This window comes from uncultured Methylobacterium sp., from assembly GCF_964242245.1.
GTDB lineage: Bacteria > Pseudomonadota > Alphaproteobacteria > Rhizobiales > Beijerinckiaceae > Methylobacterium.
In genome coordinates, this window is sequence record NZ_CAXTBY010000020.1 from 1 (window position 1) to 49,994 (window position 49,994).

A 49,994-nucleotide genomic window follows, 5' to 3' on the forward strand; every position below is an offset into this window, starting at 1 on the left:
GCCCCCCGGATCGTCCTGGATCAGCTCCGCCGTGCAGGAGGCGCCGACGATCATCGCCTGCGGCTTGAAGCGCGCATAAGCCGCGGCCGCCGCATTCTTGAAGATCTCGGCGGTGTCGGAGCCGAGATCCCGCGCCTGGAAGGTGGTGTAGGTGACGGGCGGGCGCGCGTCGCGGCGCTCGATCATCGTGAACAGCAGGTCGGCGTAGGTGTCGCCCTGCGGCGCGTGCAGCACGTAGTGCAGGCCCGTCATCGCGGTGGCGACGCGCATGGCGCCGATATGGGGGGGGCCTTCGTAGGTCCAGAGGGTGAGCTGCATGGCCTCAGACCTCCAGCCGGGTGCGGCGCACGAGCGGGCGCGCAAAGAGTTCGGCGAGGTCGCCGGCCTGGTCGTAGCCCTGGATCGGCGTGAACAGCAGCTCGATCGACCACTTGGTCGCGAGCCCCTCCGCCTCCAGCGGGTTGGCGAGCCCAAGGCCGCAGACCGTGAGGTCGGGTTTTTCCGCCCGCGCCCGGTCCATCTGGTCGTCGAGGCTCTGGCCCTCGACGATCCGCGTGCCGGAGGGCAGCAGGGCGAGTTCCTCGGCCAGATGCCCGCGGTGCAGGTAGGGCGTGCCGACCTCGGTCAGCCCCATGCCCATCTCGCGGGCGAGGAACCGGGCGAGCGGCACTTCGAGCTGCGAATCGGGGAAGAAGAACACCCGCTTGCCCGCGAGTCTTTCGCGGTGGTGTTCGAGCGCCTTCGCGCCGCGCGCGCGGCCCGGCGCGGTCACCGCCTCGAAGCGGGCGGCGGGCACCCGCCACGCGTCGGCTGCGGCCTTGAGCCAGCGCGTCGTGCCCTCGACGCCGAGCGGGAACGGCGCCGGCAGCCGCGTGGCGCCCCGCGCTTCCAGGGCCTTGGCCGTATCGGTGAGGAAGGGCTGCGCCAGCAGGATGGCGGTGCTCGGCCCGACCGGCGGCAGGCCGCCCGCCTTCCGCGCCGGCAGGAACGCGACGTTTTCGATGCCGAGTTCCGAGAAGATGCGAAGGAACTGGTCCTCGACTACGTCGGCGAGCGCACCCACCACCAGCAGCGCCGGCGCGGCGTCCGCGGCCGCCCGCGGCATCTCGGGGACGAGTGCGGCGAGGCACGCGTCCTCCCCTTGCGTGAAGGTGGTCTCGATGCCGCTGCCCGAGTAGCTCAGCACCCGCACGTCCGGCGAGAAGGTCGCCGACAGGCGCTGCGCGGCGCGGCCGAGATCGAGCTTGATCACCTCCGACGGGCAGGAGCCGACGAGGAACAGCAGCCGGATCTCGGGGCGGCGCTCGATCAGGCGCCGCACCACCCGGTCGAGCTCCTCGTTCATGTCGGCGATGCCGGCGAGATCCCGCTCGTCGATGATCGCGGTGGCAAAGCGCGGCTCGGCGAAGATCATCACGCCGGCCGCCGACTGGATCAGGTGGGCGCAGGTGCGCGAGCCGACCACGAGGAAGAACGCGTCCTGGATCTTGCGGTGTAGCCAGACGATGCCGGTGAGCCCGCAGAACACCGCGCGCTGGCCGCGCTCCTGGCGGATCGCGACGTCGCCACAGCCGGATTCGGCGGGCAGCGGGAGGGCGAACGGGGCGTTCATTGCGCCACCATCGCGGTGCGGTGCGAACCCTGCGGCGCCTGCAGCCGGGCGGCCCGGAGCTTGAGCAGGAACTGGGTCGCGTTGACGGCGTAGGAGGCGTAGGCCGAAAGCGCCAGCCACATCAGGCCGTCGGTGCCGAGCAGGCCGAAGGCGAGCGCGGCGAGGTAGGCGGTGTGGAGCGCCAGCACCAGCATGCTGACCACGTCCTCCCAGTAGAAGGCCGGGGCGAACAGGTAGCGGCCGAACACCGCCTTCTCCCAGATCGAGCCGGTGACCATGATCGCGTAGAGCAGCGCGGTCTTGGCCAGCACCGAGAGGTTGGCGGCGAACACCCCCTCCCCCGTCGCCAGGGTGCGCAGGACGAGGCCGAGGCTCACCAGGAACACGAGGAATTGAAGCGGGGCGAGAAGCCCCTGGACCAGGGTCCAGCGGGTGGCGTCGCGGCGGGCACGCTCGTCCGTCGTGTAGAGCGGTGGCCGTGTCGTGCGGTCCGTCGGACCCATGCCCTAACCCCATCCCTGCCGTTGCGGGCCGCCTCTCGCAAGGGCGGCTTGGAGCGAAGCCTAGGAACAGCTCGAAAAAGTGTCAAGCGCGCTTTACGTCAAATATGACTGACAATGGCCTCGAAGCATTCTTATTCGATTCGACCATTGCCATCCGCGGCGGGAAGCGTATCGTCGTGGTCAAGCCGGCCCACGATAGAGGGTGGCAGCGCAGGGAGCCTGAGCCCCTGGCCAACCCGGGCTATGAATACAGCAAGCCGCCGGCGACATTGGAGAGGGACCAATGGATGACTTGAGGCGCTCCGAGGGGCGAAACGCCATTCTTGCCCTGGCCCGAGAGATGGCCACGGCCTGCGAGATCGACACCGAGGCACCACCCCAGAGGCAGCAGATCTCCGAGCGCTGGCACGGCCAACTCTCCCGCGTCGTCGAGGCGGAGATCATCCCGCGGCTGATGCTCGCCCACCGGATGGAGGCGAGCACCCGGGGGCCCGGCCCGCGCAAGCCGACCGTCGAAGACATCGAGGCCTTCGCCGCCCTCGTCCTGGCGCCGGCCGGCGAGGTGGTGGAGGGGCGCATCGCGGCGCTGGTCGACGACGGCCTCGCCCTCGACAGCCTGCTCCTCGACCTGCTGGCCCCCACCGCCCGCCACCTCGGCGTGCTGTGGGACGAGGACCTCTGCGATTTCGCCGAGATGACCATCGCGATGGGCCGCCTCCAGCGCATCATGCACGACCTGACCCGGCGCTACGGCGGCGAGACGGGGGGACACCGGGACGGGCGCAGCATCCTGCTCAGCCTCTGTCCCGGCGAGACGCACCTGTTCGGGCTGTCGATGATCGAGCAGTTCTTCCGGGATGCGGGTTGGGACGTGACGAGCACGGCGCTCGCACCGGTGGGCGAGATCCTGAACCAGGCGCGCACCGCGTGGTTCGACGTGATCGGCCTGTCGCTCGGCTGCGAGGTCCTTCTGCCGACGCTGGCCAAGACCGTTCACGAGTTGCGTCGCGTCTCGTTCAATCCCGCCGTCCGCGTCCTGGTCGGTGGCCCGATCTTCGTCGACAACCCGGCCCACATCGAACTCGTCGGCGCGGATGCGACGGCGGCGGATGCGCGCCGGGCGGTCGCCGCGGCGGAGTTCATGCTTGATCTGCGGGCGGGAGCCTGCTGAAAGACCCCATCGACGACGTCACGAAGCGGTGAGACTTGACCAGCTTGGCACCTCACGCTGCGCAGAACCCCTCCGCAGCCCTTCGCAAGACCCTGGGTGCCCTCGGCGGAGAGGCGGCGGGCCTCCTCGTCGCGGCCGCGACCGACCTGTCCCTCATCGTCGATGCGGACGGCGTGATCCGTGATGCCGCCTTCGGGGCGGCCGATCTCACTGGAGAGGGCTGCGACACGTGGCTCGGCCGCCGCTGGATCGACACCGTCACGATCGAGAGCCGCCCGAAGGTCGACGCCCTGCTGAGGGACGCCGCCCCCGGCGCCGTGACGCGCTGGCGGGAGGTGAACCACCCCTCCGTCTCCGGCAACGACCTGCCCATCCGCTACGCCGCGATGCGGCTCGGAACCGACGGCTCGATCATCGCCATCGGCCGCAACCTGCGCGCCACCGCCGCGCTCCAGCGCAAGCTGGTCGAGACGCAGCAGGCGCTGGAGCGCGACTACCTGCGCCTGCGCGGTGCCGAGACCCGCTACCGCATGCTGTTCCAGCTCGGCAGCGAGCCGGTGCTCGTCGTCGATGCGGGGACGCGCCGCGTCACCGAGGCGAACCCTGCGGCCGTCCGCCTCATCGGCCGCCCCGAGAAGCGCATCCTCGGCCAGGACGCGGTGGAACTGTTCGAGGCCGCCAGCGCCCGCGAGGTCGAGGCGCTGTTCTCCGGCCTGCGCGCCACCGGACGGGCGGACGACGTCGAGGCCCGGCTCGGCAGCGCGCGCACGCGGGTCTCGGCCTCCCTGTTCCGGCAGGGCAGTTCCGCGAGCGTGCTCCTGCGCCTGACCGGCTCGGAGGCGGTCGCCGTCGGCGCCGAAGCCCGCGGCCCGCTCCTCGACGTGATCGAGGGCATCCCCGAGGGCTTCGTCGTCACCGACATGCAGCGGCGGGTCCTGGCCGCCAACGGCGCCTTCCTCGATCTGGCCCAGGTCGCGACCGAGGAGCAGGCCCGCGGCCTGCCGATCGACCGCTGGATCGGCCGCGAGGAGACCGAGGCCGCGACCCTGTTCGCGACGCTGAAGGAGCACGGCTCGGTCCGGCACTTCGTCACCGGCCTGCGCGGCCAGCTCGGCGCCCTGGAGGAGGTCGAGATCGCCGCCGTCGCCGTGCCGCACGGCCGCCCGCCCTGTCTCGGCTTCACCATCCGCGGCGCCCCGCGCCGGGCGGTCGCCGCCGTCAGTCCCGGCGCGCACGAGCTGCCGCGCTCGGTCGAGCAGATGACCGAGCTCGTCGGCCGCGTCTCCATGAAGAACCTCGTGCGCGAGACCACGGACCTGATCGAGCGGCTCTGCATCGAGGCGGCGCTGCGCATCACCCGCGACAACCGCGCGTCGGCGGCCGAGATGCTGGGCCTGAGCCGCCAGGGCCTCTACGCGAAGCTGCGCCGCTACGGCATCGGCGACCTCGACGGGCCGGATTTTCCGGACGCCTGAGCGCGGTCGATCACTCCGCGGCGCGCACCGCCGGTCGCGCCGGTTCCAGGCCGGACCCGACCCTTGCCCTGGCATCCGCCACCGCCTTGCGCGCCGTATCGACCGCCAGCGCCAGCGCGCCGAATCCGGGTGACTGCGTGCCGTTGTCCCGCGCATGCCGCAGCACGTCGGCCGACAGCGCGTCGACCTCGACGGCCAGCGCGTCGAGGTCGGCCTTCGCGGTCGCGGCGCGGGCGCTGTCGAGGATCTCGATCAGGCGGTCCAGGACTTCGTCGATGCGCGCGCGGCGCGTCCGCGCGATGCGCTGGCTCAGCCACGCCAGCGCCGATCCGAGGCCGCCGCCGACCGAGGCAAGGACGTAGATCCAGTCCTGGTAGCGGTCGAGGAACGAGCGCTGCTCGCGCTCGTAGTAGTCGATCGCGCCGGGATGGATCGGCAGCCGCGCGCTCGTGGCCGCCACGGTCGTCTCGTAGCTCGGCGCCAGCATGTAGTCGCCCGCTGGCGTCGTGGCGTCGTACTGGGTCCGCAACTCGAACAGGTGCTGCGTCGCGTCCGCCGCGGTGCTCCGGCTGAGGGCCGAGGTCGCCATCAGGCGGTACGAGCTGCCGACGGTCTTGACCTCCTCGGGCGGCAATTTCGGGTTGCCGCCGAAGATGCCGGCCGGCATCGTCACCGCCTGGAGCCGCGGCAGGCGCTCGATGATCGCGTCGGCGTCCTCCACCGAGACGAAGGCGACCCTGCGGGTGCGGCTCGCCGCAGCCACGCTCTGGACGAGGGCCTGCGCGGCCGCCGCGGCCGGGGCGATGATCGCCACCACGGCGTCGATCTTCCGGGCCTTGAAGGCCGCGGTGAGTTCGTCGGGCTCGGTCTGGACGAGCAGCACGCCGTCGTCGGGAACCGGACCGGCCGGCGCCTCGGTCAGCAGGGTCAGCCCGTAATAGGCGAGCAGGCGGTTCAGCACCGCGCGGTCGGCGTCGCGGTGGGCGACGATGCCGAGGCGCTTGCGGGCGAGATCCGGGAACCGGGTGATGCCGCCGGGCTGCGGCGAGGCGATGATCATCGCCTGATCGCGCAGGATCGCCAGCGTCAGGCCGTTCGTCGGCATCGACACGTCGGGCCGGACCACGGCGAGGTCGGCGCGGCCCTCCTCCAGCGCCCGGGCGCTGTCGCGGACGTCGTCGTAGGCGATCACCTTCAGGCGGATGTTCTCGCCGCCGTGTGCCAGCGCCGCGGCGTAGGCCCGGATCAGCGGCGGCTCGGTGCCGTCGCTCGGCGCCACCGCGACCGTCAGGGTCGTCGCCCGCGACAGGTAGAGCGCCAAGCCGGACAGGACCGCCAGCACCAGGGCTGCGGCCAGGAACACGAACTCACGCCTGAACGCCCATGATCGCAAGCCCGGCGTTCCTCTTCGCGTAGGAGCGCCACACTGCGCCGCCGCGCCCGGCACCTCAAGCGGCTGCGCTCGACCGCGCCGCATCGATAAAAATTAGACACCGGAAGTGTCATTAAAACTTGACACTCGTCCTGGCGAAAACCTAGCTTCGTCGGTATGGCGACACCGGCCCCCAGCGCACTCGTCGAACTCCTGAAGCCGATCACGTGGTTCGCGCCGATGTGGGCCTTCGCCTGCGGCGTCGTCTCGTCCCCCGCATCGACCCGCGGTCAGTGGCCGGTGATCATGCCCGGGATCGTGCGCACGGGCCCACTCGTCTGCGCGACGAGCCAGGCGGTCAACGACTGGTACGACCGCCACGCCGATGCGATCAACGCGCCGAACCGCCCGACTCCCTCCGGCCGCATGCCGGGCCGCTGGGGCCTCTCCGTCGCCGCCGCCTGGACGGGCCTGTCGCTGCTGGTCGCGGCCGTCCTCGGACCCTGGATCCTCGGCGCCGCGATCTTCGGCCTCGTGCTCGCCTGGATCTACGGCGCTCCGCCCCTGCGCCTGAAGCGCAACGGCTGGTGGGGCAACGCGGCGGTGGCGATCTGCTACGAGGGGCTGCCCTGGTTCACGGGCGCGGCGGTCATGGCTGCTCCCGTGCCCGATTACCGCGTGCTGCCCGTGATCGGAGGTCCGTGATGGCGCCGTCCGCCCTGCCCTTCTCCTGGCCGCAGATCGTCCGGCTCGGCCTCGTGCAGACCGCGCTCGGCGCCGTCGTCGTGCTGATGACCTCGACCCTCAACCGGGTGATGGTGGTGGAGCTGGCGCTGCCCGCGATCGTGCCCGGCGCGCTCGTCGCCCTGCACTACGCGGTGCAGGTGCTGCGCCCGCGCTGGGGCTATGGCTCCGATGTCGGCGGCCGGCGCACCCCCTGGATCGTCGGCGGCATGGCGATGCTCACCCTCGGCGGCTTCCTCGCCGCCATCGCCACGGTGCTGACCGGTGCGAACCCGGCCGCCGGCCTCGCGCTGGCGGTTCTCGCCTTCCTGGCCGTCGGCCTCGGCGCTGGCGCGGCCGGCACCTCCCTCCTGGTGCTCCTCGCCACCGGCGTCGGGGCCCGCCGCCGGGGGGCTGCCGCCACCGTCGTGTGGGTGATGATGATCGCCGGCTTCGCGATCACCGCCCCGATCGCTGGGCACTTCCTGGAGCCGTTCTCGGGCTTTCGGCTGGTCGCCGTCTCCGGCACCGTCTCGCTGGTGGCCTTCACCGTCGCGGTGCTCGCCGTCGCCGGTGTCGAACCGTCCCGGCCGGCCGGGACGGCGGCGGCGTCCGCGGAGAAGGCGCCGTTCGCGACGGTGCTGGCGAAGGTCTGGGCCGAGCCGGTCTCCCGGCGCTTCACCGTCTTCATCTTCGTCGCGATGCTGGCCTACAGCGCGCAGGAGCTGATCCTCGAACCCTTCGCCGGCCTCGTCTTCGCCATGACGCCGGGCCTCACCACCAAGCTCGCCGGCCTCCAGCACGGCGGCGTGCTCGCCGGGATGCTGCTGGTCGCCGGCCTGACGATGGGGATCGGCGGAGCGTGGCTCGGCTCGCTCAAGCTCTGGACGGCGGCGGGCTGCGCCGGCTCCGGTGCGATGCTGGTCGGAATCGCGGCCGGTGGCCTGATCGGTCCCGACTTTCCCCTGCGCGCCGTCGTGTTCGGCCTCGGCCTGTTCAACGGCATCTTCGCGGTCGCGGCCATCGGCTCCATGATGGGGCTGGCCGGCGCCGGCGGCGAGGCCGAGCGCGGCACCCGCATGGGCGTCTGGGGCGCGGCGCAGGGGGTCGCCTTCGGCGCGGGCGGCTTCCTGGGAACCGCGGCGGTCGACCTCGTCCGCCTCGCGGTCCCGGCGCCCGTCCACGCCTACGCGCTCGTCTTCACCGCCGAGGCGCTGCTCTTCGGGCTCGCCACCGTGATCGCGCTCCGCATCCAGCACGCCGCCGCCACCCGCGTGCCGCGACGGTTGCGCGCGGGGGCGCCCGCCCTCCGCGAAGTCCAGGTTTGAGGGAGCACGACATGTCAGAGCCGGCCGAGATCTTCGATTGCGTGGTGGTCGGCGGCGGGCCGGCGGGCGCCACCGCCGCCACCGACCTCGCGCGGATGGGACGGCGCGTGCTGCTCCTCGACAAGCCGGGGCGGATCAAGCCCTGCGGCGGGGCGATCCCGCCCCGCGCCATCCGCGACTTCGCCATCCCCGACGGGCAGATCGTTGCCCGCATCAAGCTGGCGCGGATGATCGCGCCGTCCGACAGGACGGTCGACATGCCGGTGGGCGACGGCTTCGTCGGCATGGTCGACCGGGAGCACTTCGACCCCTGGCTGCGCGCCCGCGCGGCCCTGGCCGGGGCCGACCACCGCGCCGGCACGTTCGAGCGGATCTCGCGCGATGCCGCGGGCGCCGTCGTGCACTACCGCAGCGGCGCGGAGGCCTTCGCGGTGCGCACGCGCCTCGTGATCGGGGCGGACGGGGCCTCGTCTCCCGTGGGCCGGGCGGAAATCCCGGGCCATGCCGGGATGAAACAGGTCTTCGCCTACCACGAGATCGTGCGCCCGCCCGCCGACGGCGGCGGCGCGTTCTCGGCCACGCGCTGCGACGTGTTCTACCAGGGCAAGCACTCGCCCGACTTCTACGCCTGGATCTTCCCGCACGGCGACACGATCAGCATCGGCACCGGCTCGGCGCGGAAGGGGTTCTCGCTCCGCACCGCGATCCGCAACCTGCGCGAGGCGACGGGGCTCGCCGCGGGCGAGACGGTCCGGCGGGAAGGCGCGCCGCTGCCGCTCAAGCCGCTAGGCAAGTGGGACAACGGCCGCGATGTGCTGCTGACGGGCGACGCCGCCGGCATCGTCGCGCCGGCCTCGGGCGAGGGCATCTACTACGCGATGCTCGGCGGACGCCTCGCGGCGGAGGCCGCCGACGCCTTCATCAGGACCGGCGACGCCCACGCCCTGACCCAGGCCCGGCGCCGCTTCATGAAGCTGCACGGCCGCGTGTTCCTGGTCCTGCGGATCATGCAGGCGGTCTGGTACCGCAACGACGGGTTGCGCGAGCGCTTCGTCTCGATCTGCCGCGACAAGGACGTGCAGCAGCTCACCTGGGAGGCCTACATGAACAAGGAGCTGGTGCGCAAAAAGCCGATGGCCCACGTGAGGATCTTCTTCAAGGACCTCGCGCACCTGTTCCGCTGGGTCTCGCCGTGAGCGAATCCCCCTGGCTGCCAGCCTTGGTCGCCGGCCTCGCGGCCCTGGCGGTCGGTGCGGCCGGTGGAATTCTCACCACGATCGGGCCCTGGTACCGCGCCCTGCGGAACCCGGCCTGGAAACCGCCGGACTGGGCGTTCGGGCCGGTCTGGGCGACGATCTTCACCCTGTGCGTGGTATCGGCGTCGTTGGCCTGGAACGCTGCAGACCACGCGGCCCGCAGCGCGCTGGTCGCGACCTACGGGGTGAACGCCGCCCTCAACATCGCCTGGAGCGCCCTGTTCTTCCGGGCCGAACGGCCGGACTGGGCGTTCGTCGAACTGGTCTTCCTCTGGTTCTCGGTCTCGGCGCTGATCGGCGTCACGCTGCCCGCCTCGGGGCTCGCGGCGGTTCTGCTGACGCCGTATCTGGTCTGGGTCACCATCGCGGGCCTGCTCAACCGGTCGATCGTGCGCCTCAACGGCCCGTTCGGGAGCGCCTGAATGGCCGCGTGGTTTGCCAGCGGCCGGATCATCGACGCGATCCTCGTCCTCGTCGCCCTGGAGGCCGTCGCGCTCCTCGTGCTGCGGCGGCGTGCCGGGCGTGGGCCGGCACCCGCCAAGATGCTGTGCAATCTCGCCTCCGGCGCGTCCCTGATGCTCGCCGTCCGCGCGGGCCTCGTGGGCGCCGACTGGCCGGTGGTGGCGCTCTGCCTGATGGCGGCGCTCGCTGCCCATCTCGGAGAGTTGAGCCTGCGCCTGAGACGGCGCCCGGCCCGGGCGCTTGGTCGCAGTCACGACGGTGGCGGAACAGGAACTTTGATTCCGGGATCTGCGTTCAAGGGGCACGCGCGAAATTGAATTATTCTTCTTCGAACGTTCCGCAACCGGAGATCAGGCATCATGCGTCGCCTCCTCGCCCTTGCCGCAACCTCCGGTCTCCTGCTGAGCGCGGGCGTGCCGCTTCCGGTCTCGGCGCAGGGGGCGGACCAGGATCTGATCAAGCGGGGCGAGTACCTCGTCACAGCCGGTGACTGCGTCGCCTGCCACACCGGCCCGAGCGGCAAGCGGCTGGCCGGCAACTACGTCCTGAACACGCCGATCGGGAAGATCCGCACCCCGAACCTGACGCCCGACGACGAGACCGGGCTCGGCAAGTGGAGCGAGGCGGACTTCGTCAAGGCGATGCACGAGGGCATCGACAACGAGGGCCACTACCTCTACCCGGCCTTCCCCTTCGCCTGGTACACCAAGATCACCACCGACGACGTGAAGGCGATCTGGGCCTACCTGCGCTCCCTGGAGCCGGTGAAGGAGGCCCGCAAGGACAGCGAGATCCCGTTCCCGTTCAACATCCGCACCGCGCTCATCACGTGGCGCACCGCCTTCTTCACGGCGGGCGAGTGGAAGCCCGATCCGAACGCGACGCCGGAGGTGAACCGCGGCGCCTACCTCGTCGAGGGCCTGGGCCACTGCGGCATGTGCCACAACGAGAATAAGATCGTCGGCAACAGCAGCCTCGCGGGCAAGCTCGGCGGCGGCGTCATCGACGGCTGGTACGCCCCCAACATCACCCCCGACGGCCACCAAGGCATCGGGGCGTGGTCCGACGATCAGGTCGTGACCTACCTCAGGACCGGCGCCGCCCCCGGCAACCTGCCCGGCGTCGCCGCGGGTCCGATGCGCCAGACGGTCGAGGAATCGCTTTCGAAGATGACCGACGCCGACCTCAAGGCGATGGTCGCCTACCTGCGCACCTACCAGGCCAAGCAGACCTACAAGGTGAAGGACCTGCAGGCCTTCGACACCACCGGCGCGCCGGGCGCGGGCGTCTACCTCAGCTACTGCTCCTCGTGCCACCAGCCGGACGGCCAGGGGGTGAAGGGCGCGATCCCCGCGCTCGCCGGCAACACCTCGGTCCAGTCCGAGGGCCCGGAAACGACGCTGCGGGTGATCTACGGGGGCCTCGGCGCGCAGAGCGGCTACGCGCCGATGACCGCGATCGGCCAGGGCATGACCGACCAACAGGTCGCCGACGTGACCGACTACATCCGCAATTCCTGGGGCAACAAGGCGCCCGTGCTGAAGGGCGGGGTCGCGGCCGCGGCGCGCGCGGCGACGAGCACGATGCTGGCCGGCAACGCGCCCTGCGCCGAGATCGAGCAGGCGGACGTGGCCAAGGCCGTGGCCGAGTCCGGCGCCGCCGAGCAGTTGCGGGACCTCAAGCCGGAGGACTTCATCCCGCGCATCGACGCGCTCCTGCCCGGGATCCGGTCGGCGCTGCCCGAGGGCCGCGACGACGACATCGTCAACGGCCTGACGACCGCCTACTGCAAGGCCGCGAAGTCGGGCGGTGATTCCGGCAAGATCGCGTGGCACACGGCGATCGGCAGCTTCAGCAACCTCGTCTACAGCCAGCTCAAGCACCCCGAGAAGCAGGCGAGCAACATGCCCGCGAGCCCGCAGACTGGGCCGAAGCCGAACTGATCGGGGTCGTCACCCGAATGCATCGCCCGGCTTCTCTTCTGCGCTGGAGGACGGCGTCCCCGACCGGCTGGCCCATACGTCTCGGGCCCGGCATCGAACCAGGATGCGGTTCGATTGGTGCCCGCCGACGCAGGTGAGCCAAGACGCTCCCGCGCGGGCAAGAGCGCGCCGACAGCATCGATGAGCGATCTCGTGTGCGACGTGGCGGTGATCGGCGCCGGGACGGCCGGCATCGCCGCGTTCCGGGCGGCGGAGGCCGCCGGTGTGCGGGCCGTGCTGATCGAGCGGGGGCCGGGTGGCACCACCTGCGCGCGCGTCGGCTGCATGCCCTCGAAGCTGCTCGTGGCGGCTGGCCACGCTGCGCACGAGGCGCGTCATGCCGGCCTGTTCGGCGTGCGGGTCGACGGCGTCGCGATCGACGGGCCGGCGGTCCTCGCCCGGCTTCGCTCCGAGCGCGACCGCTTCGTCGGCGGCGTGTTGGCAGGCCTCGACGACATCCCGGCGGACCGGCGCCTGCGCGGCCGGGCGCGGTTTCTCGACGCCGGAACCCTCATCGTCGGCGACGAGACCCGGGTCCGTTTCCGCGCGGCCGTGATCGCCACCGGCGCGAGCCCGAGCATCCCCGGTCCGCTGAAGGAACTCGGGGAACGGGTCCTCACCACGGAGACCGTGTTCGAGCTCGCCGCTCTTCCCGCCTCGCTCGCCGTGATCGGCGCGGGCCCGGTCGGTATCGAGATCGCGCAGGCCATGGCCCGCCTCGGCGTCGCCGTCAGCCTGTTCGATTCGGGGTCGAACCTCGCCGGCCTGTCCGAACCCGGCCTCCTGAAGGCTGCCGCCGCGATCTTCTCGAATGAGATGACGCTGCATCTCGCCTCGGAACTCGTGGCGGCCGCGGCCGCGGCCGGTGGGGTGCGCCTGACTTGGCACGCCGCCGACGGCGCACGGCACGAGGGCACCTTCGCCAAGGTGCTCGCCGCCGCGGGCCGGTCGCCCAACGTCGCCGACCTCGGGCTCGCCGAGGCCGGCCTCCGCCTCGGGGAGACGGGGATGCCCGCCTTCGATCCCCGCACGCTCCTCTGCGAGGGCGTGCCGATCCTGATCGCCGGCGATGCCAACGCCGCGCGGCCCGTGCTCCACGAGGCGAGTCGGCAGGGTCGCACGGCGGGACGCAACGCCGGGGCGCTGGCCGCCGGGAGCGCCCTCGATGCGCCGGAGCCGTGGACGCCGCTCGCGATGGTGTTCACGCATCCGCAGGCCGCAACCGTCGGCCAGCCCTTCGATCCGGATGCGAGCGATCGCGTCGTCGGCGGGATGTCGTTCGAGGATCAGGGGCGGGCGCGGGTCGAGGGGCTGAACCGCGGCGGCATCCGGCTCTGGACGGATCGAAGCGGCCGGGTGCTCGGCGGAGAGCTTCTTGGGCCGGCCTGCGAGCATCTCGCCCACATCCTGGCCTATGCCATCGCCGACGGGCTCACAGCCCAGGCCATGCATGATCGTCCGACCTACCATCCGACCCTGGAGGAGGGTCTGGAAACTGCCCTATCGAGTATTTTACATATGTTGAAGAAGACGACGTCTCGCGGTGGTTCCTCGTAGCGGCTCCTCCATCTTCGAACGGTCCCGCGAGCGCCGAGCACGAACGTGTCGGGCTTCTTCGGCCGCTCTCTCGCCGACGCGCGCCGCGGTGACCTCGACGAGAGCTTCGACTTCGTGCTCGGCCGCGTGCCCGCCATCTCCGTCCCGGGCCCCGTCGCGCCCGGGTGCATCGGATGTCCCGGGAACCGGACGGCTGCTTCAGCCGGCCGCCGCTTCGGCCAGCAGCCCGTCCACGAACGCGCCGAGGCCGGTGCGCCGCGTCCGCTTCAGGCGCTCGGCGGCCAGGATGCCCCGCAGGGCGTCGAAGGCGTTCTGCAAATCGTCGTTGACGAGGACGTAGTCGTACTCGCTCCAGCGTTGGATCTCGACGCGGGCATTGGCGAGGCGCTGCTCGATGGTGGCCGGCGTGTCCTCGGCGCGGCGCTCCAGGCGATGGCGCAGTTCGGCCATGCTGGGGGGCAGGATGAACACCGTCACCACGTCCTCGGCGAGCTTGGCCCGCACCTGCCGGGTGCCCTGGTAGTCGATGTCGAAGATCATGTCCCGGCCGGCCGCGAGCACCCGCTCCACCGGACGGCGCGGCGTGCCGTAGAAGTTGCCGTGGACCTCGGCCCATTCCAGCAGGTCGTCGCGCGCGCGCAGGTCGTCGAAGGCCTCACGCGCGATGAAGTGGTAGTGGCGCCCGGCGATCTCGGAGGGACGGCGCGTGCGGGTTGTCACCGAGATCGAGAGGTCGAGTCCCCAGCCGCCGTCGTCGGCGATGGCCCGCGTGAGCGTCGTCTTGCCGGCCCCGGACGGCGAGGACAGGATCAGGATCAGGCCCCGCCGGGCGATCGCCCCGGAACCGAACGGTGCGAGCCCGGTCATCGTCGCCTCGTCCCGTCCGTGGTCTGCGCCCGCATCGCGACACTCAAGCCTTCACTCGACGTTCTGCACCTGCTCGCGGAATTGCTCCACCACGGCCTTCAAGTCGAGTCCGATTCGCGACAGCGCCACGTCGCTGGCCTTGGCGCAGAGGGTGTTGGCCTCGCGCCCGAGTTCCTGGGCCAGGAAGTCGAGGCGCCGGCCGACGGCGCCCCCGGCCGCGAGCAGATCGCTCACCGCGGCGAGGTGCGCCCGCAGGCGGTCGAGTTCCTCGCACACGTCGGCCTTGGCCGCCATCAGCACCGCCTCCTGATGCAGGCGCTCGGGGTCGAGCGCACCGGCCTCGGCGAGGGCCGCGACCGCAGCCGCGAGCTTGGCGCGGATCGCATCGGGTTTGCGGGCCGGGCATTCCTCGGCCGCTCGCGTCAGCACCTCCATCCGTGCGACCTGCCCGGCGACGACCGCTGCGAGCTGCCGCCCTTCGGCGCGACGGGCCTCGACGAGGTCGGCCACCAGCCGTCCCACGCCGTCCGCCAAGTCGCGGGCCAGCGCGTCGGGATCGGCTGACGTCTCCGCCTCGGATTCCACGACGCCGCGGATGCCGAGCAGCCCGTCCATCGTCGCCCGCGCCAGCCCCTCGGGCACCGGCACGCGGGCGACCGCCTGCGCGAGGCTCGCCAGCAGCGCCTCGTTGATCCGCACGCGCGCGGCGGTCTCAGGCTTGGTCAGGGTCAGCGCGAGCTGGCACTGACCGCGGGCGAGCGCCTTCTGGAGCGCGGCGCGCGCCGCCTCGCCGATCGCGTCGCAGCCGTTCGGCACCCGCAGCCGCACGTCGAGACCGCGCCCGTTGACGCTGCGAACCTCCCACGCCCACTGCACCGGGCCGGTGGTGCCGGCGGCCCGGGCGAAACCGGTCATGCTCGCGATCATCGTTCAGCGCCACGCGTTCGATCAGGTTCGTGGAGGATCGGCCGACGGCAGCGATGCCCGGCCTCTTGGAAGTTACGGCTGCTTGAGGGCCGGCACGGTCTTGGGCGAGCCGAGATCGTAGGTCTTGTTCCTGAGCGGATCGAGCCGGGTGCCCTCCGACGCGTCGAAGGCGCGGGCGCGCGGGGTGCCCGGCGCCATCGTCGCGCCGTCGAGCGCGTAGGCGTTGGTCGCGGGCGAGCCGGCCGGCGCGAAGGCGGAGGCCCGGCCCGGCACGGCCGCCGGCTCGGCCAGGGGCTCGGCCTTGTCGACGCCGCCCGCGTCCGGGGCCGGGGTCTGGCGGCTCTTCTCGATTTGCCGCCACCGGGAAACGTTCTTCTGGTGTCCCTCGAGGCTGTCGGCGAAGGCGTGGCCGCCGGTGCCGTCGGCCACGAAGAACAGGTCCTTGGTCCGGGACGGGTTGGCCACGGCCTCCAGGGCGGCACGACCGGGATTGGCGATCGGGCCGGGCGGCAGGCCCTCGATCACGTAGGTGTTGTAGGGGGTCGCCCGCTCGATCTCGGAGCGCTGGATGCCGCGCCCGAGGGTGCCGCGCCCGCCGACGAGCCCGTAGACGATGGTCGGGTCCGATTGCAGCTTCATTCGCTTGTTGAGGCGGTTGACGAACACGCCGGCCACCCGCGGGCGCTCGTCGGCGCGCCCCGTTTCCTTCTCGACGATGGAGGCCAGCGTCACCATCTCGCCGGGCGTGCGCACCGGAACCTCGGCGCTGCGCCGCAGCCAGATGTCCCTGAGGACCGTGCGCTGCTTCTCCTTCATGAGATCCACGATCCGTTGCCGGGTGGCGCCGCGCTCGAACTTGTACGTATCGGGCAGGAGCGCGCCCTCGGCGGGGATCTCGCCGACCTCGCCGGAAAGAACGTCGTTCTCGTTCAGCCGCATCACGATCTGCTCGGAGGTCAGTCCCTCGGGGAAGGTGATCGCGTGCTGGACCTGCCGGCCCGTCGTCATCGTGTCGACCGCATCGGTGACGCTGGCATGGGCCTTGAAGTTGTACTCGCCGGCCTTGAGCGGCGGGTGTCCGCCGAAGCGAGCGGCGAACTCGAACAGGCCGGTATGCGCGATCACGCCTTCGCGCCGCAGGATCTCGGCGATCTCGCCGGTGCCGCTGCGGACCGGAATGACCACGACCTTGTCGGTCGGCAGCGGGCCGGCCTCCTGAACCTGGCGCTGGAACAGCGTCAGCCCGAGCATCGCGGCGATGGCGACGACCACCGCGAAGGTCAGGAGCCCGCTGACCATGGCCAGCAGGCCGCCGCGGCGACGCTCGGGCCGCTCCGGCGGCGGGGGGGCGGCGGTCGGCTTGATCGCCTCGTTGGGCGAGCGCGGCGACAGCCGGTTCGGCTGCGACGGCTCGTCGAAGGCGGACGGCGGCTGGGGCAGGTGCGTCTTGCGTCGGCGGAAGAACATCGGAATCCTGCTCGGGCGCACACCGGCCATGAGGCTCGTGTACCGGGCGCGCAGCGCGACGGGGCAGCCGTCTCGTGTTGAGGGCCGAACGCCGTCCGACCCTAAGCCGGTTTGTGGCGAAATTGCCGTTCGGCGCCGCGCGCGACCGCGAATGCGCTCACGGCCCGCCCGCGTCGCGCTTGCGCAGGACCCTGACCGGCATCGCGCTCGGCTGACACGTCGCGCAGAAGAACGTCGAGCGGCCCGATTGCACGATCCGCACGATCGCGCCGGCGCAGCCCGGGGTTCGGCAGGCCAGTCCGACCCGGTCGTACACGCGGAACGCCTGCTGGAAGGCACCCGCGCTGCCGTCGGGATGGACGTAGTCGCGCAGCGTCGAGCCGCCGGCGGCCACGGCCTCCGTAAGCACCTGCCCGATCACCTTGGCGAGCCGCCGCGCCTGCGGCGTCGGGCCGCCGTCGGCCCGCGCGAGCGTGCCGGCCGGCCTCTCCGGATGGAGCCCGGCCCGATGCAGGGCCTCGCAGACGTAGATGTTGCCCAGGCCCGCGATCAGGCGCTGGTCGAGGAGGGCGGCCTTGAGCGGCGTGATCCTGTGCCGGAACAGCCGGGCGATCGCCGCGCCGGTGAGGTCGGCGCTCAGGGGCTCGATCCCCATCTTCGCGAAGTGCCGGCACGCGGCGAGCCCGGCGGTCGGCACGAGGTCCATGAAGCCGAAGCGGCGGGCGTCGTTGTAGGTCACGGTCGCGCCGTTCCCCATCGCCATGACGACGTGGTCGTGCTTCGGCGTGCCCTGCGCGCCGTCGAGGTAGAAGTCGCCGGGCGACGTGTTGCTGCCGTCGGGCATCGCCACGTCGAAGCGCCCGCTCATGCCGAGGTGCATGACGAGCGTCTCCCCCGAGTCGAGATCGGCCGTGAGATACTTCGCCCGGCGCGCGAGCCCCGCCACCGTGCGCCCCTCCAGCCGCGCGGAAAACCGCTCCGGGAACGGAAACCGCAGGTTGGCCCGCCGCAGGCTCACGCGGCTGAAGCGGGCGCCGACCATGGCCGGCGCGAGGCCGCGGCGCACCGTCTCGACTTCAGGAAGCTCCGGCATGCGGCGTGGGTGTCCTCGCGGTGCGATCGGTCGGGGCGCGGATCGGATATCGGGTCGCGCGACGGGCCGGGCAATCCCGCCGCTCCGCCGGCGCGCGCGTCTTACGACGCATGAACGGTCGGCGCGTCTTACGACGCATGGCGGATCGGGCCCGGCTTCGCTATGAGGCCCTGGCAGACGGGTGGGGACGCATGAAGGCCGCGGACGGCGCGTCGGGCGCGCAGGAGACCGATTTCGGGTTCGAGCGCGTGGCGCTGGCTGAGAAGCAGGCGCGCGTCGACGACGTGTTCCGCTCCGTGGCCAAGCGCTACGACCTGATGAACGACCTGATGTCGGCCGGCCTGCACCGGGCCTGGAAGGCCAATCTCATCGCGATGCTGCGCCCGGGCAGGACGCGCCCGCTCCGCCACCTCGACGTGGCCGGCGGCACCGGCGACGTCGCCTTCCGCGTCCTCGACGCCGGCGGCCCGCGCACGCGCGTGACCGTTCTCGACATCAACGAGGCGATGCTGCGGGTCGGCGCCGAGCGCGCGGGCGACCGATATGCCGGGCGCATCGACTTCGTCACCGGCAACGCCGAGGCCCTGCCCCTGCCGGACGCGCGGTTCGATGCCTACACCATCGCGTTCGGCATCCGGAACGTGCCTCGCATCGAGTTGGCCCTGGCGGAGGCCAAGCGCGTGCTCAAGCCCGGCGGGCGCTTCCTGTGCCTGGAATTCTCGAAGGTCGACCTGCCGGTCCTCGACGCGATCTACGACGCCTATTCCTTCCACGTGATCCCGCGCCTCGGCGCCAGGGTCGCGGGCGACGCGGACTCCTACCGCTACCTCGTCGAATCGATCCGCAAGTTCCCGACGCCGGGCGCGTTCGCGGGCATGATCGAGCAGGCGGGCTTCCGCCACGTCACCCACCGGCCGCTCTCGGGCGGCATCGTCGCGATCCATTCCGGCTGGAAGGTTTCGTGACGCCGGTCGCCGCGCAATCCGAATTCACACCGTCTCCGCGCGCGCATCCCTCTCCCCTCTGCGGGAGAGGGTGGCCCGCGAAGCGGGTCGGGAGAGGGGAGCGACGGTTCCGGACAGCGCGCTTCCTTCTCCCGACCCTCGCTGACGCGACGCCCACCCTCTCCCGCAGAGGGGAGAGGGTGGGCGTCGAGAGCGCACCATGATCGGCGCCGCCGTCAACCTCGCCCGCGGGATCCACGTCGGCTTCGTGCTGGCGCGCGAGGGGGCGCTGGCCTTCGCCGACCCGTCCGAGTTGCCGCCGCACTTGGCCCTCGCCCTGAGGGTCGGCCGGATGCTGGAGCGGCCCGGCCTCGGCACGGGCGCGGCCCGGCTCTCGGCCGGGCTGACGCGCCTCGGGCCGTCCTACGTCAAGTTCGGTCAGTTCCTGGCGACGCGGCCGGACATCGTCGGGATGAGCGCGGCGCTGGACCTCGAGAAGCTCCAGGACCGGGTGCCGCCGTTCCCGCAGGCGATCGCGATCCGCGTGGTCGAGGCGGCCTTCGGCAAGCCGCTCGCCGCCCTGTTCGTCTCGTTCAGCGAGCCCGTGGCGGCGGCCTCGATCGCGCAGGTCCACAAGGCGGTGGTGCAGGACCCCGACGGGACGCGGCGCACGCTGGCCGTGAAGATCATGCGGCCGGGCGTCCGCGAGCGCTTCCAGCGCGACGTGGAGGTGATGCGCTTCATCGCGCGCGTGATCCACGTCCTCTCGCCCCAGGCCGAGCGGCTTCGTCCCCGCGAGGTGGTCGAGATCCTGGCCAGATCCGTGATGATGGAGATGGATTTTCGCCTGGAGGCCGCCGCCGCCTCGGAGCTCGCCCAGAACACGGCCGGGGACGACGACTTCCGCGTGCCGAAGCCCGACTGGGAACTCATCGCCCGCGACGTGCTCTCGGCCGAGTGGATCGACGGCACCCGCCTGCACAGCGCCGCCGACCTCGCCGCCGCCGGCCACGACCCGCACGCGGTCGGCCGCACCGTCATCCAGAGCTTCCTGCGGCAGGCGATCCGCGACGGGTTCTTCCACGCCGACATGCACCAGGGCAACCTGTTCGTGGACGCCGCCGGCAAGCTCGTGGCGGTCGATTTCGGCATCATGGGCCGGCTCGGGCGCAACGAGCGCCGGTTCCTCGCCGAGATCCTCCTCGGCTTCATCCTGCGCGATTACCGCCGCGTCGCGCAGGTGCACTTCGAGGCCGGCTACGTGCCGGCCCACCACTCGGTCGATGACTTCGCCCAGGCGATCCGCGCCATCGGCGAGCCGATCCACCAGCGCCGGGCCGACGAGATCTCGATGGCCAAGGTGCTGACCCTCCTGTTCGACATCACCGCCCTGTTCGACATGAGCACGCGGACGGAACTGGTGATGCTGCAGAAGACCATGGTGGTGGTCGAGGGCGTCGCCCGCTCGCTCGATCCGCGCCTCGACATGTGGACCACCGCCGAGCCGGTGGTGCGCGGCTGGATCGCCCGCAACCTCGGCCCCGTCGGCCGCATCGAGGGGGCCGCCCACGCCGCCCGCACCCTCGCCGACGTGGTCTCCGACGTCCCCGACCTTGCCCTGCGCCTCAAGCGCCTGCTGCTCCGCCTCGACGAGGCTGCCCCCGGCGAGGCCCGGCGCCTGGAGGGCATCGCGCGCGGCGAGCGCCGCAAGGCGGTCTGGCAGACGCTTGCGCTCTGGGCCATCGCCGTCGGCGCGCTGGTGCTGGCGTTCCGCTGACGATGGTGCGTCGGCCCTTCGTCTTCGCCCGATCCCGCGTGCATGAAAATCTTCAGACACGGCTGCTACCTTTAGGGATCCAGCGGCAAGAGCACTTCTCTCCCTCCAAGGCAGACACGCGGCATGCGCCTCCGAACCCTGCACGCCGTGCTGTTCTCCGCCCTTGCCCTGTCGCTGACCCTGTGCGGGGCCTGGGTCGCGCAGCGCCTGACGGGCGAGCGACTCAAGGCTCAGATCGGCACCGAGATGGCCGCCGTGGCGGATCAGGTGCGCAACGTCCTCGACCGCAGCATGTACGCCCGGTGGCGTGACATCCACATCCTGGCCACCGCCGCCCAGACGGCGGCGCCCACGCCCGACGCGCGCCGGGTCTGGCTCGACGCCATGCGGCAGACCTTCCCCGCCTATGCCTGGATCGGCTTCGCCGACCGGGACGGGGTCGTGACGGCCTCGACCGGGCGGGTGCTCGAGGGCGCCACGGTCCAGGCGCGACCGTGGTTCCAGGCGGGCCTCAAGGCTCCGTTCGCGGGAGACGTGCACGCTGCCCTCCTCCTGGAGAAGTATCTCCCGCCGACCGCCGACGGCGCGCCGTGGCGCTTCGTCGACGTCGCCGCGCCCGTGCGTGATTCGGAGGGCCGGGTCGACGGCGTGGTCGGTGCGCACCTGAGCTGGACCTGGGCGCGAGAGATCACGCGCTCGTTCATCGATCCCGTCGCGGCCAAGAGCCCCGGGACCGACGTCCTGGTCGTCGACCGGGCCGGCGCCGTCATCCTCGGGCCGGCCGACCTGCAGGGCACCGTCTTGCCTGAGGCTGCCGCGCTCTGGCGCGGGGCCGGCACGGGCGGCGCGCACGCGATCGAGACCTGGCCCGATGGCGTCTCCTACCTCGTCGGCGCCAGCCGGACGGTGGGGCTGAACGACTATCCCGGCCTCGGCTGGACGATCCTCGTGCGTCAGCCCGCCGAGATCGCCTTCGCCCCGGCCCAACGGCTCGCGCACCAGCTCCTCCTCGGCGGCCTCGTCCTCGCGGTCGCCGCCGCCCTGCTGGGGGTGGTGATCGGCCGTCAGATCAGCCGCCCCCTCCTGCGGCTGGCCGATGCCGCGGACGCGCTGGCCCGCGCGCCCGCCTCCGCGCCGGTCCTGCCGCTCGAGGGCACGAGCGAACTGCGCCGCCTCGCCGCCGCCCTGAACCGCATGTGGCAGGCCGTGGCCGAGCGCGACCAGTGCTTGGCCGAAGCCAACCAGCGGCTCGAACTGCGCGTCGCCGAGCGCACCCGCGAGCTGGAGGCGATGCGCCGCGCGGCCGAGCAGGCCAACCAGGCGAAGACCGAGTTCCTGGCCTCGATGAGCCACGAGATCCGCACGCCGCTCAACGGCGTCATCGGCTACACCGACATCCTGCTGGACCAGGGCGGCCTCGATCCCGTTCAGCGCCGCTCCGTCGAGCGCATCCACGGAGCGGGCAGCGCGCTCCTGACCGTGGTCAACGACATCCTCGACTTCTCGAAGGTCGAGGCCGGCCTCGTCGTCATCGAGGAGCGCCCGTTCGACCTCGCCACCCTGGTCGACGAGGCCGCCGCGATCGTCGCGATCAACGCCCGCGCGAAGGGGCTCAGCCTCGACGCCGCGATCGGCGCGGGCGCCCCGACCGCCCTCGTGGGCGACGGGAACCGCCTGCGGCAGGTCCTGCTGAACCTTCTCAACAACGCGACCAAGTTCACGAAGGGCGGCGCGGTGCGGCTCGACGTGGCCTGTCTCGCCTGCGACGCGCAGGCCTGCACCCTGCGCTTCGCAGTCTCCGACACCGGGATCGGCATCCCCGCGGACAAGCTCGACCGCCTGTTCCGGCGCTTCTCCCAGGTCGACGGCTCGACCGCGCGCGAGTTCGGCGGGACGGGCCTCGGGCTGGCGATTTCGCAAGAGCTGATCGAACTGATGGGCGGCGCGATCAGCGTGGCGAGCGAGGTCGGCCGCGGCTCGACCTTCGCCTTCACCCTTCGGCTTCCCCGCGGGCAGGAACCGGCGCAGGTCGCGCCGCGGCGACCGGAGGGGACCTCCGCGCGCGGAACGCGGATTCTCCTCGTGGAGGACGTGGCGATCAACCAGGAGATCGCCTGTGCGATGATCGAGCGGGCGGGGCACGCCGTCGACGTGGCGGCCGACGGCGCCGAGGCGGTCGCGGCGGTCCAGGCCAGGGCCTACGACCTCGTGCTGATGGACGTGCAGATGCCGGGCATGGACGGATTGACCGCGACGCGCCGCATCCGGGCGCTCGCCCATCCCGCCCGCGCGGTGGCGATCGTGGCGATGACCGCCAACGTCCTGCCGACCGAGGTCGAGCGGTTCCGAGCCGCCGGCATGGACGATCACATCGGCAAGCCGTTCAAGCGCGCCGAGCTCTACGCAATCATAGACCGTTGGGCCGGGCGCCGGGCGGCCGCGGCCGCCTGAGCCGCGCCCGCGAGGCCGGGATTGACGCGTCGATCGCCAGACGCCCTGATGAGGCGATGACCAAGCCGCTCGCCGACCGCCGCGTCCTCCTGATCATCGGCGGGGGCATTGCCGCGTACAAGTCCCTCGACCTGATCCGGCGCCTGCGCGAGCGCGGCGCCTCCGTCCGCCCGCTGCTGACGCAGGGCGCGCAGGAATTCGTGACGCCGTTGGCCGCCGCCGCCCTCGCGGGCCGGCCGGCCCACACCGACCTGTTCGACCGGGCCGACGAGGCGGAGATCGGCCACATCAGGCTCGCGCGCGAGGCCGATGCGGTGGTGGTGGCGCCGGCCACCGCCAATCTGATGGCGCGGATGGCCACCGGCCACGCCCCCGACCTCGCCGCGACGGTGCTCCTCGCCACCACCCTGCCGATCCTGATCGCCCCGGCGATGAACGTGGCGATGTGGGCGCACCCCGCCACCCGCCGCAATCTCGCGACCCTCGTCGCCGACGGCGTCCGCGTGGTCGGCCCGAATGCCGGCCCGATGGCCGAGGCGGAGACCGGCGCCGGCCGCATGGCCGAACCCGTGGAGATCGCCGAGGCGCTCGCGGCCATGCTGATCGAGGCGGAGGAGCCTGCCGGGTTCGGCGTCCTGTCGGGCCGCGCGGTGAAGACGACGGGGCCGCTCGCGGGGCGCCGCGTGCTCGTCACCTCCGGGCCGACCCACGAGCCGATCGATCCGGTGCGGTTCATCGCCAACCGCTCGTCCGGCCGCCAGGGCCACGCCATCGCCGCCGCCGCCGCGGAGGCCGGCGCCGCGGTCACCCTGGTCTCGGGGCCGGTCGCGATCCCCGATCCGCCGGGCGTCACCGTGGTGCGGGTCGAGACCGCGCGGGAGATGCTGGCGGCGGTGGAGGCGGCGCTTCCGGCGACGATCGCGGTGTTCGCCGCCGCCGTCGGCGACTGGCGTCCGGAAAACGCGCAAGGGGCCAAGATCAAGAAGGACGGTGCGGCGCCCCCGCCCCTGGCGCTGGTCGAGAACCCCGACATCCTCGCCACGATCGCCGGCCTCGCCTGCGGACGCCCGGACCTCGTCGTCGGCTTCGCCGCCGAGACGGATACGGTGCTCGACCACGCGCGCGAAAAAATCGCGCGGAAGGGCTGCGACCTGATCGTGGCCAACGACGTCTCGGCGGCCGGCGGGGTGATGGGGGGCACCGCCAACACGGTCCACCTGATCGCCCGCGACGGCACGGTCGAGACGTGGCCGCGGCTCGACAAGGACGAGGTCGGTCGGCGCCTCGTCGCGCGCTTCGCGGCGCTGCTCGTCCGCTAACCGGCGGCCGGCTCCTGGGCGGCGGCGAGCCGCGCGTCATCCGCGGCGATCGTCCTGGCGGCCTCGCGCGCCTGGAAGCGGGCGAGGTAGGCCATGATCGCGGGCTCCTCCGGGACCAGCTTGAAGCCGACGGTCCAGCCCAGCGCCGAACCCCACAGCACGTCGGCGGCGGAGAACCGCGCGCCCAGCAGCCACGGGCCCGGCGTCAGGGCCGCCACGACCTGTGCCAGCACCGTGTCGAAGTCGCCGTAGGCCGACATCATCCGCGGCGGCGGCTCGCGCTCCATCGCCCGGTCGATCACCGCGGGCTCGAAGCACGAGCCGTAGAACACCATCCAGCGCAGGTACGGCCCGCGCAGGGAATCGGTGGGCGCCGGGGCGAGGCCGGCCTCGGGAAACAGATCGGCGAGGTAGAGGTAGCAGGCTGCCTGCTCGGCGACCGTCGCGCCGCCATGGGTCAGCGCGGGGACCTTGCCCATCGGGTTGACGGCAAGGTGCGCCGCCCCGCGCTGCTCGCCGGCCTTCAGGTTCAGCACGTTGAGGCGGTGCGGCGCGCCGAGTTCCTCCAGCAGCACCCGCACCCCCGTCGAGCGGGTATTGGGCGCGTGGTGGAGGGTGATGACTTCGGTCGCGTTCGGCATCGTCTTTCCCCGGCACATCGTGACGGCGCAGGCTCCGCCCAGCGTCACGGCCGGTCAAGCCGCCGAGCGCGAGACACGGTTCGGACCTGCCCCAGGCTCGGCCCCGGCGATCCCGAGCGTGCCCGTCAGGCGCGGTAGCGGCCGTTGCGCTTGACCAGCACCTGCGTGCCCACCGGCACGCGCTCGTAGAGGTCGACGATGTCCTCGTTGAGCATGCGGATGCAGCCGGACGACATCTGCTCGCCGATGCTCCAGGGCTCGTTGGTGCCGTGGATGCGGAACAGGATGTCGCGGTTGCCCTGGTAGAGGTAGAGGGCGCGGGCGCCGAGCGGGTTGTCGAGGCCGCCCTTGCGCTGGCGGTCGATGTCCGGGTGCAGCGAGACCATGGTGGTGGTCGGGCTCCAGTCCGGCCAGACCCCTTTCCGCCCGACTCGGGCCTCGCCCTTCCACGAGAATCCGAGCTTGCCCACGCCGACGCCGTACTGCACCGCCGTGCCGTCGGCCTGGACCAGGGCGAGCTGGCGCCGGTCGATGTCGACGACGATGGTGCCCGGCCGCTCCGGCCCGGCGTAGCTCACCACCTGCCGGCGGTACTTCGGATCGAGGCGGCCGGTGTCGACCAGCGGCACGTCGAAGGGCTTGTCCGGCCTCGTGCCGACGTACCACGCGGCCTCGTCGTCGGTCGCGGCGACGTTGACCGGTCCGCGCGGGTTGCAGGCGGCCAGCGGTGCGGTCAGGAGCGCGGCGAGCAGGATCCGGCGGGTGTGCATGGGGCCTCACCATCGGGTTGGTCGTCGAGTCCTGACTACCCTCTCCCCGGCCCGGACGATGTGACTTTTGCGCCGCAGCGCGGGCGAAGCGCCCCGCGGTCCACCTCCGGCCACGCCTCGCTCGGCACGGCGGATCGCCCTATGTCCCCGTCACCGGTCCCGAGACGAGGCACGCCATGGCCGACACCCTGACCCTTCCCGGCACCGAGGGGATCCTGCCCGGAACGCCCCTGCGACCGGCGGTCCACCTCGACCACTGCGTTATCCACGTCACCGACTGGGCGCGCGCCAACGCCTTCTACCGCGACGTGGTGGGCGCCGAGGTGATGGAGGCCGGCGCCGGCTTCGTCTACCGCTTCGGCGGGGTGCAACTGAACTGCCACGGGCCGGGGCTCGACCCCGAACCGCTGGCCGAGAAGCCGGTGATGCCCGGCGGCAGCGACCTGTGCTTCCGCTGGTCGGGCACGATCGAGACGGCGATGGCGCACTTGGCCGCCCGCGGCGTGCCGGTGGAGCGCGGGCCGGTGGAGCGCCGGGGGGCTGCCGGGGCCGGCATCAGCGTGTACGTCCGCGATCCGGATGGATCGCTGATCGAGTTCATCACCTACCCAGAGTGAGGCTCCCCTCCGCGCCGGCCGGCTCGCCGACGCGGCGTCCTAGCCGCGGCTCTCCGCCAGGGCCTGATTGGTCTGCTCCAGGCGCAGGGCCAGTTCCCGCATCAGCGCGATGCTGATCTGCGGGAACTGCGCCAGGAGTTCGAGGAACACGCCGCGGTCGATGCGCAACGCCGTCGCGGCGGTCTCGGCGGTGACCGTGGCGGAGCGCGGCTGGTCGGCCAGGATGCCCATCTCGCCGACGAGCGCGTTGGCGCCCAGCAGCGCCAAGTGGACAGGACCGCCCGGTCCATCGATGGTGACCGCGGCGCTTCCGTCCAGGATCAGGTAGGCGGCATCGGCCACGTCGCCGCGGGTGAAGAACTTCTGGCCCGCCTCGAAGTGCACGCGCTCGCTCGTGAACGCCAGCAGCTTGAGGCGCGACGGCTCGACCTCCCGGAACAGCGGCACCTGCCGCAAGGACGAGACCTCGGTGTCGAGGGTCATGAACGGGCTCCGGGACGCGAACCGTGCCGGGTCTGATGAGAGGCGATACCGGCGCCCGCCTATCCATGCGGCTCGGCGTCCCCTTGTCCAGCCCTGCGTTGCGCGCCGCGTCCTGCGTCGGCTTGACCCGGATGCGCCGTGGTACGGCCTCGGGCATGCGTGAGCGACGGGAGACGCACGATGCCTCGAGCCCCTCAGGTCCGCCCTGCCCTGCGCCGGACGGCGATCCTCGCCTGCCTCGGTCTCGGCGCGGGTCCCGCCGTCGCGCGCCTCAATCAAACCGAACTGTCCCGCGTCGCGGCGGCGCCGGCCCCGGACGCGCGCGTGCCCCTCGACCTCGCCTTCACGGACACCGCCAACGCCCGGACGGTGACGCTCGGCGAGGCCATCGCAGGGCGCGCCGTCCTTATGCTGCCGGTGGACTACACCTGCGGCAACGTCTGCGATCCGATGCTGGCGATGGCGAGCGCGGCGCTCGTGGCCACCGGTCTCGTCGCCGGCCGCGATTACGGTCTCGTCCTCGTCGGCATCGACGCGCGCGACGACGCGCGGGACGCCCGACGCATGCTCGACGCCGACCTCGCCCTGCCGATGCTCGCGGCGAAGGCCTCAGCGCTGGTCGGCGACGCGGCGGCCATCGAGCAGTTGACCCGGGCGCTCGGCTACCGCTTCGTCTTCGACGCGGCCACCGACAGCTTCGCGCATCCGGCGGCGGCCTTCCTGCTGACAAGCCAGGGCCGCGTCGCCCGCGTCCTCTCGCCGCTGGCCCTGAACGGCCGCGACCTGCGCCTCGCCCTGGTCGAGGCCGAAGAGGGTCGAACCGGCAGCCTCGGGGACAGGCTTGCCCTGCTCTGCTACGGCTACGATGCCGTGCGCGGCATCTACACGCCGTTGATCCAGCGCATCCTCAGCATCGCCGCCATGCTGACGGTGCTCGCCATCGCCCTCGGGATCTTCCTCCTGAGCCGGCGCCCGGGGCGCGCCTGATTCGGGATCAGCGCTTGGTCGCGAGGCCGGGCTTCTCCGGCGTCGGCGGCTCGCGGCCGCCACTCGGATTCGGCTGGGGCGAGTCGATCGGTTCGCGGTCCGTGGCCGGCGTCGCGCTGTCCTCCGGAGCCGGCATCGGCGGCAGGGGCGTCCGGTTCGACTGCGGCTCGGTTCCGGCCTGCACCTTCGTCGCACCCTTCGCCATTTCGCGGTTCGTCATGTGGAAAACACCTCATCGGCGCCTGCGGCCAAGTTGTCCGCGCACGGCACGCGTCCCTCCCAACGCGACTGCCAGATCGCAGTTGCGGCTAAGCTTGGACCCGAAGCGTGAGAGGAACCTTCGGATCTTGGCGAAGGTTGTGACAGGGTGAAGAGAAGCCTGAGGAGAAGCTGATGGCATCCGGCAATTCAACCTCGAAGCGAGGTTTCGCGTCCATGGACCTCGAGCGGCAGCGGGAGATCGCCAGCAAGGGCGGTCGCAGCGTTCCGGCCGAGAAGCGTTCATTCTCGCAGGATCGCGAACTGGCCTCGTCCGCCGGCCGCAAGGGTGGTCAGTCAACCGGCACGGGCCGCGACGGCGCCGAGTAGCCTTTCGCTCATCGCGTTCCGTGGCGCCTACCCGGTGACGGGTAGGCGCCACTTTTCTGCATCACGAAGCTGAACGCGACGGAACGTGAAGACCCGCTCCATCCCGTGGAGCGGGTCTTCACGTTCGACTGCGCAGATCGTCGATCGTTTCAAAGATCAGGAAATGCAGCGGCCCGGCGTCATGCGCCGCGCTTCCGGGCCGACCAGGGAGCTGAGGGCGGCCTCGCAGCCCTCGCGCATCGTGCGGCGCGGCTTGAGCGGGGGCTTGGTGCCGATCTCCTGCGCCGTCTCGACGGCGGGCGGCGCGGCGCGGCTCTGATCGGACTGCAGGCTGGCGAGGCGGGTCGGGTTGATGGCGGTCGAGACCGGCCGCATGCCGGGAAGCGGTGCGAACGCCGCGGGCGCGACGACGACGATGCCTTGAGGTGCGACCCACTGGTCGGCATGCGCGCGGACCATCGGATGCACGAGGAGCGTGAGCAACGCGGCCGGGGCGCTCACGCCGAGGATGAAGCCGGACCGAAACATCGTCGCGATCTCCAGATCGGAGCTTGACAGGATGTTCCGACAACGCCTCTTTCGCGTCCCGGTTCCTTCACTGCCGTGCTTTCGACGAAATCAGTATTCGGACCTGGATTGTGGTGAGGTGCGCCCCGGCACCTGCCTGTCCACACCGATACAGAGTGGCGAGGAGGTCACACCGGCCTGAAAAAGCGTGCGGCATCGGAACCCTTCGCTCGGCCGAATGTTCTCACAGCACCCGGCCAACTGGTCCTCCCCGCATTCCCCTTGTGCATCGGCCGGAACCTTATCAGCGGGTCGGAGGCTCTCCGGCCCGTTTTTTTGTGCGCTCATCCCAACTGGCGACAACGAAAAACCCCGGCCTCGCGGCCGGGGTTTTTCGCGCGTCCGAGTCGATGTCGCGTGGAAGCACGCCCGTCGTCGGGTCATTGCCGTCCGGCGGTCGTCATCACGCGGTCTTGGCCTCGCGACGGCGGGCGGTCTGCTGGAAGAACAACGCTTGGCTGATGACGGCGGAGACGTTTGCCGGCTGGAACGGCTTGGCGATCAGGAAGGCCGGCTCCGGTCGCTCGCCGGTGAGGAATCGCTCCGGGTAGGCGGTGATGAAGATCACCGGGACCTCGAAGGTCTTCAGCAGGTCGTTGACGGCATCGAGGCCCGACGAGCCGTCCGCCAATTGAATATCGGCCAGGATGAGGCCGGGGCGCTTGCTCTCGGAGGCGATCTTGACCGCTTCCGTTCGGGTGCGTGCGACGCCGATGACGTTGTGCCCGAGGCCTTCGACCAGGGCCTCCAGGTCCATGGCGATCAGCGGCTCGTCCTCGATGATCAGGATGTCGGTGGCCATGTCGGCGGCGAGTTCGCGCCCGGCCTCGTCAACGAGGTCGCGCACTTGGCTCACGTCGACGTCGAGGATGATCGCGGCATCCTCCTCGGAGAAGCCTTCGAGGCACGATAGCAGGAAGGCTTGACGCGGCAGGGGTGTGATCTGACCCAGCCGCACCTCGGCCGGAAGGTCATGCTCCACCTGCTCGGTGCGGCCGTTCACGGACAGCGAGTTCCAGATGCGCGTGAAGACTCGGAACAGATCCGCCTTGACGTTGGTGCTTCGGCCCAGCGTATCGGGCTCGTTGACCAGGGTCTCGAGGGTCGCCGCGACGTAGGCATCCCCGGCCACTTGGCTGCCGGTCAGGGCCCGCGCGTAGCGGCGCAAGTACGGCAGGTGTTGCACCACGAGTTGCGATGTCGACATGCGATCCCCTGTGCCTTGCCGGCCTTTGTCGTGCCCTGCGGCCCAACGCGGCGGCAACGGCTCCGTTCCGAGGGGGCGGAACCGGCCGCGTGCGTCGGCGTTGCTGGTGCAGCCATGACGTATGTCGAGCCGCAAGACAATGCGGCGATGCCGGCATGGGCATCGCATCAAGGGGATGTGGGGGTATGATGGAGTCTGACAACGCGGACGTTCCGCGCGATGCCGTCACGCGCCGCCTACACGAGGGAGCAGGTGCCGCAGCCGACGCGCCAGGATCACCCGATCGGACGATGCTTACACGATCGAAGGGTTTGAGCGACCAGACGCAGCTGCGCCTCGGCAACCATCTGCGCGCGATGTACGACAACGTTCTTCAGCAGCCTGTTCCCGACCGGTTCCGCGAACTCATCGAACGTCTTGAGACCCGTCAACCCGATCCGTAAGACGACGTGGAAACACGGCTTACCTCGCCCAACGGCCGCGGCAGGACGACCTGCCGCGGCCGTAATCGTGCGATCTAGAGCGTCGGGGAGCGGCCGCGCATCAGGCCGATCACGGCCGAGATCGCGAACAGAACGATCGCGACGAAGAAGATCAGCTTTGCGGCTTCCATCGCCGTACCGGCGATGCCGCCGAAACCGAGCAGGGCGGCCACGAGGGCCACGACGAGAAATGTTACGGCCCAACCGAGCATTGGCGTAGTCCTCGAACATCATGGTTGCGGATCAGGCCGCGACCTTCTGACAGCAAGAACGTCACCTCATTGCTTCGGTTCCTTCCCATCGAATGACGCGCACGGCAAAAACTCGCTTTCCGCGAGCGGGATGCGGAGCGGGTGGTGCGGACTCATCGGATCAGGCGCCGCAAATTCCGAAGCCGGACCTCTCCTGCAACCAAGCTTGCGTCGCCATGTACCGGTTCACGCGTCGGCATTCCGGAACAGATAGGTCCGGCCCGACGTTCACGGAGCAACCCCGATGCCCGAGAGATTTGCGATGAGAACAGCCGCCCTCGTCCAGCGCCTCGCCGACACCCTGACGGTCGCCGTCAAGGCCGTGGTGCGCGGTGCCGACGACCTGCTCGCCGCCATCCTGCCGAAGCCGGAGGCGCAACTCGTTCCGGTGCGGGTTCGCCAATCGGGATTCAAAGCGCGCCGCTGACCGCAGCCGGCACCAGCGCAAGCCGTCCTCCGGGGCGGCTTTTTTCATGCCGACGAAGCTTATCCCCAGGAGGATCATCTCTCAAGGGGGATCATCCGCGCGAAGGCTTTCCACGTCGTGTGGAAACGGACCGGCCTCAGGGCTCCGACGCACCGATCCCGGAGAGGCTTGCAGGCGTACCCGCCCGTGAACGCGGTCTGTTCCGGATCAGGAGCGTTGATAAGCTGCTCTACCGGGCACGCGCGCAGTCGAGGCGGCTGCTTGTCCGGTGCAGGTGCCTAATTCGCATTCGCGCTTGCGGCGGCATGCAGTCCTGATCTGCAGTGGCGTGCCCATGTCGGTTGTCTTCCGCACTTGCCGCAGACCGCCGGGCTGCCTTAAGTCGCCATCGACCGCCTAAGCTTTCACCGGGCCGGTCCTGCGGATACGGGCGCTCGGATGTTGGGAATGACGTTCTGGGCGCGCTGGCGGCAGGCCCTCAGATCAGGCGGGACGCGGCGACAGATGATCGGCACGGCAGCAGCCGGATTGATCCTCGGGCTCGGCGGCGTCACCGTCGGTTCCAGCCTCGTCCACGCCTCCGAGCCTGGCGGGATCTTCGATTTCTTCCAGGAGATCTTCCGCGGCCCGGCCCGGCCGGAGGTCGTGCCCGCGCACCGGCCCGGACGCTACGCCAACCTGCCCGACGGACGCCGGCTCGGTGCCGCGCGCCCGGTCTACCACACGCCGCGGCCGGTGGTGGACCTGTCGGTCGGCCGGTCGCGCCGCGCAAGCCGGCGCGGGCCTGCCCGCGAAGCGGTGCCGGTCTCCGTGGCCTCGACCGGGCAGCAGACGGTCTGCGTTCGGATGTGCGACGGTTACCTGTTCCCGCTGGGCAAGCTCGGGGCGCGGGCCGACATGCCGGTGCACCAAGCGGCCTGTGGCGCCGCCTGCCCGGGCGCCTCGACGAGCGTCTACACTCTGGCCGCCGGCGAGACCGAGCTCGATCGGGCGGTGAGCCCGCAGGGCCTGCCCTACCGCGCCTCGGCGCTCGCCAACATCTACAGGCAGCGCCGCGTGGCGAACTGCTCCTGTCAGCCGCCCAAGGGAGCGCCGTCCCTGCCGGTCACCCGGGACCAGACGCTGCGCAACGGTGACGTCGTCGCCACCGCCGACAGCGCCGACGTGGTGACGCGGCTCCGCTCCGGCTCCGTCGCGCTGGTGGATTTCCGGCAGGCATCGCTCACGCAGGGCAGGAACCGGCAGATCGAGGCGAAGGTCGGCGCCCTTCACCGCGAGGCCGAGGCCCGCGCGTTCCGCCGGACCCTTCGCGCCGCCGGTCGGCCGAGCCTCGTTCAGGTCGCGTCCGCGGGCGACGGCTTCCGCATCCCCGAGCGTCCCGTCGGCGACCTCGCCCAGATCCGCGTCGTCACCCCCTCGCCCTTCATCCGCTGATGGCCTCGTCAGGGCCGGAGCGACCCATAACGGGATCGCAGCCGTCGGAATGATTGTCCGATCGCGCACGATGGCGTAGCCCGGCCCCGATCGGGCCAGTCGATCGAAGTCGCGACAGGGCGGAGCGGACGATGGCGGAGACGGGCTCCGGTGCGGATTCCGCGCCGGTCTTCGAGGCGGCGCTGCCGATGGCCGGTCGGATGGCGTCGCTGACGCCCCTCATCCGCCGCCGGGTCGCGCCGAACGGCGGCCCCTTCACCGGAAGCGGCACCTGCACGTACGTGGTCGGGCACGGCCGCGTCGCGGTGATCGATCCGGGACCGGACGATGCCGCGCACGTGGCCGCCCTGCTCGCCGACCTCGGAGCCGAGACGGTCGAGGCCATCGTGGTCACGCACACGCACCGCGACCATTCGCCGGGCGCGCGCCTCCTCAGGGCGAGGACCGGCGCGCCGATCGTGGGCTGCGGCCCGCACCGTGCGGCCCGCGACCTCGCCGCGGGCGAGGTCGCGGTGCTCGATGCCGGCGCCGACCGCCTCCACGTCCCCGACCGGGCGATGCGCGAGGGCGATCGGCTCTCCGGCGCGGGCTGGAGCCTCGTCGCAATCGAGACGCCGGGCCACACCATGAACCACCTCGCCTTCGCACTCCCAGAGGAGAACGCGCTGTTCTCGGGCGATCACGTCATGGCGTGGTCGACGAGCATCGTCGCGCCGCCGGACGGCGCGATGCGGGCCTACATGGCGTCCCTCGACAAGCTCCGCGGGCGCAGCGAAGGCGTCTACTGGCCGGGCCACGGCGGCCCGGTGCGCGATCCGCGCCGGTACGTGCGCGGGCTCGCCAACCATCGCCGCCGGCGCGAGACGTCGATTCTCGCGCGGATCGCGGCCGGCGACACGACGATCCCCGCGATCGTCGCGGCGATCTACCAGGGGCTCGACCCGCGGCTCAGGGGTGCGGCGGCGCTTTCGGTCTTCGCCCACCTCGAGGATCTGGTGGAGCGCGGGCTCGTGGCGACGGAAGGGGGCGCACGCCTCGATGGGGTTTTCGGGCGCGCGGGGACCGCGGGCTGAGGGAGGTGCCGGACAGGCTTAGAGCGGTGCCCGATCGCGCTGCAATCGGCCACGGATCTAAGTCTTTGTTTTAAAACGCTCTCTTACGCCGAACCGGCGTCCACTTCGGCGGAGAGCGCTTTAGCGCGTCGTAACCCGATCGGCCGCCGCATCGTCGCGTGGGCGTGACGGCCCGCGATCGTTACGGCGGACGCATCGCGGCTTGGTGAGCGTGACGTTCACCGTGCAGGGCAGCATGGTCTGGAGGCGTGGAATCTTCGAGAGAACGAAGTAATACACCGTTGCGGCGATGCTGGAGCGCTGCTGATATTCCGGATGATGCTCGACCTTCATATCGAGCCCCAGGCCCTTCGCGTCGCTCTCCAGCCTGTCGAGCAGGATGACATCCTCATCGACGCTGGCGAAGTGCCGCTTCCGCTCGGTTCGGCGCTTGGCCCGGTCGTAGATGAAGCGCGGCGACGACGGCTCGTAGAGCATCACCAAGCGCCCGCCGGGCTTCAGGACGCGATGGACCTCGGACAGGACGGCGTCGTATCGCGAGCCGATGATGAAGTGATGGAAGGCGGCAAAGCAGAACACAAGGTCGAACCGGGCATCCTCGAACGGCAGGGACACGGCGGAGCAGGCCCACTTCTCGTCGATCTTCGCGCCGATCAGGGTCTCGTACTTCGCGGAATTGCGGACCGCGTCGTGACTGAGATCGGTGGTCACGAAGTAGGCGTCCGGAACCTGCGACTTCGCGATGATGCTGGCCCAGCCGTGCCCGGCGCCGAGTTCCAGGATGCGTTCGCCCGGCCTGATCCGCAGGCGATCGAGGAGTGATCGGAAGGCGATCATCACCCGGGATTTGTAGATCACGTTCTCGAAGAGGTCGGCGTCCGGGCCTTCGCCGCGATCGTTCGACCAGAATTCGAGTTCCTTGCGGTCGCTGCTCGACAGAAGCGACCCGTCGACCGCGACGCGCACGCCGCGGTCCTCCTGGAACGCGGCTCCGGAAGGACTCGAAAAGGTAGCGCTCGACATGGCCGGACCCTGCGATCTCTGCCGTCCGCCGCATCGGATCACCGTCGGGCGCGCAGCAAGAGCTTTATAGGCACGAACACGATCACGGTCTTCGAAGGTGGGAACGCGCGTGTCGGCTTGTCCCGGCCATTCCTGTCTCTTGGCTTACGATTAGGGTTAGCGCGCCGAGGTCTCCCGGGGACACAGGAGGCAGGGCCTGTTCGACGATGATCCGCGGGCAGCCGTGCCCGGGCCGGACGCCGATGCGGAGAGCGACGGGCCTCCGCGCGAGACTGCCGGGAGACTACTTCACCGCCAGCGCCAGGTTCGCCACCTCGTCGAGGTAGGCGCGGATGCGATCCGCGTTGACGCCGAAATCGCGGGGTCCGAGGCGCGAGGCGGAGCGGACATCGATGCGCGCCCCGTCCGCGCGGGGCCGGACGCGCACGGTGACGTCGTCGGGCAGGTTGAGGATCAGGCTGCGCGCGACCGCCTCGATCCGCCCGTTGCCGATCCGTCCGCCGGGACGGATCGCCTCGACGATCTGCCAGCGCCGGTTCACCGCCGCCTTGCGGGCGAGCTCGAACGCCTCGTCGGCCCCGATGTCGAGCGTCAGCGGCGCGATCTGCGGGTAGGCAGCGCGCTGGCGCTCGCGGGCCGCCGGACCGGGATCGTCGGGATAGCGCCCGCCGCGACTCGCGAACGCCGTGCGCGAGCGCGAGAAGGCCGGCGGATCGCCGATGTCGGTGGTGACGTCGGTCAGCGCCGGCAGCCGCAGACCGCGCAGGGCCGCGTAGGACGGGTAGGCCAGCACGAGGATCGCGAGGACGAGGCCCCAGAGCGCCGCGCCCAGGCCCCGCGCGCCCTCGCGCCAGACCCGGACGCAGGCGAAGGCCGCGAGCAGCACCGCGACCAGCGCAATGCCGAGCCCCGCCGCCAGGGCGGCCAGCGCCGGCCCGGCCTCCGCCCGCGGATCGCGCACCAGCACGATCGCGATGGCCGTGACGAGGAGCGAGAACAGGGCGATCCAGCGCGCGAGGGGGCCGGCGCGGGTGACGGGTTCCTCGACGAGCAGGCGGCGCATGGGGTTCGGAGGGCGGTGGATCGATCCGGCTATACAGCGCGGCTTGGTCCGGCGCCACTCGCCGATCGGCTCGGGTCTGCTATAGCCTCCCTCCGTGATGCCGCGTTCCCGTCCCGCCGTGCCGAGCCCGGAACCCGCCGATTCCCTGCGGGTCTGGTTCCGCTTCGTCCGCCTGAACCGCCGGGTGACCGCGGCGATCGGCGCGGAATTGCGGGCCATCGGACTCTCGATTCCGCAGTTCGACGTGCTCTCCACGCTCACCGAGCGGGAAGGCCTGACCCAGCAGGAGCTGGCCGGCCGCCTCTACGTGACCAAGGGCAATGTCTCGGGGCTGATCGACCGCTTGGTCGAGGCGGGGCTCGTCGAGCGCCGCGCGAGTCCGGGCGACCGGCGCTCCCACGCCCTCCACCTGACCGGCGACGGTGCGGACTTGGCCGCACGCGGGCTCGCGGCGCAGGCGGCCTACGTCGAGCGGACGCTGGGGCAGCTCGGCCTGGACGATCTCGCGGCGTTCGAGGCGCTGGTGCTGCGCTGGCGGGCGCTGGCCCGCGAGGATGCGGGCCCTGCCGCTCAGGGCGCGTAGGCCCGCGCCGCACCGGGGATGACCGCCGAGGCCGGCAGGTGCAGGGACGCTGGCGCGTCCTCGCGGTCCGCGTCCGTGCCCCCTCGCGCCCTGCGGACGCTGACGGCGTCCCAGGGACCGGTGATCTCGAAGGCCGTGACGGGCCGAGCCGCATCCGTGCCCGTGATCCTGGGCCCGATCTCCGCCCGCGCCCGGACGCTGCGCCCGGGCAGCGAGATCTGTCCCCGCAGCAGGCCGATCAGGCTCGCCGCCCTCAGGGAGCCATCGCCGATCTCGCCGATGCCGTCTGCGAATTTCAGCGCGACCGCGGCGCGCTCGAAGGGTGTGCGGCCGTTGCGGCGGGCCAGCGCGCCGGGGGCGACGGCGCCGTTGCGATGCATCACGTCGGTCAGGTCGAGGCCGGCGATCACGCCGCCGTCGATGGCGAAGCTCGCGCGCCCGGCCACGTGCGCTACGAGGTCGGCGACGTCGCGGCCGCTGCTGTCGAGGGTGAACTGTCCCTGCGTGCCGCCCAGCACCCAGGGTGACTCGCCGAGATCGATGAGGAGCGCGCCGAGGTCGAGGCGGTCGAAGGCGCCCTGCGCCTTGACCTCCGTCTCGGCACCGTCCGCGCCCCCTGCGGCGAGCGCCACGCGGCCCTTGAGCGTCGCGCCCTGGATGCCGGTGCGGATGAGCGCGACCTCCACCGAGCCCGGATGCACCAGGACGCTGGCCGCGAGGTCTTCCAGCACGACGGGGCCGATCCGGCTCTCCGTCGCCGAGATCCGCAGATCGAGGTCGCCTCCCGTCAGCGGCGCCAGGGCGACCGGGCGCGCCGGCGCGCCCGCCTCGCCCGCCTCCGGGCCGAACATCCGCACGAGAGCGCCGACGAGCGGCGCGAGGTTCAGGCGCTCGGCGGCCAGCGTCGCCTGGACCGCGGTGCGGGTTCCCCCCAGGCTCACGGACCCCGCGCCCTCCAGCACGTCGCTGCCCAGCGTCGCGCGCACGCTCGGCAGCGACACGGTGCGCCCGGCGGCCTCGAAGCGCCCGTCGAGGGCGAAGGCCTGGATGAAGGGAGCGAGCGCGACCTCGGCGCCGATCCAGGCGAGCGTCTCGGGCAGCGAGCGCGTCTCGACCCGACCCTGCCCGGCCAGGGCGAGGCCGCCGGCGGCGGTGACGCTGCCGGTGGCGGAGAGCGTTCCGCCGGGCCACGTCGCGCCCGCCGCGAAGGGCGAGGCCGCCCCGTTCATCAGGTCGGCCGCACGCACGCCCGCCAGCGTCAGGTTCGTGCGCGCCCCGCGCCACGTCAGGTCGGCGGCGGCGTCGAGGGTGGCGCTCCAGAACGGCCACGCGAGGGTGAGGTCGACGTCCTGCGCGCCGCCGCCCGGCTCGGCCGAGACCAGGGTCGCGCGCGTCAGCGTGATGCGGCGCGGATGGGCCGAGCCGCCCTGCGCGACGCGTCCGACGAGGCGGCGCACCGGCTCCGTCCAGCGGTCGTCGGCACCGCCCGGCAGGTGGATCGTCGCACGATCGAGGATGAGGCTGCCGATGTCGGACTGCCCCGAGAGCAGGGCGAGCGGGCTGAGTTCGAGCACGAGGCTGCCGCCCTCGATCAGCGCCGGCGCGCCGGGCCGGGTGCCGGTCAGGCGGGTCCGGCTGAAGCTGAGGCGCGGCAGGGGCAGCAGCGTCATCGCGCTCGGACCCTCGGCGACGAGGGCGAGGCCGTAAGCCCCCAGGCCGTGGCTGACGAAGGCCGCCGCCGTCGGGGTGCCGACGGGCCAGGGCAGCGTGGCGGCGCCGGTTCCGGCGGCGGCCAGCGCCGCGAGGCAGAGGGCGGCGATGAGGCGGCGCGGCGACATTGCACTCCGTGCGGACGCATCGCGACCGCGGCGGGACGCGACGAGGGATTGCGGCCGGACCCGGCACGCGGAAGCGGTGCCGGATGTTTCAGGCTTGCCCCGCCGTCATGCACCGGATCGTTCCGGTGATTTCCTTAACCGCTCCGATGGGCTTTGTCTGCCCGGGCCGCTTTTGCCGGACGCGCGGCTGTGGTTCGTTGGCTGGACCACGGTGGGCGCCGCGTGCCGCTGGACCGCTGCGCGGGAATCGGGGACAGCAGTCACGCGCGTTTCGGGGCGGCCGCGCGGCCGGGAGGGTGAGTTCGATGAAGAAGGTCCACGCGAATCCGACGGCGGCGCTGGCCGGGCTGCTGCGCGACGACATGATGATCATGTGCGGCGGCTTCGGCCTGTGCGGCATTCCCGACGAACTGATCGAGGCGGTGCGGGAATCCGGGGTCAAGGGCCTGACCATCGTCTCGAACAACGCCGGCATCGACGGCGTGGGCCTGGGCAAGCTCCTCGACACGCGGCAGGTCGCCAAGATGATCTCGTCGTACGTCGGCGAGAACAAGGAGTTCGCTCGGCAGTATCTCGGCGGGGAGCTGTCGATCGAGTTCAACCCGCAGGGGACGCTCGCCGAGCGCATCCGCGCGGGCGGGGCCGGCATCCCGGCCTTCTTCACCAAGACCGGCGTCGGCACCAAGGTCGCCGAGGGCAAGGAGGTGCGCGCGTTCGACGGCGAGCACTTCGTGATGGAGCGCGGGCTGTTCGCCGACCTCGCGCTGGTCCACGCCCATACCGGCGACACCGAGGGCAACCTCGCCTACCGGATGACGGCGCGCAACTTCAACCCGATGATGGCGACCGCGGCCAAGGTGACCGTCGCGCAGGTCGAGCACCTCGTGCCGCCGGGCACGATCGACCCGGACACCATCCACACGCCGGGCATCTACGTGAAGCGTATCATCCACGTGCCGGTGCGCGAGAAGCGGATCGAGCAGCGCACGGTGCGCAAGCGCGCCGAGGCTTCCGCCGCTACGGCGGGCGGCGACGGCGGCCAGATCTGATCAGGGTTGGAAGGAGCAAAACCATGGCCTGGACCCGCGAGCAGATGGCGGCGCGCGCCGCCCGCGAACTGGAGGACGGCTTCTACGTCAACCTCGGCATCGGCATCCCGACGCTGGTGTCGAACTACATTCCCGAGGGCATGTCGGTGCAGCTCCAGTCCGAGAACGGGATGCTGGGCATGGGGCCGTTCCCTTTTGAGGGCGAGGAGGACCCGGACCTGATCAACGCCGGCAAGCAGACGATCACGGCGCTGCCGACGACGAGCTACTTCTCGTCGGCCGATTCGTTCGGGATGATCCGCGGCGGGCACATCAACCTGTCGATCCTCGGCGCCATGCAGGTCGCGGGCAACGGGGATCTCGCCAACTGGATGATCCCCGGCAAGATGGTGAAGGGGATGGGCGGCGCCATGGACCTCGTGGCCGGCGTCAAGCGCGTCGTCGTGGTGATGGAGCACGTGGCCAGGAACAAGGACGGCACCGAGGCGCCCAAGCTCCTCAAGGCCTGCGACCTGCCGCTGACCGGAACCCGCGTGGTCGACCTCGTCATCACCGATCTCGGCGTGTTCGCGATCGACAAGCACGGCGACGGCGGCATGCGCCTGATCGAACGCGCCGACGGCGTCACCGAGGAGGATATACGCGCCAAGACGGAGGCGGATTACACGGTGGCGCTGGCCTGACCCCTACGGACCGTTCCGCTTCCCTCCGAGCCACGTCGCCGCGCCCACCGCGAGGCCGACCGCGGCGATCAGCAGGGTCGAGGCGGCGTTGATCTCCGGGTTCACGCCGAGCCGCACTTGGCTGTAGAGCCGCATCGGCAGGGTGGTGGCGCCCGGGCCCGAGACGAAGCTCGCGATGACGAGGTCGTCGAGCGATAGGGTGAAGGCCAGCAGGAACCCGGCTCCGACGGCCGGCGCGACGAGCGGCAGGGTGACCGTCGCGAAGACGCGCATCGGCCCGGCGCCGAGGTCGGCGGCGGCCTCCTCCAGGTCGCGGTCGAGGCCGCGCAGGCGGGCGGCGACCACGACGGCGACGAAGCCGGTGCCCAGCGTCGCGTGCGCGATCACGATCGCGACGAGGCCGCGCTCCAGGCCGATCCCGACGAACAGCAGCAGCAGCGACAGCCCGGTGATCACCTCCGGCATCACCATCGGCGCCGTGACGAGGCCGGTGAACAGGGTGCGGCCGGCAAACCGCCCGTGGCGCACGAGCGCCAGCGCACTGAGCGTGCCGAGCAGCGTCGCGATCGCCGCGGCGAGGGCCGCGACGCGCAAGGACACCCAGGCGGCCGCGAGGAGCGGCGCGTCGGAGACCAGCACGCCGTACCAGCGGGTCGAGAAGCCGCCCCACACCGTCACCAGCGCCGAGGCGTTGAAGGAGTAGGCGATGAGCACCAGGATCGGCGCGTAGAGGAAGGCGAAGCCCAGTCCGAGGGCCGTCCGCGTGACGGCCGTCACCGCCCGCCCTCCCCGCGTCCCGCCTCGGCCGAATCCCTGGCGGCCTCGCGGAACAGCACCACGGGGCCGACGACGATCAGCAGCAGCAGGATCGCGACGGCCGAGGCCAGCGGCCAGTCGCGGTTGGAGAAGAACTCGGACCACAGGACGCGGCCGAGCATCAGCGTGTCGGAGCCGCCCAGCAGGTCGGGGATGATGAACTCGCCGACCATCGGGATGAAGCAGAGCAGCGCGCCGGCACCGAGCCCGGGCAGGCCGAGCGGCAGCGTCACGCTCCAGAACACCCGGGTCGGCGAGGCGCCGAGGTCGGAGGCCGCCTCGCGCAGGGTGGGATCGAGACGCGACAGCACCGCGTAGAGCGGCAGCACCATGAACGGCAGGTAGGCGTAGACGAGGCCGATCAGGACCGCGGCGGGGGTGCTCAGGATCTCCAGCGGCCGCTCGATCAGCCCGAGGCGCGTCAGCCCGAGGTTGATGAGACCCTCGGGCTTGAGGAGGGCGATCCAGGCGTAGACGCGGATCAGGAAGCTCGTCCAGAACGGCACGACGATCAGCGCCACCAGCAGCGGCTGCCACCGCGCTGGGCTCCGGGCGACCGCGTAGGCGAGCGGCGTCGCGATCAGCACCAGGATCGCGGTTCCCGCGAGCGCGTAGGCCACCGAGCTCAGCGCCGCGTCGCGGTAGAGCGCGTCCCCGGCCAGCGTCGCGTAGTTGTCGAAACTCAGCGCGTCGAGGAAGCTCGACCAGCCCTCCAGGCCGCCCTGCCAGTCGAGCACCGGCAGGTAGGGCGGCATCGCGGTCGCGGGCTCGGACAGGCTGATCTTCAGGGTGATCGCGAACGGCACCAGGAAGAACGCGCCGAGCCAGAGCCACGGCGGCAGCCGGACGAGGGCCTGAAGTCTCCTGGTGCTCGGCGGCCCGGTCATGTCCGAGCGTCGCGGGCATTCGGCCGGAGGCCGTGCGCCGTCGCCGAGCGAGGCGCGGACCCCTTCTCCCATCCAAGTCGGGCCTGCCCGACTTGGACATCCGAGATGTGTAGGGAGAGGAGGCCGCGCAGTGCTTCGTGCGGTCGGTCGAGTCCCGCCCAGGCACGACGCCCGACGCTGGAGGCCGATGGTGCGCACAGATCCGCGTCCCGTTCCGTCGCGAAGGCGGTCATGCAGGCAGTATCGTTGCGGCGTCGGGCGCGAACCGGACCCGCGTCGCCGCGCCGACCGGCGGGGCCCCCTCCCCCGGTGCGGCGGTCGCTCGGATCGACGGCCCGTCGCTCAGGCGGACGACGCGGCGGATGCGGTCGCCCAGGAACGTCTCCTCCGCCAGGATGCCCGGCAGCCCATCCGTCCCGAGCACCACCTGCTCCGGCCGCACGGCAACCACCACCGCCGCGCCGGGTTCGATCGACGCGGTCGGCGCGGCGGCGCGGATCGGGCCGTGCGCCGTCTCGACATCGCGGACCGGCCCGGGCTCGTGGGCGCCGAGGCGACCCGCGATCAGGTTCACGTCGCCCAGGAGCCCGGCGACGAAGCGCGTGACCGGGCACCGATAGAGCTCCGCCGGCGCGCCGACCTGCACGAGGCGCCCGCGGTCCATCACGCCGATGCGGTCGGCGAGCGTCATCGCCTCGGACGGGTCGTGGGTCACGACGACGAAGGTGGTGCCGAGCCGCCGCTGGAGCGCGCGCAGTTCCCCTTGCGTCTCCTCGCGCAAGGATCGGTCGAGGGCGGCCATCGGCTCGTCGAGGAGCAGCACCCGCGGCTCGCGGGCGAGCGCCCGGGCGAGCGCGACCCGCTGGCGCTGGCCGCCGGACAGGGTGGCCGGCGCGCGATCCCCGAACCCGTCGAGGCGCACGAGGCGCAGCAGGGCTGCGACCCGGCCGGCGATTCCTGCGCGGGCGAGCCCGAGCCCGTCGAGGCCGTAGGCGACGTTGCGCGCCACGCTCATGTGCGGGAACAGCGCGTAGGACTGGAACATCATGTTCACCGGCCGCCGGTGCGGCGGCAGCGCGCTCAGGTCGCCGCCGTTCAGGAGGATCGCGCCGGAGGTCGGCGCCTCGAAGCCCGCGATCAGGCGCAGCAGGGTGCTCTTGCCGCAGCCGGACGGCCCGAGCAGGCAGAAGAACTCCCCAGCCGCGAGGTCGAGCGACACGTCCGCGACGGCCGCCTGCGTCCCGAAGGTTTTCGCAAGCCGCACGATGCGCATCAGGGGCGTGGGCGAGGTCGAATCCGGCACGGCGTCCGCGTGGGCTGAGCGTTTCAGGCTACCGGCCTTCGACCGCGAGCGGAATCGGCGGCAGCGCCACAGGGGATGAGAATCGAACCCGCTGCCGGACCTGCGCAGGTGCGCGTCCTAGCCGTCCTCGCGCAGGGCCTCGGCGACGCGGGCCTCCAGCAGGTCCGGCCGCCGGATGACCAGGGCGCCGCGGGTGCGGTCGACGAGGCCCTCGCTCGCCATCACCGTGAACTCGCGGGTCACCTGCTCGCGGCGGCATCCGATGCGGGCGGCGAGCACGTGATGGTAGGGCGGCGGCGTCACCACCCGCTCGTCCCCGCCCCCCGCCCGCGGCACCGAGAGGCGCAGCAGCTCGGAGTAGAGGCGGTGGCGCAGATCCAGCAGCGCGTGCTCCATCAGGCGGGTGTTCAACTCGCGCACCCGCTTGGTCAGCAGCCGGAACAGGCGGTCGGCGATGGGCTCGGAGGCGAACACCATCTGCCGGAACACCGCGGCCGGCACGACGCAGACCTCGCCGCGGGTCAGCGCCGTGACGTTGGCCGAGCGCGCGACCCCGTCGAGGGCCGCCAGCTCCCCGAAGAAGGCGCCCCCGCGCATCTCGCCCAGGATCACCTCCTTGCCGGATTGCGAGCGGTTGAGGATCCGCACCTCGCCGGTAGCGAGGAAGTAGACGTCGGTCGATACGTCGTCGAAATCGACCAGCACCTCGTTCTCGTCGAACCGCCGCCAGTGGCAGCGGGTCTCGTAGGGGCCGAGCTCGATGCCCGGTTCCTTGAAGAACGGAATGGTCGAAAGCCGCGCCATTGGAAGACCGTCCCCTCGCGATACGCCGCGCCCGCCGCGACGCGGGGAGACCGGGTAGCCGCGCGCCCGGCCCGATCCGGGGCGTCGACGTCGTGAAGCTTGTCAAAGGATCGTGACGACCGGGTCGCCACCGGTCAAGCCGAGCGGGTACGATCGGCGTGGATGGTGCCCACGTCCTTGCGATCTGACCCGCGGCTGCGCGGCGTCGATCGCGTGATCGGCGCCGCGCGCGAAACTGTGATTTTTCAGATCAAGGCCTATCGTAGCCCATAGGACCGCATTCGCGGCCGGACCCTGGGACCCCAGAAGTGCAGAATCCGCACCGTTGCGACGACCGACTTGCGCGGCCTCGTCGTCTCCGCCCCGACGCGTGAGCACGACCGCGATGTCGCGCCTCGGCCGAACGCCCGCGGAACCGAAGGCGGACGCCGGCCTGCCGGATACCGGCCACAGGGCGACGCTGGCCGCCGCGTTCGTCCGCTCCGGGCGCGGGCTGCATACCGGGCGGCACGCCACCGTCCGCGTGGCCCCGGCACCGTCGGACCATGGCCTCGTCTTCCGCCGAACGTTCCCCGGCGGCCGCACCGTCGACGTGCCGGCTTCTTGGCACCTGCGTGAGAGGCAGCCGCTCTGCACCGCGCTCCGTTCGCCCGAGGGGCCGCTGATCCGCACCGTCGAGCATCTGCTTGCCGCGCTCTACGCCCACCGCATCGACGACGCGCTGATCGAGATCGACGCCGAGGAGCTGCCGATCTTCGACGGCAGCGCCGTGCCGTGGTGCCGCGCGATCCGCGAGGCGGGCCGGGCGGAGGGCGCGGTTCCGCGCCGAGCGATCCGGGTCCTCGCCCCGGTCGAGGTCGTCGACGGAAGGCGGAGGCTGCGCATCGAGCCGGGGGACGGCCTCCGGATCAGCGCCCACCTCGCCCTGGCGCATTTCGGCCCGCTCGACTGGTCCGGGGCGATCACGCCCGATGGCTTCCTCGCGGAGATCGCCCCGGCGCGGAGCTTCGGCCGCTACTGGCGCGCGATGCTCGGGCGCGCCTACGGCTTCGCCGCCCGAAAGCCCCTCCTGCAGGGCTGCGGCGTGGCTTCCGCGGCGATGATCGTGCGCGGCACCATCATCGGCGGCCTGCGCGTGCCCGACGAGCCGGTGCGTCACCGCGTGCTCGACCTCGTGGGCGACCTCGCGCTCGCCGGGCGCCCGATCCTCGGGCGCCTCACCGCCGTCCATACCGGGCACGAGCTGAATCACGCGCTGGTGGCCAAGCTGATGGCCGAGCCGGCGGCGTGGGAGCTGGCCTGAGACGCCTCCCAACCCCGGCCGCTTGCCACCGTGCCCCGGCCTCGCCAGAACGCGGGCCATGCTCCGCGTCAACGACCTCACCCTCCGCATCGGCGAGCGCCTGATCCTCGACGGCGCGAGCTTCGCGATTCCCGAGGGCGCCCGCGTCGGCCTCGTGGGGCGCAACGGCGCCGGCAAGACCACCCTGTTCAAGGCGATCCTGGGCGAGTGGCCGATCGAGGCCAACGCGGTGTCGATGCCCCGCGGCATGCGCATCGGCGCGGTGGCGCAGGAGGCGCCGGCCGGCCCCGAGACGCTGCACGCCGTGGTCCTCGCCGCCGACACCGAGCGCGCCCGGCTGATCGTGGAGGCGGAGGGCGCCGACGGTCTGCGGCGCGCCGAGATCGAGACCCGGCTCGTCGACATCGGCGCCCATTCCGCGCCGGCTCGTGCGGCGGCGATCCTGCACGGCCTCGGCTTCGACGCGTCGGCGCAAGGGCGCCCGTGCGCCGACTTCTCCGGCGGCTGGCGGATGCGGGTGGCGCTGGCCGCCGTGCTGTTCTCCGAGCCCGACCTGCTGCTGCTCGACGAGCCGACCAACTACCTCGACATCGAGGGCACGATCTGGCTCTACGACTACCTGGAGCGCTACCCGCGCACCGCGATCATCATCAGCCACGACCGCGACCTGCTCGACGAATCCGTCGATCACATCCTGCATCTGGATCGCGGCAAGCTGACGATCTACCGCGGCGGCTACACGAGCTTCGCCCGCCAGCTCTCCGAGAAGCGGGTGCTCCAGGCCAAGGCCAAGGTGAAGCAGGACGCCGAGCGCGCCCACCTCCAGAGCTTCATCGACCGGTTCAAGGCCAAGGCCACGAAGGCGCGCCAAGCCCAGTCCCGCGTCAAGAAGCTCGCCAGGATGGTGCCGATCGCAGGGCTCATCGAGGACGACGTGCCGGTGATCCACCTGCCGAGCCCGGAAAGACCCCTCGCGCCGCCGATCGTCGCGATGGAGCGGGTGCAGGCGGGCTATCCCGACCGCATCGTGCTGTCGGGCCTGAACCTCAGCCTCGCCCCCGACGACCGGGTGGCGCTGCTCGGTGCCAACGGCAACGGCAAGTCGACCTTCTGCAAGCTGATCGGCGGCCGGCTCGACGCGCTCTCTGGGGACTTGCGCCGCTCGTCCAAGATGAAGGTCGCCTACTTCGCCCAGCACCAACTCGACGAGCTGCGCCCCGCCGAGAGCGCGGTGGCGCACCTGCGCAGCCTGATGCCGGACGCCCCCGAGGCGCGGGTGCGGGCGGCGACCGCCCGCCTCGGCTTCCCGGCCAACAAGGCCGACACGCCTGTGGCGCAACTGTCGGGCGGCGAGAAGGCGCGCCTGCTGATGGGGCTCGCCGCCTTCGACGGGCCGCACCTGCTGATCCTCGACGAGCCGACCAACCACCTCGACATCGAGAGCCGGCAGGCGCTGGTCGCGGCGATCAACGACTACGAGGGCGCCGTGATCCTCGTCAGCCACGACCGCTTCCTGGTGGAGGCCTGTGCCGATCGCCTGTGGCTGGTGGCCGACGGCTCGGTGAAGACCTTCGACGGCGACATGGACGATTACCGCCGCCTCGTGCTCGCCGGTCCCGAGCGCGACGCGCCGCGCGAGGCGGACGCTGCCGGCGGCCGGCCGGCGGAGGCGCGTCGCTCGGCGGTCGAGCGCCGCGCCGCGCTCGCTCCCCTCCGCAAGCGGCTCGAAGGGCTGGAGGCGCGCATGGAGCGGCTCACCGCGGCCATCGCCAAGATCGACGCGGCGCTCGGCGACGGCTCGGCCTTCCGCGAGAACGCGGCCAAGGCCGGCGAGATCGCGAAGATGCGCGCGGATGCCGTGACAGCTCTGGCGGCGGCGGAGGAGGAGTGGCTCGAAGTCAGCGGGGAGATCGAGGCGGCCGCCTGAGCCTTTGATACGCCTGCGGTAACCCTCGACAGGACGGCCCCGGTCCCCGATAGGAAGCTTGGCTTCAAGGCAGGCGTGCCGGTCGGGGGATGGCGATGGCTGACGGAGTCGTGGCTTTGGCGGCCCGGTCGGGGAGGGCCCCGGGCCGAGGCCCCGATGCGGTGATCGCCGTACCCGTCCGCAACGAGGCCGAGCGCATCGCGGCCTGCCTCGCGGCCATCGACGCCCAGACCGGGCTGCGGCCCGGCAGCCTCGGGCTCGTGCTGTTCCTGAACAACTGCACCGACGGCACCGCGGCGGTCGTCGCCGACCTCGTGCCGCGGCTGTCGCTGCCGGTGCGGGTGATCGAGGCGGTGTTCGCGGGCGCCCATGCCGGCTGGGCGCGCCGGGCCGCGATGGACGCGGCCGCCGGCTGGCTCGGGTCCGCCGGCACGATCCTCTCCACCGATGCCGACAGCCGCGTGCCGCCGGACTGGGTCGCGCGCAACCTCCGCACCCGGGCGGCCGGTGCCGATGCGGTCGCCGGCCGCGTCGAGCTCATTCCCGAGGAGGCCGCCCTGCTGCCGGCCTTCCTCCACGCCCGCGGGCGGCTGGAGGACGCCTACGACGCGCTGCTCACGGAAGCCGAGGCGCGCATCGATCCCGATCCGAACGATCCGTGGCCGTGCCACCGCATCACCATCGGCGCGAGCTTGGCCGTCGGTCTCGACGCCTACCGGCGGGTCGGCGGCATGCCGGACATCCCCCTCGGCGAGGACGGCGCCTTCGTGGCTGCCCTCCGCGCCCACGGGTTCCGCGTGCGCCACGACCCGGCGGTGATGGTGTTCGTCTCGGCCCGCCTCACCGGGCGGGCGGCCGGCGGCGTCGCCGACACCATCCGCGCCCGCTGCGAGGACCCCGGCGCCCTGTGCGACGCGCGGCTCGAAGCGGTGCCGCGCGCCCTGATCCGCTACCTCTGGCGCCGGCGACTGCGCCGCCTGCACGCGGACGGGCGGCTCGCGACGACGCGGGGCTGGGCCCGCCGCCTCGCGATTGCGCCGGACGAGGCCGGGCGGCTCGCCGCGATCGCCCTGCCCGGTCAGGCGGTCGCCGAGGCCGAGCGCGCCAGCCCGCGGCTCGCGCATCATCCGCTCGGGGTCCAGGACCTCCCCGGCCAGATCCGCGTCGCGCGGGCGGTCCTGCCGGTCCTCCGCGCCTGCGTCCGCGTGCGCGACCTGTGGTGTTCGGCCCGGTCGCGCCCGAAGATCGTCGGCACGCCGGCGGCTGCGGCGTAGGATCGGCGTGCCGGATCATCGCGGTGCAGCCCTCCGGACGACGCGGGCGGCGCCAGGACGTCCCCGTGGCCCGAAGCCTTCGCGGTCCCGCTTCCGGGAAACGCTCCGTTGATGCGCGTGCGATAGCGTGACGAACCAGGACTCCAGCACCGCCCGGGTCTCATGACACCAGCCGCGTTCATCGAGAAGTGGGGCCGGAGCGAGCTCCGCGAGCGCCAGGGCGCGCAGAGCCACTTCAACGACCTCTGCGCGCTCATCGGCGAGCCGAACCCGACCGACGCCGACCCGCTCGGCGCGAGCTACTGCTTCGAGCGCGGCGCCACCAAGGTCGGCGGCGGCGACGGCTGGGCCGACGTGTGGCGGCGCGGCTGCTTCGGCTGGGAGTACAAGGGCAAGCACAAGGACCTGAGCGCGGCGCTGCGCCAGCTCCAGATCTACGCGCCGGATCTGGAGAACCCGCCCTACCTCGTGGTCTGCGACATGGAGCTGATCGTCGTCCACACCAACTGGACGAACACGGTCCGCCGCACGCTGACCTACGGCTTCGACGACCTGCGCGAGCCGGCCAAGCTCGACCAACTCCGGCAGGTGTTTCGCGGGTCGGACGCGCTGCGGCCGGGCCTGAGCCCGCAGGAACTCACCGCCAAGGTCGCGACGCGCTTCGGCGATCTCGGCCGGCGCCTGCAGGAGCGCGGGCACGAGCCGCAGGCGGTGGCGCACTTCCTCAACCGCCTGATCTTCTGCCTGTTCGCCGAGGATGCGGAGATCCTGCCCAAGGGGTTGTTCACCCGGCTGCTGCTGGCCCTCTCGCGGGTGGAGTATTTCAAGCCGGCGCAAGCCAAGGCGCAGTTCGACGGCCTGTTCTCCACGATGCGCACCGGCGGCTTCTTCGGCGCCGACGTGGTGCGCTGGTTCAACGGCGGCCTGTTCGACGATGCGCAAGCGCTGCCGCTGGAGCGGGCCGACCTCGATCTGCTCGCCGGCACCGCCCGGGAGCACGACTGGTCGAACATCGACCCGGCCGTGTTCGGTACGATGTTCGAGGAAGCCCTGAAGACCACCGGCCGGCGCGCGGCGCTCGGCGCCCACTACACCGACCGCGAGAAGATCCTGAAGATCGTCGAGCCGGTGGTGATCCGGCCGCTGGCGGCCGAATGGGCGGCGGCGCTCCCCGCCATCCGGGGCGAGGCCGACGCGATGGACGCCGCCGACGCGGAGCGCAAGGCCGTCCACGAGGCGGCCGCCCTCGCGATGGAGGCGGGCGCCGCCGCCTACCGGGCCGGCGAGGCGGGCCGCCGCAAGGCGCTCGCCGACATCGCCAAGCGCCGCGACGCCGCGCTCGCCCGCGCCACCGCGCTCCGCGACGCCTTCCTCGCGCGGCTGGCAGCCTTCCGGGTGCTCGACCCGGCCTGCGGCTCGGGCAACTTCCTGTACGTCGCCCTGCATGCGCTGCGCGACATCGAGCTGCGCGCGCTGCTCGACGCCGACCGGCTCGGCGTGCCGCAGGTTCCGCCCCGCGTCGGCCTCGACGCCGTCCGCGGCCTCGAGATCGAGGCGTATGCGGCCGAACTCGCCCGCGTCACCCTGTGGATCGGCAACCTGCAATGGGAGCGCCGCAACGGCTACAC

General features: G+C 71.9%; 48 protein-coding genes and 1 pseudogene. 27 read left to right on the plus strand and 22 right to left on the minus strand.

What is annotated here, in order from left to right:
- From ACFE8Y_RS07005 to bchF, 3 genes are all read right to left on the minus strand, one after another.
- On the minus strand, nucleotides 1–318 hold a 318-nt coding region (locus ACFE8Y_RS07005), incomplete at its 3' end, for a nitrogenase component 1 (RefSeq protein WP_375463676.1).
- A 4-nt stretch (nucleotides 319–322) separates the two neighbouring features.
- On the minus strand, nucleotides 323–1,612 hold the full coding sequence (locus tag ACFE8Y_RS07010; RefSeq protein WP_375463677.1) for a ferredoxin:protochlorophyllide reductase (ATP-dependent) subunit N: 1,290 nt from the start codon (nucleotides 1,610–1,612) through the stop codon (nucleotides 323–325).
- Complete coding sequence (bchF, locus tag ACFE8Y_RS07015; protein WP_375463678.1) at nucleotides 1,609–2,115, minus strand: 2-vinyl bacteriochlorophyllide hydratase; 507 nt, start codon at nucleotides 2,113–2,115, stop codon at nucleotides 1,609–1,611. Before bchF ends, ACFE8Y_RS07010 begins: the two co-directional genes overlap by 4 nt.
- A 283-nt stretch (nucleotides 2,116–2,398) precedes the next feature.
- Here bchF and ACFE8Y_RS07020 point away from each other — a divergent pair, with 283 nt between their 5' ends.
- Together ACFE8Y_RS07020 and ppsR are read left to right on the plus strand one after the other, a co-directional pair.
- Nucleotides 2,399–3,286: a B12-binding domain-containing protein gene (locus tag ACFE8Y_RS07020; protein ID WP_375463679.1), complete on the plus strand. Its 888-nt coding sequence runs from the start codon at nucleotides 2,399–2,401 to the stop codon at nucleotides 3,284–3,286.
- Nucleotides 3,287–3,321: 35 nt separating this feature from the next.
- Nucleotides 3,322–4,761: a transcriptional regulator PpsR gene (ppsR, locus tag ACFE8Y_RS07025; protein WP_375463680.1), complete on the plus strand. Its 1,440-nt coding sequence runs from the start codon at nucleotides 3,322–3,324 to the stop codon at nucleotides 4,759–4,761.
- A gap of 10 nt (nucleotides 4,762–4,771) precedes the next feature.
- Here the strand turns inward: ppsR and ACFE8Y_RS07030 are convergent, their stop codons facing one another.
- The gene (locus tag ACFE8Y_RS07030; protein WP_375463681.1) at nucleotides 4,772–6,154 is read right to left on the minus strand and encodes a TAXI family TRAP transporter solute-binding subunit; all 1,383 of its coding nucleotides are present in this window, start codon (nucleotides 6,152–6,154) and stop codon (nucleotides 4,772–4,774) included.
- Nucleotides 6,155–6,310: 156 nt separating this feature from the next.
- On the opposite strand from ACFE8Y_RS07030, the pseudogene ACFE8Y_RS07035 reads away from it, so the two are divergent.
- The 7 genes and pseudogenes from ACFE8Y_RS07035 to ACFE8Y_RS07065 form a co-directional block, all read left to right on the plus strand.
- Nucleotides 6,311–6,823: pseudogene (locus tag ACFE8Y_RS07035) on the plus strand (UbiA family prenyltransferase); the annotation flags it as partial.
- A gap of 14 nt (nucleotides 6,824–6,837) precedes the next feature.
- Complete coding sequence (locus ACFE8Y_RS07040; RefSeq protein ID WP_375463682.1) at nucleotides 6,838–8,184, plus strand: BCD family MFS transporter; 1,347 nt, start codon at nucleotides 6,838–6,840, stop codon at nucleotides 8,182–8,184.
- A gap of 11 nt (nucleotides 8,185–8,195) precedes the next feature.
- A complete protein-coding gene (locus ACFE8Y_RS07045; RefSeq protein WP_375463683.1) occupies nucleotides 8,196–9,380 on the plus strand; it encodes a geranylgeranyl diphosphate reductase in 1,185 nt (394 codons plus the stop codon).
- Nucleotides 9,377–9,862 carry a TspO/MBR family protein gene (locus ACFE8Y_RS07050; protein WP_375463684.1) on the plus strand — a complete coding sequence of 162 codons (486 nt, stop codon included), beginning with the start codon at nucleotides 9,377–9,379 and terminating at the stop codon, nucleotides 9,860–9,862. The genes ACFE8Y_RS07045 and ACFE8Y_RS07050 overlap by 4 nt, the downstream gene beginning before the upstream one ends.
- Nucleotides 9,863–10,219: a hypothetical protein gene (locus tag ACFE8Y_RS07055; RefSeq protein ID WP_375463685.1), complete on the plus strand. Its 357-nt coding sequence runs from the start codon at nucleotides 9,863–9,865 to the stop codon at nucleotides 10,217–10,219.
- A gap of 42 nt (nucleotides 10,220–10,261) precedes the next feature.
- Entirely contained in the window at nucleotides 10,262–11,845 is a 1,584-nt protein-coding gene (locus ACFE8Y_RS07060; protein WP_375463686.1) for a c-type cytochrome, read from the plus strand.
- Between the two features lie 180 nt (nucleotides 11,846–12,025).
- Complete coding sequence (locus ACFE8Y_RS07065) at nucleotides 12,026–13,441, plus strand: dihydrolipoyl dehydrogenase (protein WP_375463687.1); 1,416 nt, start codon at nucleotides 12,026–12,028, stop codon at nucleotides 13,439–13,441.
- A gap of 198 nt (nucleotides 13,442–13,639) precedes the next feature.
- Here the strand turns inward: ACFE8Y_RS07065 and gmk are convergent, their stop codons facing one another.
- From gmk to mutM, 4 genes are all read right to left on the minus strand, one after another.
- Nucleotides 13,640–14,308 (minus strand): guanylate kinase, encoded by a 669-nt coding sequence (gene gmk, locus ACFE8Y_RS07070; protein ID WP_375463688.1) that lies wholly within the window; start codon nucleotides 14,306–14,308, stop codon nucleotides 13,640–13,642.
- 51 nt (nucleotides 14,309–14,359) lie between these two features.
- On the minus strand, nucleotides 14,360–15,223 hold the full coding sequence (locus tag ACFE8Y_RS07075) for a YicC/YloC family endoribonuclease (RefSeq protein WP_375463689.1): 864 nt from the start codon (nucleotides 15,221–15,223) through the stop codon (nucleotides 14,360–14,362).
- An 84-nt stretch (nucleotides 15,224–15,307) separates the two neighbouring features.
- Nucleotides 15,308–16,702, minus strand: coding sequence for an endolytic transglycosylase MltG (mltG, locus tag ACFE8Y_RS07080; protein WP_375463690.1), 1,395 nt, complete (start codon nucleotides 16,700–16,702; stop codon nucleotides 15,308–15,310).
- Between the two features lie 157 nt (nucleotides 16,703–16,859).
- Entirely contained in the window at nucleotides 16,860–17,795 is a 936-nt protein-coding gene (mutM, locus tag ACFE8Y_RS07085) for a bifunctional DNA-formamidopyrimidine glycosylase/DNA-(apurinic or apyrimidinic site) lyase (protein ID WP_375463691.1), read from the minus strand.
- Between the two features lie 191 nt (nucleotides 17,796–17,986).
- Between mutM and ubiE the strand changes: the two genes are divergently transcribed.
- The 4 genes from ubiE (at nucleotide 17,987) to coaBC (ending at nucleotide 24,286) form a co-directional block, all read left to right on the plus strand.
- A complete protein-coding gene (gene ubiE / locus ACFE8Y_RS07090; RefSeq protein WP_375463692.1) occupies nucleotides 17,987–18,760 on the plus strand; it encodes a bifunctional demethylmenaquinone methyltransferase/2-methoxy-6-polyprenyl-1,4-benzoquinol methylase UbiE in 774 nt (257 codons plus the stop codon).
- A 199-nt stretch (nucleotides 18,761–18,959) separates the two neighbouring features.
- Complete coding sequence (gene ubiB / locus ACFE8Y_RS07095) at nucleotides 18,960–20,516, plus strand: 2-polyprenylphenol 6-hydroxylase (protein ID WP_375463693.1); 1,557 nt, start codon at nucleotides 18,960–18,962, stop codon at nucleotides 20,514–20,516.
- Nucleotides 20,517–20,639: 123 nt separating this feature from the next.
- Nucleotides 20,640–22,967 (plus strand): ATP-binding protein, encoded by a 2,328-nt coding sequence (locus ACFE8Y_RS07100; RefSeq protein WP_375463694.1) that lies wholly within the window; start codon nucleotides 20,640–20,642, stop codon nucleotides 22,965–22,967.
- Nucleotides 22,968–23,023: 56 nt separating this feature from the next.
- A complete protein-coding gene (gene coaBC / locus ACFE8Y_RS07105) occupies nucleotides 23,024–24,286 on the plus strand; it encodes a bifunctional phosphopantothenoylcysteine decarboxylase/phosphopantothenate--cysteine ligase CoaBC (RefSeq protein WP_375463695.1) in 1,263 nt (420 codons plus the stop codon).
- Here the strand turns inward: coaBC and ACFE8Y_RS07110 are convergent.
- Together ACFE8Y_RS07110 and ACFE8Y_RS07115 are read right to left on the minus strand one after the other, a co-directional pair.
- Nucleotides 24,283–24,927, minus strand: coding sequence for a glutathione S-transferase family protein (locus ACFE8Y_RS07110; protein WP_375463696.1), 645 nt, complete (start codon nucleotides 24,925–24,927; stop codon nucleotides 24,283–24,285). The genes coaBC and ACFE8Y_RS07110 overlap by 4 nt on opposite strands.
- 125 nt (nucleotides 24,928–25,052) lie before the next feature.
- Nucleotides 25,053–25,697, minus strand: a complete 645-nt coding sequence (locus tag ACFE8Y_RS07115) for a L,D-transpeptidase (protein WP_375463697.1) — start codon at nucleotides 25,695–25,697, stop codon at nucleotides 25,053–25,055.
- Nucleotides 25,698–25,873: 176 nt separating this feature from the next.
- On the opposite strand from ACFE8Y_RS07115, the gene ACFE8Y_RS07120 reads away from it, so the two are divergent.
- Complete coding sequence (locus tag ACFE8Y_RS07120; RefSeq protein ID WP_375463698.1) at nucleotides 25,874–26,314, plus strand: VOC family protein; 441 nt, start codon at nucleotides 25,874–25,876, stop codon at nucleotides 26,312–26,314.
- Between the two features lie 39 nt (nucleotides 26,315–26,353).
- Here the strand turns inward: ACFE8Y_RS07120 and ACFE8Y_RS07125 are convergent, their stop codons facing one another.
- Nucleotides 26,354–26,797 carry a cyclic nucleotide-binding domain-containing protein gene (locus tag ACFE8Y_RS07125; protein ID WP_375463699.1) on the minus strand — a complete coding sequence of 148 codons (444 nt, stop codon included), beginning with the start codon at nucleotides 26,795–26,797 and terminating at the stop codon, nucleotides 26,354–26,356.
- A 180-nt stretch (nucleotides 26,798–26,977) separates the two neighbouring features.
- Here ACFE8Y_RS07125 and ACFE8Y_RS07130 point away from each other — a divergent pair, with 180 nt between their 5' ends.
- The gene (locus ACFE8Y_RS07130) at nucleotides 26,978–27,784 is read left to right on the plus strand and encodes an electron transporter (protein ID WP_375463700.1); all 807 of its coding nucleotides are present in this window, start codon (nucleotides 26,978–26,980) and stop codon (nucleotides 27,782–27,784) included.
- A gap of 7 nt (nucleotides 27,785–27,791) precedes the next feature.
- Here ACFE8Y_RS07130 and ACFE8Y_RS07135 read toward each other — a convergent pair whose 3' ends face one another.
- A complete protein-coding gene (locus ACFE8Y_RS07135) occupies nucleotides 27,792–28,004 on the minus strand; it encodes a hypothetical protein (protein WP_375463701.1) in 213 nt (70 codons plus the stop codon).
- 173 nt (nucleotides 28,005–28,177) lie between these two features.
- Between ACFE8Y_RS07135 and ACFE8Y_RS07140 the strand changes: the two genes are divergently transcribed.
- Nucleotides 28,178–28,372 (plus strand): general stress protein, encoded by a 195-nt coding sequence (locus tag ACFE8Y_RS07140; protein ID WP_375455341.1) that lies wholly within the window; start codon nucleotides 28,178–28,180, stop codon nucleotides 28,370–28,372.
- A 156-nt stretch (nucleotides 28,373–28,528) separates the two neighbouring features.
- Here ACFE8Y_RS07140 and ACFE8Y_RS07145 read toward each other — a convergent pair whose 3' ends face one another.
- Nucleotides 28,529–28,900, minus strand: coding sequence for a hypothetical protein (locus ACFE8Y_RS07145; protein WP_375463702.1), 372 nt, complete (start codon nucleotides 28,898–28,900; stop codon nucleotides 28,529–28,531).
- Between the two features lie 442 nt (nucleotides 28,901–29,342).
- Nucleotides 29,343–30,146 (minus strand): response regulator, encoded by an 804-nt coding sequence (locus ACFE8Y_RS07150; protein ID WP_375463703.1) that lies wholly within the window; start codon nucleotides 30,144–30,146, stop codon nucleotides 29,343–29,345.
- Nucleotides 30,147–30,457: 311 nt separating this feature from the next.
- Between ACFE8Y_RS07150 and ACFE8Y_RS07155 the strand changes: the two genes are divergently transcribed.
- Nucleotides 30,458–30,589 carry a NepR family anti-sigma factor gene (locus tag ACFE8Y_RS07155; protein WP_375463704.1) on the plus strand — a complete coding sequence of 44 codons (132 nt, stop codon included), beginning with the start codon at nucleotides 30,458–30,460 and terminating at the stop codon, nucleotides 30,587–30,589.
- Between the two features lie 74 nt (nucleotides 30,590–30,663).
- Here ACFE8Y_RS07155 and ACFE8Y_RS07160 read toward each other — a convergent pair whose 3' ends face one another.
- On the minus strand, nucleotides 30,664–30,840 hold the full coding sequence (locus ACFE8Y_RS07160; RefSeq protein ID WP_238184052.1) for a DUF1328 domain-containing protein: 177 nt from the start codon (nucleotides 30,838–30,840) through the stop codon (nucleotides 30,664–30,666).
- Between the two features lie 301 nt (nucleotides 30,841–31,141).
- On the opposite strand from ACFE8Y_RS07160, the gene ACFE8Y_RS07165 reads away from it, so the two are divergent.
- From ACFE8Y_RS07165 to ACFE8Y_RS07175, 3 genes are all read left to right on the plus strand, one after another.
- Nucleotides 31,142–31,306 (plus strand): hypothetical protein, encoded by a 165-nt coding sequence (locus ACFE8Y_RS07165; protein ID WP_375463705.1) that lies wholly within the window; start codon nucleotides 31,142–31,144, stop codon nucleotides 31,304–31,306.
- A gap of 504 nt (nucleotides 31,307–31,810) precedes the next feature.
- Nucleotides 31,811–32,740 (plus strand): DUF2865 domain-containing protein, encoded by a 930-nt coding sequence (locus tag ACFE8Y_RS07170; protein WP_375463706.1) that lies wholly within the window; start codon nucleotides 31,811–31,813, stop codon nucleotides 32,738–32,740.
- A 131-nt stretch (nucleotides 32,741–32,871) separates the two neighbouring features.
- The gene (locus ACFE8Y_RS07175; protein ID WP_375463707.1) at nucleotides 32,872–33,813 is read left to right on the plus strand and encodes an MBL fold metallo-hydrolase; all 942 of its coding nucleotides are present in this window, start codon (nucleotides 32,872–32,874) and stop codon (nucleotides 33,811–33,813) included.
- Between the two features lie 120 nt (nucleotides 33,814–33,933).
- Here the strand turns inward: ACFE8Y_RS07175 and ACFE8Y_RS07180 are convergent, their stop codons facing one another.
- Nucleotides 33,934–34,779 (minus strand): class I SAM-dependent methyltransferase, encoded by an 846-nt coding sequence (locus ACFE8Y_RS07180; protein WP_375463708.1) that lies wholly within the window; start codon nucleotides 34,777–34,779, stop codon nucleotides 33,934–33,936.
- A 340-nt stretch (nucleotides 34,780–35,119) separates the two neighbouring features.
- Nucleotides 35,120–35,899, minus strand: coding sequence for a DUF1499 domain-containing protein (locus ACFE8Y_RS07185; RefSeq protein ID WP_375463709.1), 780 nt, complete (start codon nucleotides 35,897–35,899; stop codon nucleotides 35,120–35,122).
- Between the two features lie 97 nt (nucleotides 35,900–35,996).
- Here ACFE8Y_RS07185 and ACFE8Y_RS07190 point away from each other — a divergent pair, with 97 nt between their 5' ends.
- A complete protein-coding gene (locus ACFE8Y_RS07190) occupies nucleotides 35,997–36,482 on the plus strand; it encodes a MarR family winged helix-turn-helix transcriptional regulator (protein ID WP_375463710.1) in 486 nt (161 codons plus the stop codon).
- Here ACFE8Y_RS07190 and ACFE8Y_RS07195 read toward each other — a convergent pair.
- Nucleotides 36,470–38,320 (minus strand): AsmA family protein, encoded by a 1,851-nt coding sequence (locus ACFE8Y_RS07195; protein ID WP_375463711.1) that lies wholly within the window; start codon nucleotides 38,318–38,320, stop codon nucleotides 36,470–36,472. The two genes, ACFE8Y_RS07190 and ACFE8Y_RS07195, sit on opposite strands and share 13 nt — an antisense overlap.
- A 305-nt stretch (nucleotides 38,321–38,625) precedes the next feature.
- On the opposite strand from ACFE8Y_RS07195, the gene ACFE8Y_RS07200 reads away from it, so the two are divergent.
- Nucleotides 38,626–39,369 (plus strand): CoA transferase subunit A, encoded by a 744-nt coding sequence (locus ACFE8Y_RS07200; protein WP_375463712.1) that lies wholly within the window; start codon nucleotides 38,626–38,628, stop codon nucleotides 39,367–39,369.
- A gap of 23 nt (nucleotides 39,370–39,392) precedes the next feature.
- Nucleotides 39,393–40,052, plus strand: a complete 660-nt coding sequence (locus ACFE8Y_RS07205) for a 3-oxoacid CoA-transferase subunit B (RefSeq protein WP_375463713.1) — start codon at nucleotides 39,393–39,395, stop codon at nucleotides 40,050–40,052.
- Nucleotides 40,053–40,055: 3 nt separating this feature from the next.
- Here the strand turns inward: ACFE8Y_RS07205 and ACFE8Y_RS07210 are convergent, their stop codons facing one another.
- The 4 genes from ACFE8Y_RS07210 to ACFE8Y_RS07225 all read right to left on the minus strand — a co-directional run bounded on the left by ACFE8Y_RS07210 (nucleotide 40,056) and on the right by ACFE8Y_RS07225 (nucleotide 43,862).
- Complete coding sequence (locus tag ACFE8Y_RS07210) at nucleotides 40,056–40,829, minus strand: ABC transporter permease subunit (RefSeq protein ID WP_375463714.1); 774 nt, start codon at nucleotides 40,827–40,829, stop codon at nucleotides 40,056–40,058.
- Entirely contained in the window at nucleotides 40,826–41,755 is a 930-nt protein-coding gene (locus ACFE8Y_RS07215) for an ABC transporter permease (RefSeq protein WP_375463715.1), read from the minus strand. Before ACFE8Y_RS07215 ends, ACFE8Y_RS07210 begins: the two co-directional genes overlap by 4 nt.
- A 229-nt stretch (nucleotides 41,756–41,984) precedes the next feature.
- Nucleotides 41,985–43,028 (minus strand): ABC transporter ATP-binding protein, encoded by a 1,044-nt coding sequence (locus ACFE8Y_RS07220; RefSeq protein ID WP_375463721.1) that lies wholly within the window; start codon nucleotides 43,026–43,028, stop codon nucleotides 41,985–41,987.
- Between the two features lie 147 nt (nucleotides 43,029–43,175).
- Nucleotides 43,176–43,862 carry a Crp/Fnr family transcriptional regulator gene (locus ACFE8Y_RS07225; RefSeq protein ID WP_375463716.1) on the minus strand — a complete coding sequence of 229 codons (687 nt, stop codon included), beginning with the start codon at nucleotides 43,860–43,862 and terminating at the stop codon, nucleotides 43,176–43,178.
- A 370-nt stretch (nucleotides 43,863–44,232) separates the two neighbouring features.
- Here ACFE8Y_RS07225 and ACFE8Y_RS07230 point away from each other — a divergent pair, with 370 nt between their 5' ends.
- The 4 genes from ACFE8Y_RS07230 to ACFE8Y_RS07245 all read left to right on the plus strand — a co-directional run.
- The gene (locus ACFE8Y_RS07230) at nucleotides 44,233–45,165 is read left to right on the plus strand and encodes a UDP-3-O-acyl-N-acetylglucosamine deacetylase (protein WP_375463717.1); all 933 of its coding nucleotides are present in this window, start codon (nucleotides 44,233–44,235) and stop codon (nucleotides 45,163–45,165) included.
- 58 nt (nucleotides 45,166–45,223) lie between these two features.
- On the plus strand, nucleotides 45,224–47,092 hold the full coding sequence (locus ACFE8Y_RS07235) for an ABC-F family ATP-binding cassette domain-containing protein (RefSeq protein WP_375463718.1): 1,869 nt from the start codon (nucleotides 45,224–45,226) through the stop codon (nucleotides 47,090–47,092).
- A 95-nt stretch (nucleotides 47,093–47,187) separates the two neighbouring features.
- Nucleotides 47,188–48,366, plus strand: coding sequence for a glycosyltransferase (locus ACFE8Y_RS07240; RefSeq protein WP_375463719.1), 1,179 nt, complete (start codon nucleotides 47,188–47,190; stop codon nucleotides 48,364–48,366).
- Between the two features lie 162 nt (nucleotides 48,367–48,528).
- On the plus strand, nucleotides 48,529–49,994 hold a 1,466-nt coding region (locus tag ACFE8Y_RS07245), incomplete at its 3' end, for a DNA methyltransferase (protein WP_375463720.1).

Bases quoted from the DNA above. Each gene is read 5' to 3' on its own strand.
- mltG (WP_375463690.1), bottom strand. From the start codon at position 16,702: ATGTTCTTCCGCCGACGCAAGACGCACCTGCCCCAGCCGCCGTCCGCC.
- ACFE8Y_RS07165 (WP_375463705.1), top strand. From the start codon at position 31,142: ATGAGAACAGCCGCCCTCGTCCAGCGCCTCGCCGACACCCTGACGGTC.
- ACFE8Y_RS07225 (WP_375463716.1), bottom strand. From the start codon at position 43,862: ATGGCGCGGCTTTCGACCATTCCGTTCTTCAAGGAACCGGGCATCGAG.
- mutM (WP_375463691.1), bottom strand. From the start codon at position 17,795: ATGCCGGAGCTTCCTGAAGTCGAGACGGTGCGCCGCGGCCTCGCGCCG.
- ACFE8Y_RS07175 (WP_375463707.1), top strand. From the start codon at position 32,872: ATGGCGGAGACGGGCTCCGGTGCGGATTCCGCGCCGGTCTTCGAGGCG.
- ACFE8Y_RS07110 (WP_375463696.1), bottom strand. From the start codon at position 24,927: ATGCCGAACGCGACCGAAGTCATCACCCTCCACCACGCGCCCAATACC.
- ACFE8Y_RS07190 (WP_375463710.1), top strand. From the start codon at position 35,997: ATGCCGCGTTCCCGTCCCGCCGTGCCGAGCCCGGAACCCGCCGATTCC.
- ACFE8Y_RS07200 (WP_375463712.1), top strand. From the start codon at position 38,626: ATGAAGAAGGTCCACGCGAATCCGACGGCGGCGCTGGCCGGGCTGCTG.
- ACFE8Y_RS07145 (WP_375463702.1), bottom strand. From the start codon at position 28,900: ATGTTTCGGTCCGGCTTCATCCTCGGCGTGAGCGCCCCGGCCGCGTTG.
- ACFE8Y_RS07120 (WP_375463698.1), top strand. From the start codon at position 25,874: ATGGCCGACACCCTGACCCTTCCCGGCACCGAGGGGATCCTGCCCGGA.
- ACFE8Y_RS07125 (WP_375463699.1), bottom strand. From the start codon at position 26,797: ATGACCCTCGACACCGAGGTCTCGTCCTTGCGGCAGGTGCCGCTGTTC.
- coaBC (WP_375463695.1), top strand. From the start codon at position 23,024: ATGACCAAGCCGCTCGCCGACCGCCGCGTCCTCCTGATCATCGGCGGG.
- ACFE8Y_RS07130 (WP_375463700.1), top strand. From the start codon at position 26,978: ATGCCTCGAGCCCCTCAGGTCCGCCCTGCCCTGCGCCGGACGGCGATC.
- ACFE8Y_RS07160 (WP_238184052.1), bottom strand. From the start codon at position 30,840: ATGCTCGGTTGGGCCGTAACATTTCTCGTCGTGGCCCTCGTGGCCGCC.
- ubiB (WP_375463693.1), top strand. From the start codon at position 18,960: ATGATCGGCGCCGCCGTCAACCTCGCCCGCGGGATCCACGTCGGCTTC.
- ACFE8Y_RS07195 (WP_375463711.1), bottom strand. From the start codon at position 38,320: ATGTCGCCGCGCCGCCTCATCGCCGCCCTCTGCCTCGCGGCGCTGGCC.
- ACFE8Y_RS07055 (WP_375463685.1), top strand. From the start codon at position 9,863: ATGGCCGCGTGGTTTGCCAGCGGCCGGATCATCGACGCGATCCTCGTC.
- gmk (WP_375463688.1), bottom strand. From the start codon at position 14,308: ATGACCGGGCTCGCACCGTTCGGTTCCGGGGCGATCGCCCGGCGGGGC.
- ACFE8Y_RS07185 (WP_375463709.1), bottom strand. From the start codon at position 35,899: ATGCGCCGCCTGCTCGTCGAGGAACCCGTCACCCGCGCCGGCCCCCTC.
- ACFE8Y_RS07045 (WP_375463683.1), top strand. From the start codon at position 8,196: ATGTCAGAGCCGGCCGAGATCTTCGATTGCGTGGTGGTCGGCGGCGGG.
- ACFE8Y_RS07065 (WP_375463687.1), top strand. From the start codon at position 12,026: ATGAGCGATCTCGTGTGCGACGTGGCGGTGATCGGCGCCGGGACGGCC.
- ACFE8Y_RS07240 (WP_375463719.1), top strand. From the start codon at position 47,188: ATGGCTGACGGAGTCGTGGCTTTGGCGGCCCGGTCGGGGAGGGCCCCG.
- ACFE8Y_RS07140 (WP_375455341.1), top strand. From the start codon at position 28,178: ATGGCATCCGGCAATTCAACCTCGAAGCGAGGTTTCGCGTCCATGGAC.
- ACFE8Y_RS07010 (WP_375463677.1), bottom strand. From the start codon at position 1,612: ATGAACGCCCCGTTCGCCCTCCCGCTGCCCGCCGAATCCGGCTGTGGC.
- ACFE8Y_RS07060 (WP_375463686.1), top strand. From the start codon at position 10,262: ATGCGTCGCCTCCTCGCCCTTGCCGCAACCTCCGGTCTCCTGCTGAGC.
- bchF (WP_375463678.1), bottom strand. From the start codon at position 2,115: ATGGGTCCGACGGACCGCACGACACGGCCACCGCTCTACACGACGGAC.
- ACFE8Y_RS07100 (WP_375463694.1), top strand. From the start codon at position 20,640: ATGCGCCTCCGAACCCTGCACGCCGTGCTGTTCTCCGCCCTTGCCCTG.
- ACFE8Y_RS07205 (WP_375463713.1), top strand. From the start codon at position 39,393: ATGGCCTGGACCCGCGAGCAGATGGCGGCGCGCGCCGCCCGCGAACTG.
- ACFE8Y_RS07150 (WP_375463703.1), bottom strand. From the start codon at position 30,146: ATGTCGACATCGCAACTCGTGGTGCAACACCTGCCGTACTTGCGCCGC.
- ACFE8Y_RS07115 (WP_375463697.1), bottom strand. From the start codon at position 25,697: ATGCACACCCGCCGGATCCTGCTCGCCGCGCTCCTGACCGCACCGCTG.
- ACFE8Y_RS07215 (WP_375463715.1), bottom strand. From the start codon at position 41,755: ATGACCGGGCCGCCGAGCACCAGGAGACTTCAGGCCCTCGTCCGGCTG.
- ACFE8Y_RS07235 (WP_375463718.1), top strand. From the start codon at position 45,224: ATGCTCCGCGTCAACGACCTCACCCTCCGCATCGGCGAGCGCCTGATC.
- ubiE (WP_375463692.1), top strand. From the start codon at position 17,987: ATGAAGGCCGCGGACGGCGCGTCGGGCGCGCAGGAGACCGATTTCGGG.
- ACFE8Y_RS07040 (WP_375463682.1), top strand. From the start codon at position 6,838: ATGGCGCCGTCCGCCCTGCCCTTCTCCTGGCCGCAGATCGTCCGGCTC.
- ACFE8Y_RS07220 (WP_375463721.1), bottom strand. From the start codon at position 43,028: ATGCGCATCGTGCGGCTTGCGAAAACCTTCGGGACGCAGGCGGCCGTC.
- ACFE8Y_RS07170 (WP_375463706.1), top strand. From the start codon at position 31,811: ATGATCGGCACGGCAGCAGCCGGATTGATCCTCGGGCTCGGCGGCGTC.
- ACFE8Y_RS07075 (WP_375463689.1), bottom strand. From the start codon at position 15,223: ATGACCGGTTTCGCCCGGGCCGCCGGCACCACCGGCCCGGTGCAGTGG.
- ACFE8Y_RS07135 (WP_375463701.1), bottom strand. From the start codon at position 28,004: ATGACGAACCGCGAAATGGCGAAGGGTGCGACGAAGGTGCAGGCCGGA.
- ACFE8Y_RS07020 (WP_375463679.1), top strand. From the start codon at position 2,399: ATGGATGACTTGAGGCGCTCCGAGGGGCGAAACGCCATTCTTGCCCTG.